Here is a 56,115-nt window from a genome sequence, read left to right as displayed (position 1 = left end):
GCTGCGCCGTCGACGCGCAGCCGCTCGGCGTACCCGTGCTCATGCCCGGCTGGGAGCGGGATCACCGCGAGGGAACCTGGGTGCAGGTCGAGGGCGTCTTCGTCGCGAACCCGGATGTGGCGAGCGACCAACCCGTCGTCCTGCGCCCGTTCAGCGTGACGCCGATCGATGAACCGGAAGATCCGTATGTCTACTGAGCGCCGGGCGGACCGGCGCATGCGGATATCGAGGATCACCGTCTTCGCGATCCTCGGCCTGCTCGCCGCCGGTCTCGCCGGAGCGAATCTGGTGCAGCCTCCGCGCCTCAAAGCACTCGATGCGAACACGGCGCTGCTCGTCTCCCGAACGGACCAGCGCGTGCAACTGCATCTGAGCCAGCCGATCGACGCCGTCGCCCCAGATGCGGTCTCCGTCACCCCGGCGACCCCTGTCGACGTCACCTCGGATGGCAGTTCGCTCACGATCCGATTTCTCGAGATGCTCGACACGGGAACGGAGTACCGCATCGAAGCCCGGGTACGGGGCGCGGCGACCGGCAGCGACGGCGTGATCACGGCACCGGTGCGCACCCCTGATCCTGCGACGTACACGGTGAACCGATCGGATGCAGGCGATCGGCTGCTCGAGCACCGCCTGCAGAACCCGGGCGCGACGCGCGCCGTCCTCACCGCGCCGCGGATACAGGAGTATGCACACACCGCAGCAGGTCTCGCCGTGGTCTCCCGCGACGAGACCGGGCGGGCCGCTCTCTCGATCCATTCGGAGACCGGCGGTGGTGCCGAGACGGGGAGCTTCACGGACCCCGATCCGTTCCGCATCATGTCTGCGGGGCACCTCGGTCAGCTCCGCAGCGAATCGAACAGCGGAGTGATCGGAGTCGTCGCCTCGGGCGTCGGCGACGACAGCACCGAATACGACCGCACCCTGCTCGTGATCGACCCGGCCACCGTCATCGTCTCGACCGTGACCGACGTCGATGGAGCAGCGATACCCGTCCGCGACTGGCGGTTCATCCCCGGCACGACGTCGCTCGTGTTCCAGAGCCCGGATGGACGACTGTTCGGCTGGGAAGCGGTACCCGAACCCCGCGTCTTCGATCTCGGGCTCGCGGCAGATCTGCTCGACTTCATCCCCGGCACCACGACGCTCGCCGTCGCACGCGACTCCGGCGCGGCACTCGTCGACCTCTCGGGAGCGGTGACGGGCACGCTCGATGCGCCCCTCTCGCCCACCCCTATCGAGCCCCCGGAGGCATCCGAGGGCTCGGACCCCTCCGCTGTGCTCGCCGTCAGCTCCGACTCGACGCTCGCTCGACTCGCCCCGTCGGGGGCCGAGACTCACGCGACCTCGGAGAATGTCGACCACCGCTCGGCGGGCTCTCCGCTCGGCGACGGCTCGCTCGCCGTCGGCGGCAGCGTGGAGGTGCAGGAGGACGGGAAGGCGCGCACGATCTTCACCCCCGCTGCCCAGTCGACCCGGATCGGGCGCGTATGCCTCTCCCCCAACGCAGAGTTCGCGGCGATCGAGACGGTCTCGGCGGGCGGCACCTCGGACGGTACGCCAGTGGCGCTCGGCTTCACCCACACGACCACGAACTACGTGCGCATCGACTCCGGCGAAACGGTGCGCTCCGCGATCGGCGGCCTCAGCGATTGGTGCGATTGAACCGCGGAGGCGTCGCCGCCCAGGCAGTCAGCCCTGGCGCACCTCGTAGCGCGGATTGAGGGTGTTGATGACGTACACGCGGCCGCGTCGGCGTACGACCTGAGCTCCGGGTTGCCGCTGCAATGACTTGAGTGAAGCTCGAACCTTCATCGGATGCTCCTCGAATGTTAATGATAAGAATTATCACTATAGTTGATCGTGGGCGCTCGGCGCCGTCACGAGAGGAACCCATGGAGACCATCGAAATCACGGCCGTCGTCGGCGCGTGCGCACCGGAGCGCCGCGCCTTCGCGCAACGACGCGCGACGCAGATCGGCGCACCCCTGCTCACCGCGGCGCGGCTCTCCGCGAGCGCGGATCCCGCGCTCGAGGCCGTCACCGTCGCACCTTGGTTCGGGTCGTCGGGAGCCGTGGTGATCGAACTGCCGGCCGACGTGCGCGCGACCGACGTGATGCGCGCGTTCTCCGAGGACTCCGAACGAATCCGTCTGACGCATCTCATCTGCGTCGTCGACGCAGCCCACCTCCTCACCGACGTGATGCGCGACGACTACCTGCCGCAACGGGGCGACGCGCTCTTCGTCGCGCGGGCGGAACTGCTCATCACTCAGATGGAGCACGCGTCGCAGATCGTGCTCGTGAACTGGGAGTCGCAGGCGACAGCGCAGCTGGCCGCCCTCATGGCACTCGTCCACCACCTCGCCCCCCGGGCTCGCCTGCGACTGCAGCAAGACGGTTCCGACCCGATCGCCCCGCCCACCGCGCTCTCACGATCGCAAGATCGGGCCGGCTGGATCGCGGTGCTGAACGATGAACTCGACCCGTACATGACGGACGCGCGGGTCACGGCATTCCGATACACGCACGAACGGCCGCTGCACGCCGGCCGCCTGCAGGCGCTGCTCGACCATCGCATCGAGCCCGGCGAATTCGGCTTCGTCGTGCGCTCTGCCGGATTCTGCCGCCTGGCCAGTCGACCCCGAACCATCGCGAGCTGGGACCACGTCGGCCGAGTGATCTCGTTCGAACCGATCGGAGCCGGCGGGATCAGTCCTGCCGCCGAACTCCTCGCGATCGGCCAAGACCTGGCGTTCATCGGACTCGACCTCGACATCGCTGGGATCACCGCGGCGCTCGACGCGGTCGCCCTGACGGATGTCGAATTCTCGGCGGGGCCGGAAGCCTGGCTTCGACTTCCGGACCCCTTTCCCGAGTGGGCCACCGCGGAGGAGTCACCGGGGTAGCGTCAGGGTTCCGACCGCGGTCGTCGCAGAATGATGAAGGCCGCAGCGGCTACGGCGATCACGGCGAATCCGCCGACTCCGACTCCGATCCAGAGTCCGCTCACCGGGCTGCGGGTCTCGTCTGACCGGGACTCCTCGGCGGCATCCCCGGCGCCCGCTCCATCGGGGCCGGGCTCGACACCGGGGCTCGCGGCAACGGCTCCGCCGCAGAGCGGGGTCACCGATCCCGCCCCCTCAGCGACACCGCCCCCGGGCGCATACGTGAACGAGGAGTTCTCGGCGATCGGGTGGCCGTCGGACGACACCACCCGCCACTGCACCTCGTACTCGCCCGGGGCGCCGAGCTCGACCGGCGCCGATACGACGGGACCGGCGAGCGTGGGGCAACCGGTCTCGTAATAGCGCCCATCCGGGCCGATGACCCGCACCAGGTTGCTGTTCTCGAGTCCGAGCGGCGCATTGTTGAACTGCAGCGCGATCTCCTCGAGCGCATCGACCGATGCCCCGTCGACCGGGTCGGCGCTCACCAGCTGATCATGCGCGTTCGCCGCAGTCGAGACCAGCGGGAGGGCGGCGAGCGCCAGCAGGGCGCCCGCCGTTCCTGCCAGAGCCTTGCGCGTGAGGGTCACGCCGATGCCTTCCGCGTCCGTGAGAGCGCGACCGCCCCGAGCAGCACGCCACCGGCGGCGATCACGAGCGCAGCGATGCTCAGTCCGAGGGTGACCCCGCCCGCGTCAGCTGAGACTTCCGGGGCTTCCGCGGCGGCACCGGCGGCAGCGTCCTGGTCGCCCGAGCCGGCATGATGATCGTCGGCCGGAGGCGCATCGTTGACCCGGAGCACGGGCGCTGGGTCGAGGGTATCGTCTTCCTCGATCTGCTCCGGAGTCGCGGCCCATTCAACCACTGTGCCATCGCTGTACGTCTGGGTGACGGGGATCGCGATGCTCCCCGTGTCGGCGACGGGGCCGACCGAGAGCGTGAACATCTGCACCTGCCCGGGCGCGATCCCTGCGCCTTCCGCCGTGTACACGACCTCGGTCGGCGCCTCGCTCACCTCGTTTCCGAGCACATCGACGGGCTCTGGCAGCGTCTCTTCCGTGACCTCGGCCGCCCATCCTGCGACGGGCTGATACGAGACGTGCGTGAACGGCGTGTCTTTCGGCAGGTGGAATTCGAGCTTCGTGGTGCTCGCCGTATCCGATTCGGTCGGAGCCCGGAAGGTGAGGTACGACCATCCTCCCGCTTCGACCTGATCGGGGGTGACCGTGACGTGGGCGGAGGCCGCGAGGGGCGCCGCGATCGCGAGAAGCGCTCCTGCGCCAATGCCGACGGCCGCGCGCGTGAATTTCTGGGTACGGGTGTGCTGCATGAGATGATCTCCGTTTGACTGCGTGCGGGCGTGACGACGTCGCGCCCGCGATGAAGGTGGGTGGGGTCAGGCCGCGCGCGGCGGACCCCTCCGTCGCATCTCAGTCAGGCTGGTCAGGCGCGGGGCGATGAAGCGCCACGCCGCCAGCACGGGCCGAGGATCGCCCTCGGGTCTGGGGGACCAGTCGAACAGCGCGGCGACGCGCTGCAGCCTCGCAAGGCCGAGAATCGCGACGAGCGCGCGTTCGCCGACGCCGATCGCCAGCACGGTCAGCACTGCGGCGCACGCGTGGGCGATCCACATCGCGTGGCCTCCGTGCTCGAGGTGCACTGCGGCTTCCGCACCGCCGAACGGCAGGACCTGGGCAGACTGGACGAGCTCGTGCTGATGCCCACCGGCTCCGAGTGCGAAGGATCCACCGCCGAGCCCGAGGCTCAGCAGACCGTGGAAGGCGAACTGGCTCGCTCCGACTGCGAGCGCGAGCCGCGTCCACGAGAGCCTGCGGCCGGCGAGCGCGATGCAGACGGGCGCCGAGAAGACCAGGGCGAGCAGCAACCCGAGCACCGGAACGGAGCCGCCATCAGCCACCGCGTGCGAGAAGACCGCGATGAACGACGCAATCGCCGCGACGACGAGCCCCCGGCTCGTCCGTTCGGCTCGCGATGACGTCACACTCTGATCCTACCTCGGCGTCACCGCAGCGGAGGAACGAGGCGGGCGCGGGGTATCACGGACGCCCGGCCCGCCACTCCACTGCCGACCGCCGCTCCTGAGCCGCCTTCGCGATGTGATCCGCACGCAGCCGCGCATGCTCCGGGTTCTTGCGCAACAGGAGATATCCGATCCCCACGACGATGAACCACACCGGCGTGGCGATGAGCCCGATCAGCGTCTCGGGATCCTGCGTGAACGCCCACAGCAGGAAGACGAAGAACGCCATCACCACGTACGGCATCGATCGGCCGAGGGGCATCCTGAACGCGCTCGCCGCGTGCTCGTGCGGACGACGACGGCGATAGACCAGATAACTGATGAGGATCATCGTCCACACGAACATGAAGCAGAGCGACGAAATGGTCGTGACCACTGAGAACCCGGCCGATTTGTCGAGCCCGGTGAGCAGCAGCACCAACGAGCTCAGCAGCAGCACGCCGGTCAAGAACAGCGCGTTGCGCGGCACCTTCGCGCGCGTCAGCTTGGCGAACACCCGCGGCGCATCGCCGCTCGTCGCAAGGGTGTACACCATGCGCGAGGTCGAGTAGATGCCCGAGTTCGCCGACGAGGCCGCCGACGTGAGCACGATGAGGTTCACGAGATGCGCCGCCGCACCGATGCCTGCCAGCGAGAAGAGCATGACGAAGGGTGATTCGTCTTTGCTGAACGCGACCCAGGGCACGACCGAGATGAGCACGACGAGCGATCCGACGTAGAAGAGCAGGATGCGGATCGGAATCGCCTTGACCGCCTTGGGCAGGTTCTGCTCCGGATTGCGCGTCTCGGCCGCGGCGGTGCCGACGAGCTCGACGCCGACGAAAGCGAAGACCGCGATCTGGAACCCCATGATGAACCCCATGAACCCGCCGCCGAAGAAGCCGCCGCCGATGGTGAAGAGGTTCATGAGCGACGCGGTCCCCTCGATCGTCTCGCCCGTGTGGGTGTCCGTGTACTGGTTCGTGAAGCCCGTCGCGATGAGCACGATGCCGGCGATGATGAGCGCGACGATCGCCACGATCTTGACCATCGCGAACCAGAACTCCGTCTCGCCGAATCCGCGCACCGACGGCAGATTGAGGAGCATCAGCAGCACGATGACGGCGACCGCCGGAATCCAGGTCGGCAATACGGGCAACCAGTACTTCACGTAGACGGAGGCGATGACGATGACATCGGCGACACCCGTCACGACCCAGCAGAACCAATACGTCCAGCCGAGGAAGAAGGCCGCTGCCGGCCCGAGGATGTCTCCGGCGAAATCGGCGAAGTTGCGGTAGTCGGTGCGGCTCAGGAGGAGCTCGCCCATCGCCCGCATCACGAAGTACAGCATGAAGCCGATGATCATGTATACGAGCACGACGGACGGACCGGCCACCGAGATCGTCTTCCCGGACCCCATGAAGAGCCCGGTGCCGATCGCTCCGCCGATGGCGATGAGCTGAATGTGCCGGTTGCTGAGGGCCCGCTCGAGCCCGTGTTCGCGAGGGAGCTGCGCCCCAGATTTCAACATGTCCCGCTGCATTCCTCTCCTGCGCCGCCTCGATGCGGCATCGGGCTCAGAGCCCCCGATCCACCGTATCGCGTCTTCCGCGCAGGAGCGCACCGCACCCGCTGGGCGGGATGCGGCGGGCGCGTGCACCCGGTGCTACCCGGCGCAGGCGATGCAGTCGTCGACCCGAGCGCGCTCCGAGGATCGGGGCGGACGAGCCACGCGTGCTGCGTCGAGCATCGAACTCGACACCCCAGTGCATGATGCGAACGTATCGGTGGAGCCGCGGGGAATTGAACCCCGGTCCACTTCGACGATTCCGTGCCTTCTACGAGCGTAGTTCGTGAAAACGTTCTACTCGGCCCCGCACTTTGCCACGAACACCTAGTGCGACAGGCCCAGCCTCAGAAAAAGTCCCGATACGCCCTGAGACTCGACGTACCAGCAAGCTTCCTAGATGACGCCAGAAAAACGGGGCGGAAGCTCACCCGATCTGACGGACTCGGTCTCGTGCTTAGGCAGCGAGAGCGAAGTCGGTGCGCTTAACGTTGGCACCTATGGTTTGCGAAGGGCGTTTACGAGATAACTCCGCGTCCTCGGCCCGCTTCTCACAGTCTCAAAATCGACGTGTCGAAACCGATCGGCCCCGTAGGTGCACCGGAATACCGGTGCGGTCGGGACGTTCGCATCATGCACTGTGGACTTGTCAGTTCCGGCGCGAAGGCCGGTTCTACCGGTGGATCACCGGAACGTCCAGTCTACCAGCTCGGGCGACGCGGGGCGAGTCTCTCCCCCTTCACTCATTCCGCTCGCAGCGCACGCGGGTCGACACCGAGGCTCCACCCGGCGACGTCGGCCACGAAGTGCCGGAACGCGGGATGCTCGAAGGGTGACGCGTTGTTCGCATAGACGCCGATCGCGTCGACCGCCATGTAGATGCGGGTGCTCGCCCCGACCGGGTCGGTCGTCTGGAATGCACCGGACGCGACTCCCGCCTCGATCAGCGCGACCATCCGCGCCCGGTCGAGGGATTCCTGCTCGTCGATGGCGACGGCGAGGTTCGGAACCGCCCGCGCGAGGTGCCTCGCATTGAGCCAGAGACGGCACAGCTCGACGGCCTCCGGGCTCTCGGCTCGCCGAACGAACCCTGACATCTGCGCCAGCGGCGCATCTTCCTCGCCGAACAGCCAATCGCGCTCGGCCGTCACCGCGAGCACGAACGCTTCGATGACGAGGACCTCGACGGCGGAGAAGTAGTGGCTGATCAAGCCGGGACGAACCCCGAGCGGCTCGGCTACCGCGCGGAGTGTCACGCGCTCGAGTCCGTCGCGGCGGGCGATGGCGGCGGCCTCCGCGAGAATCTCGGCCCGACGCACCTCGGCCGACTTGCGCACCCGCGACGGGGAAGCATCGCCTCCCACGCGCGTCACTCGCCCATGCGGTTGCGCTGGCGCATGGCGCGTTCGGCTTCGCGCTTGTCCTGCTGCTCGCGCAGCGTCTGCCGCTTGTCGTACTCGCGCTTACCGCGAGCGAGCGCGACCTCGACCTTCGCGCGGCCGTCCAGGAAGTACATCTTCAGGGGGACGATCGTCATGCCGCCCTCTCGCGTCTTCTGCCACAGCTTGTCGATCTCCTGCCGATGCAGCAGCAGCTTCCGCTTGCGGCGCGGCGCGTGATTCGTCCACGAACCGTTCAGATACTCGGGAATGTACGCGGCATCGAGCCACGCCTCACCGTTCTCGATGAAGACGTATCCGTCGACGAGCGAGGCGCGCCCCATGCGGAGGGACTTCACCTCACTGCCGGTGAGCACCATTCCAGCCTCGTAGGTGTCGAGGATCTGGTATTCGTGCCGAGCCTTCTTGTTCGAGGCGATCAGCTTCTCGCCGGTCTCCTTGGGCATGGCGCATCCTCTCTCTCGCGCGGCCGGACCTCCCAGCATAGCGCGATGCGCACCGGCAGTACGCAGGCGATCCGCGTTCTGCGAGGCCGCACGCGGGCGCGGCAGGGTGCGGAACGCGGATCGCTGCGCCGATCTCCGGCTTGCCTACACCCGCAAGTAGCGGGTGATCGCAATCTTCGCGGCGATGGCAGAGAGCACCACGCCGACGAGTATGAGTATCGGCGGCACCACGAGAGATTGCTCGACCGTGATGTAGCTCGTGAACGGCACCTCGGTCGCCAGGAATCCTTGGACGAAGAACTTCACGATCGCGACGGATGCGGCGCTCGCGAGCACCGCGCCGATGAGTGCGGCGATGATGCCCTCCAATATGAAGGGCGTTTGTATGAACCGGTTCGAGGCGCCGACGAGGCGCATGATGCCGATCTCCCGGCGGCGCGAATACGCCGACAGCCGGATCGTGGTCGAGATGAGGAGCATCGCGGCGATGAGCATGAGACCGGCGATGGCGATGGCGGTGTAGCTCGCGACGCCGAGGAACAGGAAGATGCGATCCAGCAGACTGCGCTGATCCGAGACGCTCTGCACGCCGGGGATGCCGGCGAAGGTCTCCTGGATGATGTCCGAGCGCGACGGATCCTTCAGTTTGATCCAGAACGTCTGGTTCAGCTGCTCCGGTCTCGTGATCTCGACGATCGGGTTGCCCTCGAACTGCTTCGTGAACTCCTCGTACGCCTGATCGTGATCGACGAAGAACGAATCGTCGATATAGGGAGCGAGCGTGTCGGAATCGAGCGCGGCCTGCACGGCGGCGATCTCCTCCTCCCCGGCATCCGTCCCCGAGCACGTCGCACTCTGGTCGTAGTCGGTGCACAGGTAGACCGCGACCTGAGCGCGGTCGAACCAGAACGTCTTCATCTGCTGGATCTGCAGCTGCATCAGAATCGCTGCACCCACGAACGTGAGTGATACGAAGGTGACGAGCACTACCGAGATCACCACGGAGAGGTTGCGACGGAAGCCGCTCCAGACCTCTCCCAGTACCAGTCCCACCCTCATCGCACGGGCCCCACATCTGTCTGGTCGTCGTCTGGTCGTTTCAACCCGAGGCGTTCGGCGAGGCTCCCGGTCTCCGCCATCTGCACGGGGTCGAGGGGCTGGGCCGGCTCGAGGAAGCTCGGGATGGCGCGACCGTGCGGGCCGTCCGCGTGCACCGTCTCATCGATGTCGTCGTCATCCGCGTCATCGTCGCCGAACGGGTGGGGCTCCTCGAATACCGAGGCCTCCTTCGGGCGCTCCGCGGGCGGAGCGACGGGATCGTGCCGCTCCTCGACCTCCGGATCGGGGGCTGCCGCCGCGACGACCTCTGCGGCGGCGTCGACGAGTGCTGGATCGCGTTCCGCGCTGCCCTGCACCGCCGCCGACCGCGCGGCCTCGTCGAGCATTTTGGGCGCGAGTGCTGCACGCACCACGGCCTCGGAGGTGCGCAGCACCTGCACGCTCGCGTCTGAAAGATCTGCGATGGGGATGGAAGCGGTCTCGCCGTAACCGCCGCCCACTTCGTCGCGCACGACGACGCCCTGCGAGAGCTCGACGACGCGCTGCTGCATGATGTCGACGAAGGTCGCTTCGTGCGTCGCCATGACGACCGTGGTGCCAGCGGCGTTGATCGCGCGCAGGAGCTGCATGATCCCGAGGCTGGTCGCGGGGTCGAGGTTGCCCGTCGGCTCGTCCGCCATGAGGATCGCCGGCTTGTTCACGATGGCGCGGGCGATGGCGACGCGTTGCTGCTCGCCGCCGGAGAGCTCGTGCGGGAACCGCTTCGCCTTATTGGCGAGACCGACCATCTCGAGCGTGTCGGGTACCGCCTCCTGAATGAAGCCGCGCGACTTGCCGATGACCTGCAGCGTGAAGGCGACGTTGTCGTAGACGGTCTTGTTCGTGAGCAGACGGAAGTCTTGGAAGACGGTGCCGAGATTGCGGCGGAAGTACGGGACTTTGCGCGAGGAGATCTTGCTGAGGTCCTGCCCCAGCACGTGGATCTTCCCGGCACTCGGCTGATCCTCGCGCAGGATCAACCGCAAGCAGCTGGATTTCCCAGAACCGGAGGCGCCGACGATGAAGACGAACTCGCCGCGGTCGACCCTGAGGTCGATACCGTCGAGCGCGGGTTTCGCGGTGCCCCGGTATTTCTTGGTGACGTTCTCGAAGAGGATCATGACGAGACGACTGTACGCCCTGACGCCCGGGGCGATGCTGAGGCGCGCTGGTGCGGCCTCGCTTCGGGTGAACTCCCAGTCGCGGTCTCAGTCGTTCTTGGAGAGCGAGCGCCACCGGATTCCCGCAGCGATGAAACCGTCGAGATCGCCGTTGAAGACGGCCTCCGGCTGCGAGGCCTCGTGCCCCGTGCGCAGATCTTTGACGAGCTGCTGCCCGTACAGGAAGTAGGAGCGGATCTGGTCGCCCCAGCTCGCCGTGATGCTGCCCGCGAGTTCTTTCTTCTTCGCGGCCTCCTGCTCACGCTGCAGCAGGAGCAGTCGCGTCTGGAGCACGCGCATGGCGGCGGCGCGGTTCTGGATCTGTGACTTCTCGTTCTGCATCGAGACGACGATGCCGGAGGGGATGTGCGTGATGCGCACGGCGGAGTCCGTGGTGTTGACCGACTGGCCGCCCGGGCCCGAGGATCGGTAGACGTCGACGCGGATGTCGCTCTCGGGCACCTCGACCTCCGTCGCCTCCTCGAGCAGCGGAATGACCTCGACGCCCGCGAAGCTCGTCTGGCGCTTGTCGGCCGAGCCGAACGGGCTGATGCGGGCGAGGCGATGGGTGCCGGCCTCGACCGAGATCGTGCCGAAGGCGTACGGCGCGTCGATCTCGAAGGTCGCGGATTTGATGCCGGCACCCTCCGCGTACGAGGTGTCGAGCACCTTCGTCGGGTAGTCGTGCTGCTCGGCCCAGCGCAGGTACATGCGCAGCAGCATCTCGGCGAAATCAGTGGCGTCGTCGCCGCCGGCGCCGGAGCGGATCGTGACGACTGCGGCGCGCTCGTCGTATTCGCCCGAGAGCATCGTCTGCACCTCGAGATCCTGGATGACCTTCTCGAGCGCGACGAGCTCCGCCGCGGCCTCCGCCGCCGAATCAGCATCGTCGGCCTCCTCGGCGAGTTCGATGAGCACCTCGAGGTCGTCGAGGCGCTGCTCGACGCTCCGCACGCGCTTCACCCGCGCCTGGCGATGGGAGAGGCCGCTCGTCACCTTCTGAGCGGCTGCGGGATCGTCCCAGAGGTCTGGGGCCGCGGCCTGCTCCTCGAGCTCAGCGATCTCCCGATCGAGCTTGGGCAGATCCAGCACCGCAGCGATGTCTGCGTACGTCGAGCGGAGTGCGCGGATGCGGGCGGAGAAGTCGAGATCGAGCATGGTGCTCAAGCTTACTCGCCGGATCGCCGACGCCGGTGGTCGCAGTTCTGCGCGGCTGAGGATCCGGGGGCCGGTATTCGGGCTCGAGTCAGATCACAGCCTCCGTGAACGGCCGCGCCGCCGCCCCGCCCGCCCCGCTGCGCCACGCGCGCGAGAGACGATCCACCGCCTCATCGAGCGTCGCCTCCGGCGCCGAGAACGGCAGGCGCACGAACCGTTCGAACGTGCCCGGGCTCCCGAAACGCGGGCCTGGCGGCAGATGCAGATCGAGCTCGGCCGCGGCTCGACTCAACCGGGAGCTCGCGCGCTCACCAATGTCGACCCAGACGCAGACTCCGCCCACCGCCGGCGAGGGCGTCCACTCCGGAACGCGTTCCGCCAGCCGTTCGACGAGGAACCGATGGCGGGCTGTGAGCTGGTGAGACCGTTCGACGAGGATGTCGTCGTACTGCTCGAGCGCGTGGAGTGCGAGCACCTGCTCCCACGTTCCGGTGCCGAGGTCCCCGATGCGGCGCGCCGCTTCCAGGCGTCCGATCAGATCGGGAGCAGCCCGAATCCAGCCCACGCGCATGCCTCCCCAGACCGTCTTTCCGACCGACCCAACCGTGAGAATCGCATCGTGATGATGCTCCTGCTCGGCATGCGCCGCGAACGGGACGATGGGCACCGGCTCCCCCAGCGAGAGTTCAGCGGTGGTCTCGTCGGCGATGATGTACGCACCCTGACCGGCGAGCGCGGTGATCAAGCGCGACTTCAGCCCGACCGGCATGCGGAGACCGGTCGGGTTGTGGTGATCCGGAATGAGATAGGCGAGTTTCGGCGACGTGCGCTCTGCGATCTCCAGCATGCTCGACGCGTCGTACCCGCCGTGCGAGCCGATGCCGCCTCCACCGACCGGCAGCTCGGCGAGCAGCGCACCCGTCGCCGCGATCGCCTCTCTGGCGTGCGGATAGCTGGGCGATTCGACGAGGCTGCGATCCCCGCGTCGCAGCAGGGTGCGGGCGATCAGGAAGATGGCGTGCTGCGCGCCCAGTGTCACCATGATCTGCTCCGGCGTCGTGGGGAGGCCGCGCGCGGTGTACCGTTCCGCCAGCGAGGCGCGCAGCTCCGGGAGCCCGAGTGTGTCGTAGCCGATGAGCCGAAATGCGGCAGCGTGCTCCGTCGCGGCGCGCGCATTGAGTTCCGCGAGCCCACTCCACGGCTCGGGGCACGCGCTCGACAGGTCGATTCCGCCGATCGTGCCAGCCCAGAGTCCCTCCCGCGTCGTTCCGCTACCGCGCACGACGGTGCCGGAGCCGCGCCGCGAGCGCACGACCGCGGTCTCGCGCAAGCGCTGGTACGCCGCGGCCACCGTGGTGCGGCTCACCCCGAGCGACTCCGCGAGCGGGCGTTCGGCCGGCAGCGTGGTGCCCGGCACGATGCGGCCGTCGCGCACGAGCAGCGTCACGCTGTCGGCCAGTTCGAGGTAGCCGTGCCCCGCCCCGCGCCAGCGTCCGAGCAACTCGGTCAGTCGGCGCGCGCTGAGGCGCTGCCCGGTCCACATCTCGTTCATGAGGCCACGCTATGCGAATTGGCCTCTTGCTGGCAATGCCAATATGAGGTGGACTGCTCGCATGCTCCGACGATTCGCGCGCCTCATCCCCGGCCTCCTGCTCTACGGCGTCGCCGACGCATTCATGATCCGCGCAGCACTCGGCGTCGACCCGTGGACGGTCTTCGCGCAGGGGCTCTCGATGCAGACCGGTCTCGGAATCGGCATTCTCACCAACATCATCGGGCTGCTCGTGCTGCTGCTCTGGTGGCCGCTGCGCCAGAAGCCCGGCGTCGGCACGCTGCTCAACATCATGCTCGTCGGGCCCGGCATCGAGCTCGGCCTGTGGCTGCTCCCGACACCCGGATCATTCTGGCTGCGCGTCGCCTACTTCTCCATCGGACTGCTCCTGCTCGCCGTCGCGAGCGGCATCTACATCGGCGCGAACCTCGGGCCGGGCCCGCGAGACGGCCTCATGACGGGCATCCACCTGCGCTTCGGCACGCCGATCTGGATCGGCCGCACCGCCGTCGAAGTGACCGTTCTGCTCATCGGCTGGTCGCTCGGCGGAAACGTCGGCGTCGGAACCATCGTCTTCGCCGCGCTGATCGGCCCGCTCTGCTCGATCACGCTCCCCCTCTTCGGCGGCCGCGCGATCCGGCGTCGCGACACGAGCCCCCGCACGACGAAGCCCGCCGCGTGGACCGAGGAGGAATCCCTCTCGGCCTGACACGACGGGCTCCGCCCGCACCGGAGTCAGTCGTCGACCGACACCTTGTTGAAGCCGGTGACGGGCTGGCTCTCGTCGAACGATGCCACCTTCTTCTGGAATCCGCGCGTGATGACGAGCAAGTAGACGAAACCGAGGCCCGTCCAGATCAGGCCGCCGAGCAGCGCGTGCCCGTCGAGGTTCACCCACAGGAGGCCGGTGAGCAACGTACCGATCACCGGCATCACGATGTAATTGAAGATGTCCTTCGGGGTGCGGCGACGCCCCTTGCGAATCGCGAACCAGGCGATCACCGACAGGTTGACGAAGGTGAAGGCGATCAGCGCGCCGTAGTTGATGTACGCGGCGATCATCTCGAGCGTGAAAGCGACCGCGAGCAGGGAGATGGCACCGGTGAGCACGATGTTGAAGGTCGGCGTGTGCGTGCGCGGGTTCACGTATCCGAAGAACTTCTGCGGCAGCACGTTGTTGCGGCCCATCACGAGCAGCATGCGCGACACCGATGCGTGCGACGCGAGACCCGATGCGAGCGTCGCTGCGAACCCGGCCGCGGTGAGCACCGCGGAGAGCACCGTGCCGCCGACGAGGTCGCCGATGATCGGGAGCGTGCTGTCCTCCACGTACTGCATGTCGCCGCCCGGGGCGAACTCGTTCCAGTCCGGGAAGCGCTGCTGGGTGAAGTACCCGGCGATGAGGAAGATCGCGCCGCCGATGACCACGGTGAGCAGAATCGCCTTCGGCATGATCTTCGGCGTCTTCGCCTCCTCCGCGTACATCGTGACGGCGTCGAAGCCGATGAAGGAGAAGCAGACGATGGTCGCTCCGGCGAGCACCGCTCCGAACTCGACGCCGTTGTGGAAGAAGGGCTTCACGGTCACGACGCCGTTCTCGCCGGCGCCGCCGGCGAGCTGCACGATCACCATGAAGACGAAGATGGCCATCACGACGATCGAGAAGATGAGCAGCAGCATGTTGACGTTCGACGTGCCGCGCATCGTGAGGTAGATGACCGTCGTGACGAACAGCACGTAGACGATGACCCAGACGGCGCCAGGGATGCTCGGGAAGAAGGCCTCGAGATAGCTGCGCACGATGAGGCAGTTCACCATCGGCAGCAGCATGTAGTCGATCAGCGCCGTCCAGCCGACCAGGAAGCCGACGTTCGGGTGCATCGACTCCCGCGCATACGTGTAGGCGGACCCGGCGCTGGGGATCGCTCCCGCCATCTTCCCGTAGCTGACCGCGGTGAAGATCATGACGATGAGAGCCACGGTGTACGCGAGGGGCACGACGTTGTTCGTGTCGCGCGCCACGAGACCGAACGTGTCGAATACCACCGTCGGGGTCATATAGCCGAGGCCGAGGCCGACGATCGCCCAGAGCCCGAGGCTCCGCTTGAGGCGAGCACCGTTCGACGAGGCCGGTGCAGACAAAGCGGTCATGTTCTCTCCTTCAAGAACGCAGCTGCGTCGCACGACCAGAATCCGCTCGGCAGCCCTATTGCGGCGACGAGGAATTCGCCAAGCACACATCCTGCACCCGCGCGGTGCTGTCGCGCAAGCCGGACGTGCGAATTGCACGCCCGGCCCGACGGCTACACCCGAGCGAGTCGCTTCCGCTTGGAGATGTTCACCATCTGGACGACGATTACGAGCAGCAGCGCCGACACGAACACGATCGACGCCAGCACGTTCGCCTGGGCGGGCACCCCCTTGAGCGCCGACACGTAGATGAACTTCGGGAACGTCGTCGCCGTGCCCGAATTGAAGTTCGTGATGATGAAGTCGTCGAAGGAGAGCGCGAAGCTCAGCAGCGCGGCGCCGATGATGCCGGGCGCCAGCATCGGCAGTGTCACGCGCCAGAACACCTGCCCGGGCGACGCGTAGAGATCGCGCCCGGCCTCCTCGATCGCCGGGTCGAGGCTCGCCACTCTGGCCTTCACCGCGACGACGACGTACGAGATGCAGAACATCGTGTGAGCCAGGATGATCGTGCCGACGCCCTTCTCCACTCCGGCGAGGAGGAACTGCGCTGCGAGCCCGGCCCCCAGCACCACCTCGGGCGTCGCCATCGGGGTGAAGAGCAGCAGACTCACCGTCGATCGTGCCCGGAAGCGGTAGCGCACGAGCGCGATGGCGATCATCGTTCCCAGTGTTGTGGCCGCGACGGTGGCGACGACTCCGATGAGAATGCTGTTCCCGAAGGCGGTGCACACCTGCGGCGCACCGCACGGGTTCTCCCAGTTGCGGAGCGTGAAGCCGCGCCAGAGGATGTTGTTGCGGCCGGAGTCGTTGAAGGAGAACACGATGACGTGCAGGATCGGGAGCAGGAGGTAGATGAGGACGATCGCGCTCATGACGGGCACGAACGCCCTCCCCAGACTGAAGTGCTTCACAGCAGATCCTCCGCCCCGCTCTTGCGCACGTACGTGGCGACGAACACCAGGATGATCACCATCAGGATGATCGAGAGCGCTGCCGCCATCGGATAGTTCTGCGTTTGCAGGAAGTTCGACTCGATGACGTTGCCGATCATGGTCGTGGAGGTGCCGCCCAAGAACTCGCGCGATGCGTTGACGTAGTCGCCCGACATCGGGATGAAGCTGAGCAGCGTCCCCGAGACGATCCCCGGCATGGAGAGCGGGAGCGTGACCCGGCGGAACGTGGTGAGAGGCGACGCGTAGAGGTCGGACCCGGCTTCGAGCAGCCGGAGATCGAGCGCTTGGAGCGAGGCGTACATCGGCAGCACCATGAACGGGATGAAGTTGTACACGAGCCCGAAGATGACGGAGAAATGGGTTCCCACCAGCTCGCTCGGCAGGATCGCCTTCCACGCGAGCGTGCGAAGCAGGAAGCTGATGAAGAACGGCGCGACGACGAGGATCAGCAGGATCCCCTGGAGCATCGGCCGCGAGCGCACCTTCACGCCGATCAGGTACGCGAGCGGATAGCTGATCAGGAGGCCGATGATCGTCGCAGAGATCGCGTAGACGAACGATCGCGCGAGGTGCGGCCCGTACTCCTGCAGCGCGGTCCAATAATTCGAGAACTGGGCGGCAGCGACGTACTGCCCGATCCCGCCGGTGTCGGCGGGAGCTTGGAGCGACGTCAGCGCGAGCTGGAAGAACGGGGCCACGAAGAAGAGCAGCATGTAGGCGACGCCCGGTGCGAGCAGCATCAGCGCGACCCAGCCGCGCTTCCGGGGGGCCTGATCGGCCTGCTTCGCGCTCGTCGAGAATGCGGTGAGAGCCACGATCGGTCCCCTACTCTGCGAGAGCGGCTCGGGACGCGATGGCTCGCGTCGACAGGCCCGCATCGACGATGCCAGCGTCGAGCGGATCATCCAGCAGTCCGAACGTGTGCTCGACGCGCCAGCTCAGCCAGACCTCGTCGCCCAGCGCCGCGGTCGGGCCGGCCTGCAGATTCTGAGCGAAGACCTGCACGTCGCCGGCTCCTGGCACCGCTACGGTGTACTGGGTGCTCACGCCGATGAACGACACATCGGTGACCCTCCCGGGGCCGACTGCGTTGGTCAGCGCGTCGGGTTCGGGCTCCGCATGCGCAAGCGTCAGCTTCTCCGGCCGCACGCCGATCGTGATCCGACCGCTGTCGCGCTCGCTCCGGGCACGGGGCACCGAGAGCCTCATGCCGCGGAACTCGGCGTGGAGCACCTGGTCCGTCGCTCCTGCGACCTCTACCGGGAAGAGATTCGACTGACCGAGGAAGTTCGCGACGAAGACGGTCCGCGGCAACTCGTACAGCTCTTCCGGCGCCCCCATCTGCTCGATCCTTCCCTGGTGCATCACCGCGACAGTATCGGCCATCGTCATGGCCTCCTCCTGATCGTGGGTGACATGCAAGAACGTCAGCCCGACCTCCTGCTGAATCTGCTTGAGCTCCTGCTGCATCTGACGCCGAAGTTTCAAGTCCAGCGCGCCGAGCGGCTCATCGAGCAGGAGGAGCGCCGGCCGGTTCACCACCGCTCGCGCCAGCGCGACGCGCTGCTGCTGCCCGCCCGAAAGCTGGGCGGGCTTCCGATCCGCGACGTGGTCGAGTTCGACCAGGCGCAGCGCTTCGTGCGCCTTGGCGGCGGGGTCGGAGATGCGACGTCGGCGCAAGCCGAACGCGACGTTCTCGAGCACCGACATGTGCGGGAAGAGGGCGTAGGACTGGAACACCGTGTTCACCGGTCGCCGGTGAGGGGTCAGAGCGGTCACGTCCTGTCCGCCGATGAGGATGCGCCCGGCCGTGGCCTCCTCGAGACCCGCGACGAGGCGCAGCGTCGTCGTCTTGCCGCAACCCGACGGACCGAGCAGTGCGAAGAAGGAGCCCGCCGGAATCGTCAGATCGAGATGTTCGATCGCGGTGAATCCCGGAAAGCGCTTCTGAATGCCGACGAGTTGGAGATCCGCCCCCGACTCAGCGAATTTCCTGTGGTCCCCCACGCTCACAGCCCCAGCACGTTCTGGAACTGGGTGGAGTACTGCTTGTCCTCCTCGGCGGTGAGCGTGCGGAACGGGCGAAGGTGCTCCCAGTCCTGCTCCGTCGGGAAGATGAGGGGATTGTCGGCGTTCTCAGGATTCACCTGCTGCATGGCTTCCTGCGTCCCCTTCACGGGCGGCACGAAGGTCACGTAGTCGGCGACCTGCGCCATGACTTCAGGGTCGTAGTAGTAGTCGATCATCTCCTCGACACGCGCCTTCGCCTCTGGCGTCGTGCCGTTGGGAACTGTGAAGGAGTCCGACGCGATCATGCCGCCCGACTCGGGGATCTCGAGCGTCCACTGGTTGTCGTTCTCGGCGTTCAACATGATGACGTCGCCCGACCACGCCATCGCGGCCCAGGCGTCGCCAGTGATCAGATCCTGCGTGTAACTGTTGCCCTTCACGTTGCCGATCTGCCCGCTCTGCAGCGCATCGTCGAGCCACGCCATCGCGGCGTCGAACTCGGTGTCGCCCCAGTCGCCAGCAGGATCGTGCCCCAGACCGGCGAGGATCATGCCGACGGTGTCGCGCATCTCGCTCAGCACGACGACCTTCCCCTTCAGGTCGGGAGCGAGGAAATCGTCGAGCGTCTTGATGCCCTTCGGCACGGCCTCCGTATTCCACACCCAGCCCGATGCTGGGAGCTGCCACGGAACCGAGAACTTGCGCCCGGGATCGACGTCGAGCGCATCCCACTGCGCATCGACGAGGTTCGCCGTGACGTTCGGGAGGTTCTCGTAATCGAATTCCTGCACCTGATTCGCCGTGATGAGACGCCCGTTCATCCAGTCGGTCATCGTGATCGTGTCGTAGCCGGTGTAGTCGCCGAGCTGCAGCTGATCCTTGATCTTGCCGTAGAACGTATTGTTGTCGTCGATGTCCTCGACGTACTGGACGTCGTAGCCGGCCTGTTCGACGAAGGCGTCGAGCGTCGGATACGAGCCGGTCGCGTCGTCGAAATCGAGGTAGTACGTCCAGTTCCCCCAGATCACACCGTCACCACCACCACCACCGCCGCCGCCCGAGCACGCGCTCAAGCCGAGTGCCCCGAGGCCCGCCGCTCCCACCGCGACGCCCCGGAGGAGCTGACGGCGGTCGAGCTGCTTTCCTCTGATCATCCCGACGATGCTGCGGACGATCGGATCTTCTGGTTGACGAAAGACCATGAGATATCTCCTTTGATTCTCATAACGACGGCACGCCACCAATCGGGCGACAGTGCCAGGGGTGCCTCGAATATGTCATAGACCCGAGTTCCCTGCCAAGGAACCGCTCCGAGTGATTCGCATTCGTCATCGAACGGTTACCGTCGCGCGACCTGGCATCGGACGCCCGCATCCACCGGGCGACCGGAGGAGCGACCTGCCGCCGCTGCACTCATGCGAGAACGTGGAAATACGCTGAATCACGATCGGTCTTCTTCGGATTCCTTTGCGTTTTTATGGTTTGACTGCAAGAATCAGAAGCGTGAGCAGCAAACGCAATGCGCCAGCGCTCGATTCCACGTCGAAAGCGATCATCGAGCAACTCCAGCGCGATGGCCGCCGATCGTACGCCGAGATCGGGAAGGCGGTCGGCCTCAGCGAGGCCGCCGTGCGCCAGCGCGTGCAGAAGCTCACGGATGCCGGGGTCATGCAGATCGTTGCCGTGACCGACCCGATGCGCTTGGGCTTCACTCGCCAGGCCATGCTCGGCATCCGCGTTTCCGGCGACACCAGGGTCGTCGCCGATCGCCTCGCTGAAATGTCGGAGATCAGTTACGTCGTGCTCAGCGCGGGCTCCTACGACATCCTCGCCGAGGTCGTCTGCGAGGACGACGATGGGTTGATCGAATTGCTCAACGAACAGATCCGAAAGATCGAAGGCGTTGCATCGACCGAATCCTTCGTCTACCTCCAACTCACCAAACAGAAATACGACTGGGGAACACGATAACCATGTCTTACGATCCCACTGCAGCGGTGGACACTGCCGCGCTCCAGGCCTCGGCCAAGAAGCACATGTGGCCGCACTTCACCAACCGCAAGGTGCTCAATGACGGCATCCCCGTCATCACGCGCGCCGAGGGCCACCACATCTACGACTCCGCCGGCAAGCAGTACATCGACGGCCTCGCAGGGCTCTTCGTGGTCAATGCCGGCCACGGTCGCGAGCGCATCGTGCAGGCTGCGGCCAAGCAGATGCAGCAGCTCGACTTCATGCCGATCTGGTCGTACGGCCACCCGGCAGCGATCGAGCTCTCCGAGCGTCTCTCGAGCTACGCGCCCGGCGACATGAACAAGGTCTTCTTCACCACCGGTGGTGGCGAAGCTGTGGAGTCGGCGTTCAAGCTGGCGAAGCACTTCTGGAAGATCAAGGGCCAGCCGATGAAGCACAAGGTCATCTCGCGCTCGGTCGCCTACCACGGCACCCCGCAGGGCGCGCTGGCCATCACCGGCATCCCCGACATGAAGAAGTTCTACGAGCCGCTCACCCCCGGTGGTCACCGCGTGCCCAACACGAACTTCTACCGCGCCGACGAGATGGGCGCCCCCTCCGACGACCTCGAGGCCTTCGGCCAGTGGGCGGCGAACCGCATCGAAGAGGCGATCCTGTTCGAGGGCCCCGACACCGTCGCGGCCGTCTTCCTCGAGCCGGTGCAGAACTCGGGCGGCTGCTTCCCCCCGCCCCCCGGATACTTCAAGCGCGTGCGCGAGATCTGCGATCAGTACGACGTGCTGCTCGTCTCGGACGAGGTCATCTGCGCCTACGGCCGCATCGGTGAGTTCTTCGCCTCGACCGCTCTCGGGTACGAGCCCGACATCATCACCTCGGCGAAGGCGCTCACCTCGGGCTACGTCCCGCTCGGCGCGATGATCGTCTCCGACAAGGTGTCGGAGCCGTTCAACTCGACCGACAACACCTTCTACCACGGCTTCACGTTCGCCGGTCACCCGGCCGCAGCGGCTGCCGCGCTCGAGAACCTCGACATCTTCGAGGAAGAGGACCTCAACGGGCGCGTTCGCGAGAACAGCCCGCTGTTCCGCGCCGAGCTCGAGAAGCTGCTCGACATCGACATCGTCGGCGACGTGCGCGGTGAGGGCTACTTCTTCGGCATCGAGCTGGTGAAGGACAAGGCGACCAAGGAGACGTTCACCGAGGAGGAGTCGGATCGACTGCTTCGCGATTACCTCTCCCCCGCACTGTGGGAGGCCGGCCTCTACTGCCGCGCCGACGATCGTGGAGACCCCGTCATCCAGCTCGCTCCGCCGCTGACCATCGGTCCGTCGGAGTTCGCGGAGATCGGCGGCATCCTCCGCAGCGTCCTCAAAGACGCGTCTTCGAAGATCTAAGTCGCGTTCCCGGATACGGGTGTGGCCCTCTCGCGCAAGCGAGGGGGCCACACCCGTATCCGGGGCCTCCCGCACCGCTCCGGCCCTCTGCCTGCTCACTCGCCGATCGCGAGGGTTTCTGCCGAACTCGAGCATTGCGCGTTGTCCACAAGCACTGGGAGACGGCGCTCCTTCGGGTGTGTATGCGCCCGCTGTGAGCGATCAATCGGCCCGGCCCGTCGGCGCAGGCGTTCGCGTCGCTCCACATCGAGCACCCGACTCCGAGGGTGTGTGCCGAACGCGAGCGATTCTCCGGGCAATCTTCGCTCACCTTCCGCCCTCACCCTCGAGGTCGGCGAGATCGAAGCGACCGGGTTAGGCTTCACGCTATGAGCAGCTTCGATCCGCACCAGCCCGCGCAGCCGGACCAGTCCGCGCAGCCAGACCAGTCCGCGCAGCCGGACCAGTCCGCGCAGCCGCACCAGCAATACGCGCAGCCGCAGTACGCCCAACCACAACAGCCGCAGGCGCCGCAACCGCCGCAGCCCCGACAGCAATACGCGCAGCCGCAGCAACCCCAATACGCGCAGTCGCCGCCGTACGCGGCGCCTCATCAGGCGCAGCGCGCGCCGGGCGGACTGAATGTGCCGGGCATCATCGCCCTGGCGGTCCTGCTTCTGACCTCGTTGATTCCGCTGTTCACGCCGGTGATCTACAGCACCGCGTCCAGTTCGGGCTCGTTCTCGGCGGTGTCGACAGTCATTTCGACCGTGCACGTGCTGCTGCTGCTCATCGCGGGGGCGCTCGCCCTCATGGGCCTGCTCGCGAAGCATCTCTCGCGCTGGCGCTGGGCGGCCATCGGCGCGGCAGTATCGGCGGCGCTCGGCCTCGTCTCGTTCGTGCTCTCGTGGTTCGGTGGTCTGCTGCTCAGCATTCCCGGCATGTACTGAGAACCGTTCCCCGATCTGAGACGCCCGGCCGGGCCTTCACTGAAACGCAGAAGCGCCCGCCACCGTGAGGTGACGGGCGCTTCGCAGATGGTGCTTCCGGCGATCGCCGGAGGACCTGCAGATTAGCGGCGCAGACCGATGCGCTCGATGAGCGAACGGTAACGCGCGATGTCGACGTTCTGGAGGTACCCCAGAAGACGACGGCGCTGGCCGACGAGCAGCAGGAGGCCACGACGCGAGTGGTGGTCGTGCTTGTGCTCCTTGAGGTGCTCGGTCAGATCCTTGATACGACGGCTGAGCATCGCGACCTGAACCTCAGGGGAACCGGTATCGCCAGGCTTTGTCGCGTATTCTTCGATGATCGCCTTCTTGACATCTGCTTCAAGTGCCATAGGGATCCCCTTCCTCTTGCTGCGCGGCGCCTTCAGCGGGATGCTGGGGCTCTCTTTATCCGCGGCCGTTCGAACGGCAACCTGTACAGCTTAGCACCGATCCGACACCCACGCCCGTTCGCCGGGATCGGCGCACGCGCAGCACCCGCGCACGCGCACCGCGAGCGCTCCGCCCCGGCGTCTCGGCGCCTGCGTCACCGGAACGAAACACACACGGCACGCGACCGAAATCGCAGCGAGACGGTCGCGAAACAGCCGCGGCGCACACTGGTTCCACTGTGGCGGCCACGGCCCGCTCGAGAGAAAGGCACCAGCATGGAACTCACTCCTTCTGACGTGTGGACGCTTACGAGCGCAGCCCTCGTTCTGATCATGACACCGGGGCTCGCCCTGTTCTACGGCGGTCTCGTTCGCGTGCGATCGGTCGTCAACATGATGCTCTTCAGCGTCAGCGCGATGGGCGTCGTCGGGGTCCTGTGGATCCTCTTCGGCTACAGCATGAACTACTTCGCGGAGGGAGAGAGCGGATTCGCCGGGAGCCCCTTCAAAGATTTCGGCTTGATCAACACCGACCCGGCGAGCTTCATCGGCGTCGGCTTCGGCGCAGTGTTCGCGATGATCACGACCGCGCTGATCTCGGGTGCGATCGCCGACCGCGTCGGGCTCGGTTCGTGGGTGCTCTTCTCCGGCGTGTGGGCGACGTTCGTGTACTTCCCGGTCGCAGCCTGGGTGTGGGGCGGCGGCTGGATCCAGAATCTCGGCAGTGCGCTGGGCCTGCCAGACGTCATCGATCTCGCCGGTGGCACCGTGATCCACATCAATGCAGGGGCTGCGGCGCTGGCATTGGCGCTCGTCGCGGGCAAGCGCATCGGCTTCGGGAAGGGTTCGCATCAGCCCCACAGCATCCCGCTCGTCACCATCGGCGCAGCACTGCTCTGGTTCGGCTGGATCGGCTTCAACGGCGGTCTCGCGACGGAGACCGGTGAGGCCGGCCTGATCCTGGTCAACACGCTCGCGGCTCCTGCCGCAGGTATCGTCGGTTGGATCCTCGTCGATGTGATGCGCGGCAAGAAGCCCGGCGTGATCGGCGCGGCATCGGGTGCGGTCGGCGGTCTCGTCGCGATCACTCCGGCAGCCGCAAGCCTCTCTCCGGTGTGGGCGCTGCTGCTCGGCGTGATCGCGGGAATGGCGTGCGCTCTCGCCATCGAGTGGAAGTACCGGCTCGGATACGACGATTCGCTCGACGTCGTTGGGCTGCACCTCGTCGCGGGCGTGATCGGCTCGCTCTACCTGGGGTTCTTCGCCTTCTCCGACGGCCTCTTCACCGGAGGCGACGCCGGACTGCTGCTCGTGCAGTCGATCTCGGTGGTCTCGGTGATGGTGTACTCCTTCGTCGTCTCCCTGGTCATCGCACTCGGCGTGAAGCTCGTCACCGGGCTCCGCGTTCCGCCGCAGGTCGAGGAGGCCGGCATCGACTTCGCCGCGCACGGCGAAGAGGCGTACGCGTACGCCTCCCCCGAGGTGGTCTCGGCGCCGACGCGCTGATTCCCTCTCCCCAGAACGCGGGGCCCGGTCGATGACGCTCGGGCCCCGTTCTGCTGTCCGGATCCGGCCCCCATTGCCCGGCCGGCGCTCCCCGCTGCTGCACCGGCCTCGACTAGGCTCGGGAGCATGATCGACTCCCCCGCAGCTGCACCGACCGCCCACGACCCGAAGGGTCTCGCCGCGATCGCTGCGAGGATCGCCGAACGAGCTGCCGCGCGCATCCTCGAGCTTCGCGCCCAGGGCGTCGACGTGGCTGCGAGCAAGTCGAGCGCTACCGATGTGGTGACCGCCGCTGATCAGGAGTCGGAGCGGCTCATCGTCGCGGCGATCCAAGACGTACGGCCCGATGACGGCATCCTCGGCGAGGAGGGAACCGGCATTGCCGGCACGAGCGGCATCACCTGGGTCATCGATCCGATCGACGGCACGGTCAACTACCTGTACGACCTCCCGGCCTACTCGGTGAGCATCGCCGCCACCGTCGCCGATGAGACCGCATACGGAGACGGCCGCCGCGCCATTGCGGGCGCCGTGTGCAACCCGCGAACGGACGAACTCTTCGTCGCCTGGGAGGGGGGCGGAGCGACTCGCAACGGCGAGCCCATCCGCATCACGGGCCAGGACGACCTCTCACTATCGCTCGTCGCCACCGGTTTCGGTTACACCGCGGAGCGCCGCACCGAGCAGGCGGAGATGGTGGCGCGAGTGATCCCCCGAGCCCGCGACATCCGGCGCTGCGGATCGGCAGCCTACGATCTCTGCATGCTCGCCGCCGGTCGGCTCGACGCCTACTACGAGCAGGGGCTGCAGCCCTGGGATTATGCGGCCGGAGTCTTGATCGCGAGCGAGGCCGGTGCGACGCTGATCGGCCGCGACGCCGCGACGCCGCCGGGAGAATCGTTCATGGTCGTCGGGGCGGCCGGCCTCGTCGAGGAGCTCCGCTCGCTCGCGCTCGGCGAATAGCACCGGTCGGCGGCGGCTCGCGCGCCGACCCGGCGCGCCGCCGGCGGCCGAGTCACTCCGAGTCGGTTCGGTCGGCTTTCCACGCGGATGCGCAATCGGTGAGCTGATGGGCGAGCGACTGCAGTCGTGCCGGATCGGCCTCCCCCGACCGACCGTACGCGACGCCCAGCAGAAATGTCGAGAGCGGTGCCGCTGGCCGGGCGACGTCATGGGCGACGTCGCGGGCGACGTCGAGCACGGTTCCGATGCGCACGGTCTCGGGATCGACATCGAGCTCGGCTGCGGCGGCGGCGAGCCAGGCGTCCAGGGCCTCCGGCGGGAGATGGTTCGACTGCGGCATGGTTCCTCCATGGGTGTTGGATGCTGATCCGGTGGGTGCGGCCGAGCTGGCTTCAGCGAGCGACCCTGGCGACGACCGCACCCGTGCGAGGTCTGCGGGTGTGTCGATGTCGGCGACGGTCGAGGCGTCTGCGTCCAGCCAGCGGATTTCGAGCGCGGCCGTGACGCGTCGGAGCGGCTCGTCGGCGACGGCACCGTCGAGCGCCGCGATGGCGCGAGTCAGCGCCGCTACGCGATAGCGGCCCGCGAGCCACTGCGCACGGCCGTCGGGATCTCGCAGCAGTGTCGCGTCTGCACCGCCCGCGGGCGCGTGGTCGCGCAACCGTGCGACCACGAGGTCCGGTCGCACGAGATCGCAGGCGAGCAGCAGCACCTCGTCGACCGAGCGGTCGATCGCCGCGAGGCCGGCGGCGAGCGCGGCGAGCGGCCCGGAGTACGGGGGATGCTCGCGCACTGCGACGCAACCGCGCGGCGTCGCGTCAGTCGCGCCGACCACGACGGGGCGCATCACTCCGATACCCCGCACGGCGGCGACGACCCGATCGATCAGGCTCACTCCCCCGAGTTCGATCGTCGCTTTGTCGACTCCGCCGAGCCGGGATCCACGACCTCCGGCAAAGATGATCGCGCCGAGGCCGCCTGAGGCGTTCACCATGCGACGATCACCGTCTCCACCGTCTCCCCCGCGCTCACGTCGCCACGACCGGGCTCGACGATCGCGTAGCCATCGGCCGCCCCGTGCCCGCCGACGGCGTGCGAGTATCCGCGCGCATCGACGGCGGGCGAGCAGCGGAGCCCGTGCGGCGTGCTGCGGATGCGGACGGGGAGCACCTGCGTCCGTTCCGCGCTGCCCCGCCACCCGTGGTCGGCGACGGCAGGAACGCTCGGACGGTGCAGGCGTCCGGCGCCCTGCATGCGGAGGAGCGCCGGACGCACGAAGAGCTCGTAGCTGACGGCGGCGCTGACGGGGTTGCCGGGAAGCGCGAAGATCATCGCCCCGCCTCGGAGGCGCCCGAAGCACTGCGGTTGCCCGGGCTTCACGGCGACCCGCACGGCACGCACGTCGGGTTCGATCGCGAGCGCGATCCTCACGATGTCGTGCAGCCCCGGGCCGACGCCTCCCGTGGTGATCACCGCGTCGACTTCTCCCGCGAGTTCGGCGAGTCTCGCGGCGAACCCCTCGGCATCGTCGTCGCACACGGAGACCGACACCGGCTCGATTCCCTCCTCCGCGAGGAGCCCGGCGATGAGCACGGAGTTCGACTCGGGGATCTGACCGCGCTCGAGCGGCCCGCTTCCGGTGTGCAGCTCGGCTCCGGTCGCGATCACCGCGACGCGCGGTCGGCGTCGCACGCTCACCTCTGAGACCCCCGCGGCGGCGAGCGCCGCGATTCGGCGCGCGCCGAGCCGTTCGCCGGAGTGCGCGAGGAGACTTCCGACCGCTGCGTCCTCGCCGCGGCGGCGCACGTGGGCTCCCGGCACGACCTCCCGCCGCACCAGCACACGGTGTTCGGCCCACGCAGCTCCGACGACGTCGGCAGCCGTCTGCTCGACGGGAATCACAGCATCGGCCGAGCTCGGCACGGGCGCACCCGTCATGATGCGCACCGCGGTGCCGCGCTCCAGTCGCGGGTCGACGCCGTCGCCGGCCGCGACTTCTCCGATGATGCGCAGCTCCACGGCCGAGCCGGGCGCAGCCCCAGCCGTGTCAGCCGCTCGCACCGCGTAACCGTCCATCGCCGAGTTGTGCCAGAGCGGAAGGGCGACGGCGGCGGCCACGTCGTCGGCGAGGTACAGGCCCGTCGCCTTCCGGAGCGGCACGGCCATGACGGGAAGCTCCGACGCGGCGCCGAGCACGGCGCGTCGGTGCTCGTCCACCGGGACCGGTGTGCTCGCAGGCGCTGCGACGGTGCTCCGGCTTGCCGCACCCATGCCACCACGCTCCCGAATTCGGTGTGCGCCGGTACGGCGCCTTGCTCCCGATCACCTTCGATGATATCCAAGAGGTGTGTCACGTATCGCAGCGCGTCGAAGAGTGACCCGCCTCACCGTGGGCGGATCCCGAGTCCGACGAGCCGATTTCCTCGCAGTCGAAGAACCGCTCGAGATCCGCGTCGGCGGAACGCCGCTCGCGGTGACCATGCGCACCCCTGGACACGATGTCGAGCTGGCCGCTGGGTTCCTCGTCTCCGAGGGTGTGATCCACCAGCAGCACGACTTCTCCGCGGCGATTCACTGCGCGAGTGACGGAGAGCCGAACACGTACAACGTGCTCGACGTCGCCCTCGGGCCGGGAGTCGCACCGCCGGATCCGAGTCTCCAGCGGAATTTCACCACGACCAGTTCGTGCGGTCTGTGCGGCAAGGCGACGATCGACGCCGTGCACACGCGCTCCCGCTTCGACGTCGCAGAGGATCCGCTCCGCATCGACGCCGCCATGATCATCACGTTCCCCGATCAGCTGCGCGCCCAGCAGGCCGTCTTCGAGCGAACGGGCGGCCTCCACGCCGCCGCCCTCTTCGACGGGCGGACGGGCGAGATGCTCGTGCTGCGCGAAGACGTCGGTCGCCACAACGCGGTCGACAAGGTCATCGGCTGGGCCCTCCTGCAGGGGCTGCTGCCCCTGCGATCCGTGGTGCTGATGGTCTCGGCTCGCGCGAGCTTCGAGCTCACGCAGAAGGCTCTCATGGCGGGGGTTCCCATGCTGACCGCCGTCTCGGCCCCCTCGTCGCTCGCGGTCGAGCTCGCCGAGTCGTCGGGAATCACCCTCGTCGGCTTTCTGCGCGGGGAATCGATGGTCGTCTACAACCGCGACGACCGCATCACCGACGTCGCGCAAGAATCACCAGATCCAGCCGGCAGTGCCGTCGGCCCCCTCGAGAAAGCAGTGCATCCATGAGCCCCAAGGCCCCCCGCGACGACTTCTCCGACGCCGACATCGAAGTCACCGAGCCGAAGGACTATGCCGCGGGGCTCGGCGGCGTCTTCCACTCGATGGAGCCGGCGGTCAAAACACTGGGCCTCGCGAAAACCGCGAAGCTCATGACGAAGATCAACCACAAAGACGGCTTCGACTGCATGAGCTGCGCCTGGCCCGACCCCGAGCACCGCAAGATCGCGGAGTTCTGCGAGAACGGCGGCAAGGCGGTGACCTGGGAGGCGACGCCCGTGACCGTCCCCCGCTCGTTCTGGAAGGAGCACTCGCTCACGTCGCTCGAGGACAAGACCGAGTACTGGCTGGGCATGCAGGGGCGGATCACCGAGCCGGTCTACAAGCCGGCGGGCTCCGATCATTACGAGCCGGTCAGCTGGGACCGGGCCTTCGACATCGCCGCGGGGCACCTGAACGCGCTGGATCACGCGGATGAGGCGTCGTTCTACACGAGCGGCCGCGCGTCGAACGAGGCGGCGTTCATCTACCAGCTGTTCGCTCGCGTCCTCGGCACGAACAACCTGCCCGACTGCTCCAACATGTGCCACGAGTCGACGGGCACCGCGATGACGTACACGGTCGGCATCGGCAAGTCCACGATCGCCTACAACGACTTCCTCGAATCCGACCTGATCATCATCATGGGTCAGAACCCGGGCACGAATCATCCCCGCATGCTCACCGCTCTCGAGGAGGCGAAGGAGAACGGTGCGAGCGTCGTCGCGGTGAACCCGCTGCCCGAGGCCGGCCTGCTCGGGTACAAGGACCCGCAGAAGGTGCGGGGCTACGTCGGAAAACCGCTGCAGATCGCCGACCAGTTCCTCAAGATCCGCTCCGGCGGCGACGCCGCACTGCTGCAGGCCGTGTCCAAGCGCGTCATGGAGGCCGAGCGACGCGCCCCCGGCACCGTGCTCGACCACGAGTTCATCTCCGAGTACTGCGACGGCTTCGAGGAGTTCGCGGAGCACATCGTGCACGTGGACGACGCGGCGGTGGAGCGCGCGACCGGGCTCTCCTCGGCGGAGATCGACGAATTCGCCGAGCGGTACGTGCGCGCCGGTCGCGTGATCATCTGCTGGGCGATGGGCATCACGCAGCACCGTCGGAGCGTCGACACCATCAAGGAGATCATCAATCTGCTGCTGCTCCGCGGCAACATCGGCAGGCCGGGAGCCGGCGCGTCTCCCATCCGCGGCCACTCGAACGTGCAGGGCGACCGCACGATGGGCGTCTGGGAGCAGATGCCCGATTCCTTCCTCGATGCGCTCGGCGCTGAGTTCTCCTTCGAGCCTCCGCGCGCGCACGGGGTGGACGCCGTGCAGGGGATCCGAGCGCTCGACGAGGGCAAGATCAAAGTGTGGTTCGGACTCGGCGGCAATCTGCTCGGCGCGATCTCCGACACGAATCTCGCAGAATCGGCGATGCGTCGCACGCGGCTCAGCGTGCAGCTCTCGACCAAGCTCAACCGCTCGCATGTGATCACCGGCGAAGAGGCGCTGATTCTGCCGGTCCTCGGGCGCACCGAGGTCGACGTGCAGCTCAGCGGGCCCCAATACGTCACCGTCGAGGACACGGTGTGCGCGGTGCACGCCTCGCACGGGCAGGTGCCGCCGATCTCCGAGCAGGTGCGCTCGGAGATCGCGATCGTCGCCGGGATCGCGCACGCGACGCTGGGCACTCGTCACGGGATCGACTGGCTCGCCATGATCGACGATTACGACGTGATTCGCGATCACATCTCCCGCGTCGTCCCCGGGTGCGCGGATTACAATGCGAAGACGCGACGGAAGGACGGCTTCCTGCTGCCGAACGGACCCCGCGACGAGCGCCGGTTCGATACCGCAACCGGCAAGGCGCGCATCACGGTGAACGAGCTCGAGCACGTGGAGTGCCCGCCCGGACGCCTGATCCTGCAGACCATTCGTTCGCACGACCAGTTCAACACGACGATCTACAGCCTGAACGACCGCTACCGCGGCATCAAGAAGGGGCGCTCGGTCATCTTCGTGCACCCCGATGATCTCGCTGAGCTCGGGTTGGCCGACGGGCAGACCGTCGACATCTTCAGTGAGTGGAAGGATCAGCCGGACCGCGTGCTCCGCGGGTTCCGCACGGTCGCGTTCCCCACGGCACGCGGGTGCGCGGCAGCGTACTTCCCGGAGGCCAATGTGCTCGTGCCGCTCGACAGCACCGCACTCGAGAGCAACACACCGGTGTCGAAGGCGGTCGTCGTCCGGCTCGAACCCTCGAACACCCCGGTGGGCGTCGGGCGCCCGGTCACCGTGTGACACGCGGCCAGCGCCCGCTTCCGCCTCGTGAGACGGGAGCGGGCGCTGGCCCGGCCGGGTCAGGCTGCGGCGCGCGGTGCACCGATTCCCGGGTCGATCTGCGTGGGCCCCGCCTGCGACGGGCGCGGGTCGAAGTCGAAGATCTCGGTCGGCAGGTACACGGTGGAGCAGGAGTTCGGAATGTCGACGACTCCTGAGAGGCGCCCCTCGATCGGAGCGGCTCCGAGCAGCAGATAGGCCTGCTCCGGGCTGTAGCCGAACTTCGTGAGGTAGTCGATGGCGTGCAGACAGGCTCGTTGGTACGAAAGGTGCGAGTCGAGATAGCGCTGCTCGCCGTCGAGGGTCACCGACGTGCCAGAGAACGCCAGCCAGTGGCTGTACTGCGGTTCGACGTTGCCCGGCATGAAGATCGCGTTCTCGTGCACGCCGTAGGTCTCCATGCCGCCCTTGATGAGATCGACGCGCAGATCGATGAACCCGCCCATCTCGATCGCACCGCAGAAGGTGATCTCCCCGTCGCCCTGCGAGAAGTGCAGGTCGCCGACCGACAGGTTGGCGCCGTCGACGAACACGGGGTAGAACACGCGAGAGCCCTTGGTGAAGTTCTTGATGTCCTGGTTGCCCCCGTTCTCGCGCGGCGGCGCGGTTCTCGCCGCTTCGCCTGCGACGCGCGTCCAGTCCTCACTCCCCAAGCCGCCCAGCACCGCGTGATCGGCCTCCGGCGGAAGCGCGAGCGGCGGAACGCGATCCGGGTCGGTGGCGATGAGCGCCGCCTCGCGGGCGTTCCATTTCGAGAGCAGCCCGGCCGATGGCGCCGTGCCCATCAGCCCGGGATGAATGATGCCGGTGAACGAGACGCCCGGGATGTGCCGGGATGTGGCCGTCTGCCCCGAGAAATCCCACACCGCCTTGTACGCATCCGGGAACTGATCCGTCAGAAAACTGCCGCCGTTGCGCTTCGCGAAAATGCCGGTGTACCCCCATCCCTGGCCGGCGAGCGGCCCCGAATCCTCTTGCGGGATCGGGCCGACGTCGAGGATGTCGACGATGAGCAGGTCGCCCGGCTGAGCCCCTTCGACGCGGAACGGCCCGCTCAGGGTGTGGACGGTCAGGAGCGGTGCATCGAGGATGTCTTGCGCGGAGTCATCGTTGACGATCGCGCCGTCGAACCACTCCCGGCAGTCGACGCGGAACGCATCTCCGGGCTTCACGGTGGCGACCGGAGGGATCTCAGGGTGCCAGCGGTTGTGGCCGACCTTTTCCTGCTCGGTGAACTTCTTCGACGAATCCAGTTGGAATACATGTTCGGGCATCAGCTCGTCCTCTTTTCCTGTAGCGGGTGGTACGGATCTCTCAGCTATGGCTTCGGAAGTTTCGCGTGGAGCGGGTTTCGGGTGACCGGCTGCCGCGACGCAGCGCCGCGAGCGGGGAGACGATCCACCGTCTGCGGATCGTGCGCGCTGCGAGAGCTTCGTTCGAGCAGGCCGTAGGCGCTGCTGCCCGCAGCCGAAAGGTGCGGTGCGGTGATCGCTCGAGCGGCGGTCGCACCGCACTTCGTGCACGCCGTCTGCCGAGGCACCTCGCTCATCGAGTACATCGCGTCGAAGGCGCACCCCTCGGCGCAGCGAAAGCTATAGTTCGGCATCGGTTCGACCTCCGGTCATGGTGCCGGCCGCGACACGGCCGGATCTCTGCTGGCGGGGGCGACCGAGCACCCACGCCGCGGCGAAGCACGCTGCGAACACCGCGGCCGCTACGAGCGCCGGCGCTGCGCCCGTGACGTAGGTTCCGGTCAGGAGCATGAGTGCGGGCACGGCGCCCGTGCCGATGCCGAGCAGCAGGGTGAACCACCCCGTGACGCGCGTCAGCCGATCGCGTCCGCGGGCGAGCACGAGGAAGAAGAGCAGCCAGAGCACCGCCCAGGACCACCAGATCACGCCGAAGACGGGGTCGGCCAGGTGCGTGAACTGCACGATGCCGTAGACGACGGCGCAGGCCGCGACGAAGATGGAGAACCAGCCGAGCCCCTCTCCGCTCGCGCCGGTCAACGTGTTCCACGCGACGTAGAGGTAGGTGAACCCGAAGAGATACAGGCCCGATGCACCGAGAATCACCGATGCGTCACCATCGGCCTGCGCGATGATGATCGTCGGGAACACCACCTGCATGCCCCCGACGAACAGGTTCATGGCCGCCGCCGCACGTGCGGGAACGACGTCGAGCAGCATCAGACCGTTGATGAACAGCACGGCTCCGACGTAGAGCAATCCGACACTGCTCATTGCGTTCTCCTCTCGCTGCACTGCGTGAAGAGCGACCGGGAACGTACCTCGGTCAGGCTCGGCGGCTGCGCACGAATGTGGACGACCGCTCTGCTCCAGAAGCTAGTGCGAGTTCCAAAACAAGTCAACAGCGCACGGAGTCCACCGGCGCCGGAAGCCGCGGTCGCCGACGGCACATGCGGAGGTCGAGGCTGACCCTTCCCGCACCTGCGGAGATAGACTCTCTGCCATGACGCATTTCAGGATCAGCGAAGCGGCGGTGCTGCTGGGTGTCAGCGACGACACGGTCCGCAGGTGGAGCGCGGAGGGCCTCCTCGAAGCCGGCGTCGATGCAGCGGGCCGACGGACCGTCAGCGGCGCCTCGCTCGCCCGACGCGCCCTCGATCTCGCGCCGGGCTCCGCCGCACCGGGCACGACCCGGCAGAGCGCACGCAATCGCTTCACCGGAATCGTCACCGGCGTGCAGCGGGAGGGTCTGGTGGCGCAAGTCGAGTTGCAGTGCGGTCCGAATCGCGTCGTGTCGCTCATGACCGCCGAGGCGCTCGACGATCTCGACATCGAGGTGGGGTCGAGAGCGACCGCCATCGTCAAAGCCACGACCGTCATGATCGAAACCGAGCGCTGCTAACGCAGCGCCCCTGATTCGAGGAATCTCCGTGCCCCGCCGCATCTCCCCCACGCGCCAGCAGGCGCGCGCCAGAACGACCGCAGCCGTCGCCGTCTGCACCGTGATCCTCGCCCTCGCCGGCTGCGGCGCGCCCGGCGCGCCCGGGAATGCACCGGCAGCTGATGCCGACGACCCTGGGCTCTCCGGCCGGCTCACCGTCGCCGCAGCGGCTTCGCTGCAAGATGTCGTCACCGAGGCCGCAGAAGCCTTCACCGCCGACCATCCGGATGTCGCCTTCGACGCGCTGACCTTCGACGGTTCCTCGGTGCTCGCCACGCAGATCATCGGCGGCGCCCCCGTCGACGTCTTCGCATCTGCCGACGAGCGCACCATGTCGAGCGTCGGCGATGCCGGGTTGCTCGCCGCCGAGCCCGTGCGGTTCGCGACCAGTGTTCTCGAGATCGCGGTGGCTCCGGGAAACCCCCTCGCGATCGATTCACTCGAAGACCTCGCCCGGCGCGGAGCCGACGAGCGAAGGCCGACGGTCGTGGTGTGCGCCGCTGAGGTTCCCTGCGGCGCTGCCGCTCAGCAGTTGCTCGAGCGCGACGGAGTATCGCTGCAGCCCGCGAGCGAGGAGCAGAACGTCACGGCGGTCATGACCAAAGTGGCTTCCGGGGAGGCCGACGCCGGATTGGTCTATCGCTCCGATGTGCTGCGCTCAGCGGGCGGGGTCGAGGGCGTCGAGATCCCGGGTGCGGGCGACGCCGCTGGGAGCTATCTCATCGCCCCGATCGCCGGGTCGCGTTCCGAGGCGGCCGCGCGTGCGTTCGCCGACTCCCTCCTCGCAGCCGGCGTCCAGTCCCGGCTGGCCGAACTCGGTTTCGGCACGGTGGACTCCCCGTGAACGGCGGATCGCGCACGCGACACGCGCCCGCCCGCGCATCGCAGCGACGCCGCCGGGAGGTTCCCGGAGTGGTGATCGCCCCCGCGCTCCTCGGCGGCGCGCTCCTCGTGCTGCCGCTCGTGGCACTGCTCGTCCGCATGAACTGGTCGGCTCTCCCCGCGACGCTCGCCGATCCGGCGACCGGCAGTGCACTGGCGCTCTCACTCATCACCGCGGCCTCCGCCACGCTCTGCTGCATCGCGCTCGGCGTGCCACTCGCCGTGGTCCTCTCCCGAGCGAGCGGCTGGTGGTCCGTCGCCCTGCGCGGCATCGTCACGCTCCCGCTCGTACTGCCGCCGCTCGTGGGCGGTCTGGCACTCCTCTCACTGCTCGGCCGCGGCGGAGCGCTCGGCGATGTGCTCGCGGAGGCGGGAATCCGCATCCCGTTCACCACAGGCGCCGTCGTCATCGCGCAGACGTTCGTGTCGCTCCCGTTCCTCGTCATCTCCGTTGAGGGGGCGCTGCGCGCGCTCACCCCGGCATTCGGCGACGCCGCGGCCACACTCGGCGCCACGCCCGCGACAGCGCTCTTCCGCGTCACACTGCCCATCATCCGCCCCGGCCTGACCGCCGGGATCATTCTCTGCTTCACCCGTGCGCTCGGGGAGTTCGGCGCTACAGCTCTCTTCGCCGGGAACGCCGGCGGTACGACTCGGACGGTGCCCCTCGCGATCTACACGGCGTTCAACGGTGCCGGCGTCACGCAGGACACGGCGCTGACGCTGTCGCTGATCCTCATCGCGATCGCGCTCGTCTCACTCGCGCTCGTGCAGGGGCGAACGGCCGCACGCGCGATGTAGGGCTCCCCGGCGGGGGCCGGGGAGCAGCTGCTAGGGTGGCGCGCAGGAGGTGCCGCGATGCTGAAGCTGAGGCCCGTTTCGCGGGTCACCGGGCGCGCGCAGCGATTGCCCTCCGTCGGTCTCCCCGACGCTCGGGGGCGCGCGCTCCGCGACCTGCGCATCTCGATCACGGATCGCTGCAATTTCCGCTGCGTGTACTGCATGCCGAAGGAGCTCTTCGGCAGCGACCACCAATTCATGGAGCGCGACGAACTGCTGAGTTTCGATGAGATCGTGCGCGTCGCAGGCAGCGCCGTCGACCTCGGCGTCGACAAGCTGCGCCTCACCGGCGGCGAGCCGCTGCTGCGGCGGGGCATCGAGGAGCTCATCTCCAGACTCGCAGCACTGCGCACCCCAGACGGACGAAAACCGGATCTGGCGCTCACGACGAACGGCTCCGCGCTGCGCGTCAAAGCCGCCGCCCTGCGCGAGGCCGGACTCGACCGGGTGACGGTCTCAGTCGACTCGCTCGATGAGACGCGATTCCAAGCGATCAACGACGTGCGGTTCCCGCTCGCCAGAGTCTTCGACGGCATCGCTGCGGCCAACGCGGCCGGGCTCGGCCCCGTGAAGGTGAACGCCGTCGTCAAGCGCGGCGTGAACGACGACGAGATCGTTCCGCTCGCGGAGCATTTCCGGGCGGAGGGCCAGATCCTGCGCTTCATCGAGTACATGGACGTCGGCGCGAGCAACGGCTGGGTGCTCGACGACGTCGTGCCGTCGGCGGAGATCATCGAGCGCATCGATGCGGTGCACCCCCTCGTACCGGTCGCGGAGACCCGAGCGGGCGAGACCGCCAAGCGCTGGCGATACCTCGACGGGTCAGGCGAGATCGGGGTCATCTCGAGTGTCACGGGCGCCTTCTGCGGAACCTGCACCCGTGCGCGCGTGTCGGCCGACGGCAAGCTCTACACCTGCCTGTTCGCGTCGCGCGGCTTCGATCTGCGCGAGTTGCTGCGCTCAGGGGCCGACGACGACCAGCTGCGAGGGGCCCTCGCAGACGTGTGGTCGGTGCGAGACGATCGATACTCGGAGCAGCGCGCGCAGCTGGGCGATGCGGCTGCGGATCGCGAGCGGATCGAGATGTCGTATATCGGAGGGTGATCGAGCTAGAGCCCGACCCACTCGCTGATCCCGTCGGCGAAGTGCTGGCGCTTCCAGATCGGCACCTCGTGCTTGATGCGCTCGACGAGTCGCTCGATGGCCGCGAAGGCTTCGGCCCGGTGCGGCGCAGAGGCCGCGGCGACGAGCGCGGCGTCACCGATGCTCAGTTCACCGACGCGGTGCACGGCGGCCAGTCGCAGCCCCGAGCGCTCCTGCTCCGACGCGACGCACGCGGCGATGAAGCGCTCGGCCTCCGGGTGCGCCCGATAGTCGAGCGCCGCCACATCTCGGCCCCCATCGTGATCGCGCACGATCCCGTGGAAGGTCACCAGCGCGCCGCACGTCGGATCGTCGACCGCGGCGACCACCTGCTCGGCGTCGATCGACGTGTCGGTGATACGGGCGAATATCTCAGTCATGCGTCCTCCTCGGCCCGCGCGTCGGATCCACGCGCGCGTGCTTCCCCTCTGACGATCAGATCGGGTGCGGCGCTCGCGAGTCGCGAGATCCCGCCGCGCACGAAGCGAACCTCGTCGATCCCCTGCGACACGAGCGCTGCTGTCGCGCGAACGGAACGGGGATCGCGCTCGCAGTACACCCAGATCGGCCCATCGGCACCGTTCTCGAGCATGCCCTCCAGGCTCTGGATATCACCGGTCTCGATATCGTCCACCGAGAGCCGAACCGCGCCGCGCACGCGACGTTCAGCGAACTCCTCGGCGGACCGCACATCGAGCACGCGCGACGGCTCACCCGTGCGCAGCGTCTCCGCGAAGGCTTCGGCACTGACCCCCCGTGACTCCGGCAGCGTCGATGACGGAGTCGTTCCGCAGAACATCTCGTAGTCCACCAGACCGGTGATCGGCCCCGCGAGCGGATCCCGGTTCACCGCGATCTCACGCGTACGGGCCGCGAGTGCGTCGTAGAGCAGCACCCGCCCGATCAGCGGCTCCCCGATGCCCGCGATGAGCTTCAGCGCCTCGGTCGCCATGAGCGTGCCGATGGTGCCGCAGAGACCCGGAAGCACTCCCCCGACCGCGCAGTTCAGCACGCTCTCCGGCGTCGGCGGGGCGGGGAACAGATCGCGGTACCCGGGACCGAAGCGGTGCCAAGCGACGCCCACCTGACCGGAGAACTGCAGAATCGCTCCCCACACGAGCGGAGTTCCGGTGAGCTCCGCCGCGTCGTTCGTGAGATAGCGGGTGGGAAAGTTGTCGCTGCCGTCGAGCACGAGATCGTACGCCTCGAACAGGTCGAGCGCGTTCGTCGCGCTCAGCCGCACACGATGGCGATCCACCGTGATACTCGGATCCAGGGCGAGCACGGTCTCCGCGAGCGCATCGACCTTCGCGCGCCCGATGTCGGAGGTTCGATGCGTGGTCTGCCGGTGGAGGTTCGACATCTCGACGACGTCGTCATCGAGCAGCCCGATGCGGCCCACGCCGGCTCCGGCGAGAAACGGGACGCTCGCGCACCCCAAGCCGCCCGCGCCGATGACGAGCACCTTCGCATTCGCGAGTCGCCGCTGCGCTTCGTCGCCGAACCCCGGCAGCACGATCTGCCGCTGCGCGCGAATCGCGGCTTCTGCGGGGAGCGCCTCGACCGGAGCCACGAGCGGCGGGCGGCGGCCGGCGCCGCGTTCCGGTTCCGGTCGCGTCGCACGAGAATCACCGACCCCAGACATGGCACTCATTCTACGAGCCATGCACGCCGGCGCACGCACGAGGGTTCGCTAGCATGGCGGTATGCCTCGCATCACTCTGAGATACTTCGCAGCCGCGGCGGAAGCCACGGGCCGCGAGGAAGAGCTGTGGGAGACGACGGGTGATGCGACGCTCGCCGCGCTTCGCACCGAGTTGGTCGAGCGCTACGGCGACGACATGCAACGGGTGATCCGCTCGGGTTCCTTCCTCGTGGACGGCACGGTGCGATGCGATGACGGGAAGATCGTCGGCGACGTCGTCGACGTGCTCCCCGCCTTCGCGGGAGGGTGACGATGCGCAGCCACGCCGAGCACGCAGCGGTCGTCGCCGAGCTCGTGCTTCCGCTGCTCGAAGATCTGGCGCTGCGCGCGCCCGAGCTGATTCCCATCGACGACCGTGCGCTCTCGGGCCGAGTGGCCGCCCACGACATCGCCGCCGCTCTCGCGCTGCCGCCATTCGACAACTCGCAGATGGACGGCTATGCGGTGCGCACCGCAGACTTCACCGGTGCTCCGCCGTTCGCGCTGACCGTCGGCCCCACAGCCGCGGCGGGCGACCCGCCGTTCATGTGCCCGCCGGGCGTCGCCTGTCCCGTCATGACGGGTGCCGCTGTTCCGTTCGGAGCCGACGCCGTGATCCCGATCGAGCAGGCGGATCCGCCGCGATTCGGGCGGTTGCACCGCCCGACCGGCACGCCACTGCCTCTCGCATCGCCCGAGGAGACCGTCGCCTTCGCCGAGGCTCCGTCCGCCGGTGCGTTCGTGCGGGCGCAGGGATCCGATCACCGGCCCGGCGCACCACTGCTGCGCGCCGGGACCCGGCTGCGCCCGACATCGATCGGTCTCCTCGCGAGCGCAGGCATCTCGACGGTCCCAGTGCGTCTGCGCCCGCGCGTCCTGCTGCTCTCGACGGGCGACGAGGTCACCGCCCCGGGTGAGCCGCTCGGGCCCGGGCGCATCTACGACGCGAACGCGCCGATGCTGGCGGCTGCCCTGCGCGAGGCGGGAGCCGACGTCACCACGCGACGGGTCGCCGATCGCCCCGAGGCGCTTCGCGCATGCATCGAAGCCGCGGGGACCCACGATCTGCTGGTCACCTCTGGCGGCATCAGCGCGGGGGCCTTCGAGGTGGTGCGGGATGCCTTCGGCGGCGATTCCGATGCTGCGCACTCGACGGGCGATATCAGCTTCACCGGGATCGCGATGCAGCCAGGAGGTCCGCAAGGCGCCGGTTCCATCGTCGTCGACGGGCGGCGACTCGTCACCCTCTGCTTCCCCGGAAACCCTGTGAGCTCCGCCATCTCCGCAGAGCTCTTCCTCCTGCCGCTGCTTCGCGCGTACGCCGGAGCGCCGGCGCACGGCGAGCGCTCGACGGCCGTGCTCGCACACGACGCGGATTCGCCCGAGCACAAGCATCAAGTGCGTCGCGGTCGCTTCCTCGACGATGGCACGGTAGCCCTGACGCCGCCGAGCTCGCACCTGCTTGCGGACCTCGCCCGCGCCGAACTGCTCGCCCACATCCCCATCGGAGTCGCCCATCTCGCGGCCGGCTCCCCGATCGAGATACAGAGGTTCGATGTCTGAGAACGGTCCCCGACCGACCGCTGCAGATGCAGGAGAGCTCACTCACCTGCGCCCGGACGGCAGCGCGCACATGGTCGACGTCAGCGATAAGGCCGTGACGAAGCGCACAGCGACCGCGGAGGCGTACCTCGAGACGCGCGCCGATGTGGTGGAGCGTCTCGCGACGGGTGACCTGCCGAAGGGAGAGGCACTCGGTACGGCGCGCATCGCCGGCATCATGGCGGCCAAGCGCACCCCCGATCTCATCCCGCTCTGCCACCCGCTGCCGCTCTCGAAGGTCGCGATCGACTTCGAGTGCGAGTCCGATCGGGTCCGCATCACCGCCGCTGTGACGACGCGCGGTGTGACGGGCGTCGAGATGGAGGCGCTGACCGCGGTGAGCGTCGCCGCCCTGACCCTCTACGACATGATCAAGGCGGTCGACCACCACGCGGTCATCACGAGCACCCGTGTGCTGGCCAAAGCTGGCGGCAAGAGCGGCGACTGGGAGATCTCGTGAGCGAAGCTCCGCGTGCGGCGCGCGTGATCGTCGCGTCGACGAGTGCGGCCGCCGGGAAAGCGTCGGACACCACCGGTCCCCTCATCGCCGAATGGCTGCGCGAACACGGCTTCACCACCGGTGACCCCTCCGTCGTCGCCGACGGTGACGACGTGGCGCGCGCCGTGCGATCCGCGTTGGCCGAAGCGCCAGCGGTGATCGTGACGACCGGCGGCACCGGGGTGTCCCCCAGCGATCGCACCCCGGAGGCCGTCGAGCCGTTGCTCGAGGTGCAGGTGCCCGGGCTCATCGAGGAGCTGCGGAGACGAGGAGTCGCGACGCTCCCCGCCGCGGTGCTCACCCGGGGTGTGGCAGGGTTCGCCGGATCCTCGTTCATCATCACACTCCCCGGCTCGGCCGGCGGCGTGCGCGACGGTCTCGCCGTGCTCGAGACGACCCTCGAGCACTTGCTCGCGCAGCGCTCCGGCGGAACGCGATCCCACGACGGGCACGCGCCGCGACGCTGACCGCCGCATTCCGCGCCCGAGCGAGGACTAGGCGCCGAGCGCCGCCTCGATCGGCCCGCGCGCGAAGAACAGCACGAAGCCGGCCCCGACGACCCACAGCAGCCAGTGCACCTGCTTCGCGCGCCCGGAGAAGGCGTGCACCAGCACCCAGGCCACGAAGCCGGCGCCGATGCCGTTCGCGATCGAGTAGGTCATCGGCATGACCGCGACCGTCAGGAATACCGGGAGCAGCACGCGGAAGTCGGTGAGGTCGATGTGCTTGATCTGCGCCATCATCAGCGCGCCCACGATCACCAGCGCTGCTGCGGCCACCTCGGTCGGCACGATCTGCGTGAGCGGGGTGAAGAACATCGCGAGCAGGAACATGAGGCCCGTGACGATGTTCGCGAACCCGGTGCGCGCCCCTTCGCCGATGCCGGCCCCCGACTCGATGAAGACCGTGTTCGACGATGACGACGTCAAACCGCCCGCGATGGCGCCGACGCCCTCGACGACGAGCGCCGACTTCAGACGCGGGAAGTTACCCTGTGCATCGGCGAGTCCCGCCTCGCGCGACAGGCCCGTCATCGTGCCCATGGCATCGAAGAAGTTCGTGAAGAGCAGCGTGAAGACGAGCATCACGATGGTGACGACACCGACGCGCCCCAGATCGAAGCTGACCGCTCCGACGAGCCCGAGGTCCGGGATGCCGAACGGCGCTCCGTCGAGCGCCGGCACTGTGAGCCCCCAGCCGCCCGGGTTCTCCGTTGCGGCACCGAGATTCCAGATGGCTTCCACGACGACCGCGATGACCGTGCCGGAGACGAGACCGATCAGCAGGCCGCCCTTGACCTTCGCCGCGACCAGCACTCCGGTCAGGATCAGCGTGACCACGAAGATCAGCGTCGGGACGGTGACGACCGAGCCCCCGATGCCGAGCCCGACGGGCGGAGACGCGCTTCCCGTCGCCGTGACGAACCCGGAGTTGACGAAGCCGATGAAGGCGATGAACAGACCGATGCCGACCGTGATGGCGAGCTTCAGCTCGACCGGCACGGCATCGAAGATCATGCGGCGGAGGCCCGTCGCGGCAAGCAGAACGATGAGCACGCCGTTGATGACGACGAGCGCCATCGCCTCCGGCCAGGTGACCTGGCCGACGACGGAGAAGGCGAGGAACGCGTTGATGCCCAACCCCGCTGCGAAGCCGAACGGAAGCCGCGAGACGATGCCGAACAGGATCGTCATGACCCCGGCCGTCAGAGCGGTGACGGCACTGACCGCCGGGAACGAGAGCGTGTTCCCCTCGACGTCAACGCCGCTCGTCAGGATGATCGGGTTCAAGATGACGATGTAGGCCATCGTCACGAAGGTGACGAGCCCGCCGCGTATCTCGGTTCCGAAGGATGAGCCGCGCTCGGTGATCTTGAAATAGCGGTCGACACCTCCCCACGCACCGGTGGGTTTCCGCTCGTCCGTCACCTGCTGCGCCTCCGTCACGGGCAGCTCCTCTCCGTCACACTGGGTGTTCGCTGAACACGGAAACGCTACCACCGCATGCGCGCCAGGTCGTCCCGGAACGACAACGACCGAGGATCGCTCACGAAAACGAGCGATCCTCGGTCGAAGGATCGGCGTGCTGTCAGCTGCTCAGTTCTTCAGCTTTTCAGCTGCTCAGCCGACGGTGCGTCGAACGATCAGCTCACACCGAGCAGATCGATCACGAAGATCAGGGTCTTGCCCGACAGGGGATGCCCGCCCGACGTGCCGTACGCCTGAGCGGCGGGAACGATGAGCTTGCGACGCCCGCCCACTTTCATGCCCGGGATCCCGACCTGCCATCCCTGGATGAGCGCGCGCAGCGGGAAGCTGATCGATTCACCTCGGCCCCACGACGAATCGAATTCCTCACCCGAGTCGTACTCGACTCCGAGGTAGTGCACGTCGACGGTCGAGCTCGCGAAGGCCTCCTCGCCGGTGCCCTCCACGATGTCGACGATCTGCAGTTCAGTCGGCGCCGGCCCCTCGGGGAACTCGATCTCGGGCTTCGTCTGCGGTGTTTCAGTCATGCCCTCATTCTCGCGGATTCTCCGCCGTCGCCGCCTCCGAGTTCGCCCACAGGGGAACTGCGTGCGGTCGTCGAATATGGGCGACGCGAACAACGGGCCAGGCTTCCGGTAACCTTTCACTGTGAGATTCGCACACTTGATCCCTGCTCCGGCCGCTGCCCCAGAGCTGGTCGTCGTCGACGACAGCCGCTACCTCTCGCTGCGCGCAATCGGCCAGCCGTACCAGACGCTGCAGCAGCTGATCGTGGGCGGCGACGATGCCCTCGCCCGGGTGCAGAGCGCCGTCGCAGCGGCCGACGACGACGCCTGGGCGCGACTCGAGGGGGCCACGTACGCTCCGGCAGTCATCGGTGCTCCGATCGTTCTCGCGGTCGGCCTGAACTACGACGAGCACGCGAGCGAGCTCAGCCTCGACAACGACTCCGGCCCCGTGCTCTTCTCCCTCTTCCCGAACTCGCTCGGTGCGCACCTCGGTCAGGTGCCGCTGTCGAGCGACGTGAGCACCGAGGTCGATTACGAGGGCGAGCTCGGGGTGATCATCGGCAAGGCGGCGAAGAACGTCTCGCCGGAAGATGCCCTGGAGCACGTGTTCGGCTATACGGCGATCAACGACGTGACGGCGCGCGATATCCAGTTCCAGGAACCGCAGTGGTCGCGCTGCAAGTCATTCGACGGCTTCACACCGATCGGCCCCGTCGTCGTAACCGCGGACCAGATCCCCGACCCCCAGGCGCTGCATCTGACGACCGATGTCGATGGACTGCGCGTGCAGGACTCCACGACCGGCTTCATGATCCGCACCGTTGCGCAGCTCATCTCCTCGATCTCTCAGGAGTCGACGCTGCTGCCCGGCACCGTCATCTCGACCGGTTCCCCGGGTGGTGCCGGTCGCTCGCGCAAGCCGCCGCTCTACCTGCGACCCGGCACGGAAGTCACCGTGACGATCGAGGGCATCGGTTCGCTGACGTCGCACTGCGTCGAGGCGTAAGCGCTCGGTCGGCGCGCAGGCGTTCAGGGCTCTCTTCGGCGAGCACTGCGACGGACCGCCTGGGTGACACACGCAGAACGGCCGGGTGAATCCGAGGATCCCACCGGCCGTTCTGCGTCTCCCGTCTACTTCGCGGGCTTCTTCGACACCTGGGTGCCCTCGCCGTCCTCGATCTTCTCCGGTGCGGGGATCGCCGCATCGCTGATCACATCGATCACGTCGGTCTCGGGCGCGAGCCCCGCGAGCTTCGACGGCTGCAGAATCTCGTCGAGCTGCGCCTGATCGAGCAGACCGCGGGAAGTGACGAGCTCCGATACCTTCTCGTTCGTCGCGAGCGCCTCCTTCGCGAGCTTCGCGGCGGCAGCGTATCCGATGACCGGCGCAAGCGCGGTGATAACGGTCACCGAGCGCGACACCATGTCTTCGAGGCGCTCCTCGTTCGCCGTGATGCCGTCGACGCAATTGACGCGCAGCGTCTGACAGGCGCGCTCGAGCCACGTGATCGACTGGAAGAGAGAGTGCGCGATGACCGGCTCGAACGCGTTCAACTGCAGCTGCCCGGCCTCGACCGCCATCGAAACGGTGACGTCGGCGCCGGCGACGGAGTAGGCGACCTGCGTGACCGCTTCGGGGATCACCGGGTTCACCTTGCCCGGCATGATCGACGAACCGGCCTGGCGGGCGGGAAGGTTGATCTCACCGAACCCGGCCTGCGGACCGGAGGAGAGCAGTCGGAGATCGTTCGAGATCTTCGAGAGCTTCAGAGCGCTGCGCTTGAGTGCTCCGGAGAAGGTCACGAACACGCCCGTATCGCTCGTGGACTCCACGAGATCGCCCGCGGTCTCCAGCTCGAGCTCGGTGATGTCGCGGAGGTGCTTGATCACCGTCTCCTTGTACCCCTTCGGCGCGTTGATGCCCGTGCCGATGGCGGTCGCGCCCATGTTGACCTCGCGCAGCAGCGCCACGGCCTCGCGCAGCCGATCGATGTCCTCGCGCAGCGTCACGGCGAAGGCGTTGAACTCCTGGCCGAGCGTCATCGGCACCGCGTCCTGCAGCTGCGTGCGGCCGACCTTGATGATGTGCGAGAACTCACGGCCCTTCGCGGCGAACGACTCCGCGAGCAGGCCCAGCTCGTCGAGCAGGCTCCCGAGCGAGAACGCGAGCGCGATCTTGATCGCGGTCGGGTAGGTGTCGTTCGTCGACTGGCTGTGGTTCGTGTGGTCGTTCGGGTTGATGAATCCGTAGTCGCCCTTGGCGTGGCCCGCGAGCTCGAGCGCTCGGTTCGTGATCACCTCGTTGGCATTCATGTTCGTCGACGTACCTGCGCCGCCCTGGATCACGCCGACCACGAACTGATCGTGCAGCATGCCCGTCTTGATCTCTTCGCAGGCGCGATCGATGAGGGTGGCGCGCTGCTCGTCGAGCGCCCCGATCTCGAGGTTCGCGCGCGCCGCCGCCTGCTTGACGCACGCGAACGCGCGGATGAAATCGGGGTAGACCGATACCGGGCGGCGCGCGATCGGGAAGTTCTCGTGGGCTCGTGCCGTGTGCACCCCCCAGTAGGCAGACGCGGGAATCTCGACACTGCCGAGAGAGTCCGTTTCAGTGCGTGTCTGTGCTGACAAGAAGTCGCTCACCGGGAATCATGGCTCCATACTCGTGGAAAGGCGGGCCTGCCGCCAGGACGGTCTCAGCCTACCGCTCAAACGTGCACGGCGACGAAGGATCGCGTGTCCGCCGAACAATCATCGATGACCGCCCGCTCTGCTCTGCGCGACCGTGAACCGGTAGCGTGAGCGTATGCGAATCGTCGTGGCTCCGGATAAGTTCAAGGACGCTCTTGACGCCCGGAGCGTGGGCGATGCCCTGGCCGACGGCATCCGCTCCGTGGAAGCGGATGCCGACATCAGTGTGGTGCCCATGGCGGATGGCGGCGAGGGCACCCTCGACGCGGCCATCGCCGCAGGGTTCGCCGTGTCGCGGGTGACCGTGACCGGACCGCTCGGCGCTCCGGTCGACGCCGAGTTCGCCCAGCACGCCACGACGGCGGTCATCGAGCTCGCCCGGGCGTCGGGCCTGTCCCTCGTAGCGCCCGGCCATCGCGATGCGCTCGGAGCGTCGTCGCGCGGCACCGGCGAGCTGATCGCTGCGGCGCTCGCGCACGGTGCGACCTCGATCATTCTCGCAGTCGGCGGGAGCGCATCGAGCGACGGCGGAGCCGGCATGCTCGCGGCGCTCGGCGCACGGCTGCTCGACGCTCAGGGCGAGCCGCTGCCCGACGGCGGAGGCGCGCTGCGCAACCTCGAGCGCATCGAGCTCGACACCCTCGACCCGCGTCTCGCCGATACCCGGTTCGTCCTCGCGAGCGATGTCGATCATGTGCTCCTCGGACCCCAGGGTGCCGCGAGCGTCTTCGCGCCGCAGAAGGGAGCGAGCGTCGCGCATGTCGCACAGCTCGAGCTCGGTTTGACCCGTTTCGCCCGCATCCTCCGCGCCGAGCTCGAACGCCGCGCTCCCCGCGACCGGGTCAAGGACTTCGCGCAGCACGCCGGCGCAGGAGCGGCCGGGGGTGTCGGTTTCGCCGCCCTCGCCGTGCTCCGCGCATTGCAGCGGCCCGGGGTCGATGTGGTGTGCGAGCTCACGCGACTCCGCGCGCATCTCGCGGGAGCCGACCTCGTCATCACCGGAGAGGGCTCGTTGGACGCCCAGAGCCTCGGTGGCAAAACACCCGTCGGAGTGCTTCACGCCGCCGCATCGCTCGGCATCCCGACGGTCGCCGTCTGCGGGCAGTCGTCGCTCGAAGAGTCCGAGTGGCGCGCGGCCGGCTTCAGTGCGTGCTACGCCACGATCGATCGCGCGCCGGATCGCGCGACGAGCATCCGGAACGCAGGCGTGTATCTCACTGAGATCGGTGCTGAGGTCGCCGCAGCGGTTGCCGCGCGACGCGACTGATCAGACGCTCGGTCGCCGGCCCGAAGCCCGGCCGTTACCGTCTGCGTCGTCCTCCGGCGAGTTCCGCCCGCGCGGCGTCGGTCCGTCTCCGCCGTCGGAGTCCTCGGTCAGATCGTTGATCGAGATCGCTCCCGTCGCCGACGTGCTCGACCCCTCCTGAGGCGCCGACTCCCCCGCCCCCATCACGGGCGTCGAGCTGCGTCGCAACACCGAGATCGGCGCGGTGAGGGTTTCGAGCTGCGCACCGGGATCGTCGTCGAGGCCCGGTCGACCGCGGTGCGTCTCCCGGAGCTGCAGCCCGTCGCGGTGGAAGCGCAAGCGGCGTTCGGAGAACAGCCAGGTGAGTCCGACCGCGAACGCGAGCAGGCCGGCTGCGGCGCTGATGAAGAGGGTCGACCGCGGTCCGAGCACGTCGGCAGCCGCTCCCACGAGCGGTGCACCGATCGGCGTGCCGCCCATCAGGATCGCCATGTACAGCGCGAGCACTCGCCCTCTCACCGCAGGTTCCGCGGTCGTCTGCACGAACCCGTTCGCGGTCGTGAGCATCGTCGAGATCGCGAACCCGAAGAAGACGAGGGTGACCGCGAAGCTCCAGAACGTCGGCATGACCGCAGCGATCAGGCTCATGACGCCGATGCCCCCGACGGAGACGATCACGATGCGCATGCGCGCCGATGGTCGGCGAGCCGAGAGCAGGGCCCCGGCCAACGACCCGATGGCGAGCACCGATGACAGCAGACCGTAGTCGCTCGCCCCACGGCCGAATTCGAGCGACATGGTCGACGAGATCACCGGGAAGTTCATGCTGAAGGCGCCGACGAGGAACACCATGACGAAGATGACCAGCAGGTCGTGTCTGCCGCGCACGTAGCGGAACCCCGCGGAGAGCTGTCTCCACTGCGACTCCCGCGCGGACTCCGGAGGCGCGCTTCGACGTGTGCGGATCATCAGCAGGGCTCCGAGCACCGCCACGAACGACACCGCGTTGATGATGAACACCCAGCCGGAGCCGATCACCGCGATGAGCACGCCCGCCACTGCCGGCCCGATGAGTCGCGCCGAGTTGAACGAGGCGGAGTTCAGAGCCACGGCGTTCGAGGTCTGTCCGAGGCCGACGAGATCGGAGACGAACGCCTGCCGTGCTGTCGTATCGAACGCGTTGACCACTCCGAGCGCCAGAGCGAAGCCATAGAGATGCCACAGTTCCGCCTGCCCGGTGATGAGCAGCACGCCGAGCCCCGCGGCGAGGAGCATGAGCAGTGACTGGGTGACGAGGAGCACCCGGCGCCGGTCGAAGCGATCCGCCACAGCGCCGCTGAACGGCACGAGCAGCAGCTGCGGACCGAATTGCAGCGCCATGGTCGTTCCCACCGCGGCGGCGTTCGTCTCGGTGAGCTCAGTGAGCACCACCCAGCTCTGCGTGGTCGCCTGCATCCACGCGCCGATGTTCGATACCAGCGCCCCGAAGAACCAGATGCGGTAGTCACGAACGGAGAGCGAGCGGAACATATTGGACACGGTTGGGGCGACCTCCTTGGCTACCCTCTTACCCTACGCCCCGCCACGAACACCCGCGCCCCGGGCGAAGTATCGTCGGCCGCAGCGTCAGAGTGAAAAACTGTCCCTTTGCAACTAATCCACCCAGTTATCGAGCGGGAAGACGAACTCGCCCAGGAGGACAATCGCATCGTGCGTCCAACTTCACCCGGTCATGTGCTCCCGAATGAACCCGGCGATGGATTCGGGGTAATCGACCGAAAGGTAGAGATGTGCGTACTCGAACCCAGACTCCAGCCGTATCACCAGGAGGTGTCCCGGCTTCTGGAAGTTCCAAAAGTTCATCGAGCCGTTGCTGCGAAAGGTGCCGCAGATCTTGTAGCCCAGGTCGGTGCCCAGAACTCTGATCCCGCGCTTCACAGCGGTTTTTGACACTACTTGCGCTTCTGCTAGTGCGCTAGCGGGCAAGACGACCCGCCGTCGAAAGCACCACAATGCGTCGAAACCTCTGGGCTGCACAACCAGCTGACCGTCGTTGAAAAATACTGTATTGCGGTGAGTCACAGTTACGCCAATCACCTAATTCTCGTAGGCCCCCATTCGCACCGTATCCGTTTCTGCACTCAGTACGCAAATAAAAGACCGATCACAGCTGCCGTCTTGACCACCTGCTCTGCCGGCGTCATTCCCAGGCTTGTTCATTCCCTCGACGTGGCTCCATTCCCTCGACGTGGCATCATTCCAGGTGCAGGTGATGTGCCGCCGCGGGGCTCCGCGCCCTGATGCTGGCGAGTACGAGGTGTCCGAGCCAATGGGACGCGTGCTGACGCCCCGGACGCCTCCCAGCGGCGCTCAGCTAGAACTTGCCGCCCATGTCGAGGAGACGGCGGATGCGCTCCGGGATCGGCGGATGGGTCGCGAAGAGTCGCTGCACCACTCCCGGCTTCAGCGGATCCGCGATCCAGAGGTGCGCCATGCTCGACTGCTGCCGCTGCAGCGGCTGTCCGTGGGTGGAGAGCTTGTGCAGCGCACTCGCCAGCGCCTCCGGATGACGCGTGGTGAGCGCGCCCGTGGCGTCGGCGAGGTACTCCCGCTGGCGGGACACCGCGAGCTGCACGACACTCGCGACGAGGGGAGCGATGAGCATTGCGACGAGCCCGAACACGAGAACGATCGGGTTTCCGTTGTTGTTGCTCCTCCCGAAGAAGGCCATGCGCACGAGCACATCCGCGATCATCCCGACCGCGACGACGAGACCGTACACGATCATGGAGACGCGGATGTCGTAGTTGCGCACGTGGCCGAGCTCGTGCGCCATGACCCCTTCGAGCTCGGGATCGGTCATGAGGTCGAGCAGCCCGGTCGTGGCCGCGACCATGGCGTGCTCGGGATCGCGGCCCGTCGCGAAGGCGTTCGGCGCTGGATCGTCGATGATGTACACCTCTGGCATCGGCGTACCCGTCGTGATGGCGAGGTTCTCGACGATGCGGTACAACCGCGGATGGTCGGCCTGAGTGATGCGGCGCGCGCCACTCATCGAGATCGCCTGGCGCCCGGCCATGAAGTACTGGATCACCGCATAGATCGCCGCCACCGCGACCACCGTGATGACGATGCCGGGAGAGCGGTAGATGTAAGCGGCCAGGTAGCCGAGGCCTCCGACGATGCCGAGAAACAGCAGGATGATGAAGAAGCTGTTGACCTTGTTGCGGCGAATTGCCCGGTACACGGCCCTCCCCGGTTAGAACTGGATGCGCGGCGGCTCCGAGATCGACGCGATGTCCTCGACCTCGAAGAAGACGCGCTCGGTGAAGCCCATGGGGCGAGCGAAGAGGGTGTTCGGGAACACCTGGATCTTCGTGTTGTACTCGCGCACTCCCCCGTTGTAGAACCGGCGCGACGCCTGAATCTTGTTCTCGGTGTCGACCAGCTCGCTCTGCAACTGCAAGAAGTTCTGACTCGCCTGCAGCTGCGGGTAAGCCTCCGCCACAGCGAAGATGCTCTTCAACGCCTGCTGCATGTGGTTCTCAGCCGCAGACGCCTCGGCCGGCCCCTCGGCGGAGATCGTTTCAGCGCGCGCCCGCGTCACGTCTTCGAAGACGCTCTTCTCATGCGCCGCGTACCCCTTCACGGTATCGACGATCGTGGGAATCAGGTCGGCCCGCCGCTTGAGCTGGACGGTGATGTCGCTCCACGCCTCATCGACGCGCACGCGCAGCGTGACGAGCGAGTTGTACGTCACCCACACGTAGCCGATCAGCAGGACGAGCACTCCGACCACGACGAGCGTGGCAATCAATCCACCAGACATGCTCTGCATCCTAGCGTCGGAGACACGGAATCAGCTGGGATCGCGCGGTTTGTCGGCCGAAGCCGGGAGGGCGGCGGCGGCGTCGAACCGCGCCGCCCGAGCGGCTGCGTCTCTGCGCGCAGCACGCGCTCGCTCCCGGCGCAACCGAGCAGCTCGCAACCGCGTGAGTACCGCCAGCACGATCACGACGAGGATCGTCATCACGAGCACGAATTTGGCGAAGACCACGGCACCACTGTAACCGCTCCGAGTTCGCCGGCATCAGGTCGAGCCGGGTCTCCGCGCGTTACGCTGAGCCCATGCCCTTCGCCGACCGACAACGCTCACAACTCAACTGGGTGGTTCGGAAGGTGCTGAGCTACTTCGCGGCGCCCCGACTCAACATGCGCGAGGACTACGAGAAGGTGCGCCGCCGGCAGCGCCAGCTCGCCGTGCTGCCCCACCCGAGCTATCGCGCGCTCGATGTGGAGATCATGTCGGCCGACGGCGACCACCCGATCCCGGTCCGCGTGTTCCACCCGCGAGAGCGCCAGCGCGATGAGGTCCTGCTCTTCTTCCACGGAGGCGGCTGGGTGACCGGGGATATCGAGAGCTACACGCCGGCGTGCGCGACCATGGCGGATCTCACCGGGTGCGTCGTCGCATCGGTCGACTACCGGCTCGCCCCCGAGCACCCGTTCCCGGCCGGCCTAGAAGACTGCCTGCGCGTCGCCGAGCTCTTCCTCGCCGATCCGACGCGCGCCGGAGCCGAACCCGACGACGAGGTGATTCTGATCGGAGACTCGGCCGGGGGCAATCTGACCGCCGCCGTCTCGCTCGCGCTGCGCGAGCGAGGAGAGCCGGGGGCCAGACGGCAGATCATGCTCTACCCCGTCACCCACTGGGATCACGATCCGAGCACCTCGCCATTCGCGTCCGTGCGCAACCACGGCGACGACTACCGCCTCACCAACACGGAGGTGCAGGACTACTTCGACCTGTACGTCCCGGATCGAGCCGAACGCGCGCAGCCGCTCGTCGCTCCGCTCATGGCGGAGGATCTGTCGGGGCAGCCGGACACGTTGATCATCACCGCGGAGCTCGACCTGCTGTGCGACGAGGGCGAGGCCTACGGCAGCGCGCTCGAAGCGGCGGGCAACGTCGTGCGCGTGCACCGCGTGAACGGCGCGCTCCACGGTTTCATCGCGCTCCCCCGGTTCTCGCGGTCGCTGCGCGAGGCGTACGAGCACATCAATGCGTTCCTCGACGGACGCGAGGAGCATGCGGCGAGCGCGACGGCGGCGGAGACGACGTGACGCCGGCGTCGTGGGTGCGACTCGACAACGCCTCGAACATCTTCCTCGCTGCGAGAAGCGACGCGGATCCCAAAGTGTTCCGCATCAGCGCCGAGGTCGACCACGCCGTGGAGCCGCGCCTGCTGCAGCAGGCGCTCGAAGCGACGTACGAGCGGTACCGCCTCTATCATGCAGTGCTGCGGGGCGGCATGTTCTGGTACTACCTGCAGACGAGCGACCTGCGTCCCACCGTCTCCCCCGAGCACCTTCCGACGTGCGCCCCGATCTATCGGGAGGATCGCAGAAACCTGCTCTTCCGCGTCGCGTATCGGCGGCAACGGATCATCCTCGAGATCTTCCACGCGCTCTCCGACGGCACGGGCGCGCTCTGGTTCCTCACTGACCTCGTCACGGCATACCTCCGAGCGCAGGGTGCCGGTGCCGCCGGAGCGGGCGGCGGCGATACGGCGCTGCCGGCCGATCCTGCATCGCAACCGGTCGAAGACGAACCGCACCCCGCACACGAACTGATCGCCGACAGCTTCTCCCACTACTTCCACCGCACCCGGGAACCCTTCGCCCCGGCCGACGCTGAATCGGAAGCACCCCGCACCGCACCGCTGCGCACTGCTGCGACGGCTGCGCTGCGGATCCCTCGGTGGCTCCGAGCGCCCCGCACCCGGGTCCACCGGATTCGCGGCACCCGCACCCCGGACAACCGCACGCGCGTCGTCGAACTCACCATGCCGGCCCCGGCCGTTCTCGCGCTCGCACGCGCGCAGCAGACCTCGCTGACCATCTACCTGACGGCGCTCTTCTTCCGAGCGCTGCGCGAATCGATCGGGCCGCTCGGGCATGCCAACACGCTCGCGGCGTCCATCCCCATCAACCTCAGACAGTTCTTCCCATCAACCTCGGCGCGCAACTTCTTCGCCACGGTGCGCGTGGAGCACGCGTTCGACGCCGACGGCACCGGCGACGACCTCGGATCGATCTGCCGCGAGCTCGAAGCCCAGTTCAAGCCGAAGGCGACACCGCAGGCGCTCGAGCGGAAGCTCCGGCGACTGATCCGCTTCGAACGCACACCGCTCCTGCGCATCCTGCCCAGAGTGCTGAAGGACGCGATCCTCCGCCTGATCAACTGGGGCAACAACCGCGGGCTCAGCGTCGCAGTGTCCAACCTCGGTCGCGTCGTACTCCCAGAGCCGGCGGGGTCGCGGGTGGGCCGCATGCTGTTCCACGTCTCCGCGGTGCGACCGCAGTTCTGCGCGATGTCGCACGCAGGTCTCCTGACGATCAGCTTCACCTCCCCCTTCGTCGAAACCGATCACGTGCGCGCATTCGTGCGAATGCTCACCGACAGCGGCGTCGACGTCTCAGTGGCAGCGGCCCGCGTGACGGAGGACGAACTCGCACCTCAGGAGCCCGGCGCATGAGGCGCTGCGAGGAGTGCGCTGTCACCATCGAGGGCACCTGGGCCACGTGCCCGCTCTGTCAGACCGCGCTCATCGGCGACGCCTCCCCAGATCCGCTGCCCAGCGTTCCCCTCACCTTCTCGAAGCGGCGCATCCTGAAGGCGCTCTTCTTCGCGTCGCTCGCGGTGATCCTAGTCTCATTCGTCGTGCAGCTCTTCTTCGCCCGCGACCTCGACGGCATCGGCGTCTGGCGATCCATCTGGCTCGGCGTCACCGCCATGTGGCTCGTCGTGCTCATGGCGGTGCGCAAACGCCGCAACGTGGCGAAAGGCACCGTCTACCTGGTGGCGCTCATCGGACTCGTCTGCGTCTACTGGGACTACCTCGGGGGCTGGCAGCGCTGGTCGCTCACCTACGCCGTTCCGATCGTCTGCGCGTCGGCCATCATCGCCCTGCTGATCACGGTGCAGCTCCTCCGCATCGACGTCGCCGAGCACCTCGTCTACAGCGGACTCACCGTGCTCCTCGGTCTCGCGCCGTTCGTCTTCCTGGTCTTCCGCTGGGTGAACAACCCATGGGCGTCGTGGAGCTGCATCGTCGTCAGCCTCGTCGCGCTGGGCGACGTGCAGATTCTGCGCGGACGCGAAATGCGCCTCGAACTAGCGAAGCGCTTTCACCTGTAGGTGGGCGGCCGGTGCCGCAAGGGAACGCTCGCGACTCTGGCGCGGTGTCATCCGTCGTGGGTAGAGTGCTGGCAATATCCCCGTCGAAAGGAACTGCGCGATGACTGATTACGCGAACGCTTGGGATTTGCTCGCCGACGCAATCGGTGCAGCGAAGAACGAGTCATCAGGGACCATTGCAGACGTCGCACATCTCACGATCGACCAGAGAATTGAGGTCGCGAAGGTCGCCGCGCTGCTCTCGATCTCGCAAGAATTGAGCGGCCTCCGTCAGGGTGAGGGCGCGGGGCCGGAGAAGATCGAGGCCCATCTGAGCCGGATCGCGATGCACCTGAACGGGGAGACGCCGCCCGTGGAGTTCCGAAGTTTCGATCTCTAACCCGAGGTCCCATGATGTGATGGTCCCCCCACAGGGATTCGAAACCGGTGCACCACCTAGGGGACGTGGCCCTTTGCCGGCAGATCATTGTTTTTCCGTGGTTTTTGAATGCGCCACGATCACCCAAACCGCCTTTGGTTTTTGCAAGTTGTTGCGGGAAAGTTGCGGACTGCTCGGTACTCCGGCCCCATCGGCACGTTTCAAAACTCGCTCGGACGTGACTGCTTACCCGAAATACGGGTAACGGGGATCACTCACTACGCAACTGGCGAAAACTCGAGCCGATGCCCGCTTACCCCGATTCGGGGTAAGCAACATTTTGCCGGAGTTTTACCCATACATCACTGGCATTCGAGGGTTACCGCGTCCCGCGTTCCGTGACACCAGCGACAAACGACCGCGTTTCAAACGCGAGATGGGGGTGCGTTTCACCTTGGACCTCATCGCGATGTCATCACAATGAGCGCCCAGGTGTTTTCGCCAGCCCGCCACACTTCAGGCGGTTCGCCGGCCGATTGCCACCAGGGGCATGACCCTGGCTTACACCCCTCCGCCAAGGGGGGGCGAATCACACCACCCTTCACCAAGGGTGTGGTTGATCGCCACCCCCTTGGGAAGACGCTCGCGGCATTCACTTTCATTTAGGATTAAGGGCTGATTGCACGGAGCAATCGCATGAAAGATTGAGCCAGCCAGAATTATGAGTATCACCACACCAGCGTCCGACAGTGGCGAGACGGTCAGCGTGGCCGAAGCAAACGAGCAGTTCGCTCAGGACCTCGCGGAGCAGGCCGTCCAACAAGGCATCAAGAATCCAGAAGAATTTGCATCCTTGTCAGAGGACGAGGCCGCACATGCGAAAGAGGCAGAGAGCCGGACTCGCGAGATCATTGGTGAACTCTTGAACGAATAGTTTTGAGACTCGCGACGGCGGGTGTCATTCGTTCTGTGTCGAAGACATGGAAGATGGCTTCCGTGTTAGTGCGCGTCGAAGGCTTGCTTAATCACCAGAATTTGTCTGAACGCCGCGATGCGACCGCTCTTGAGGCGGGCTTCACACAGCCTGCGAAATGTCGCCCGGCACCCAGCTCGACGTTGCACGGCAATCGTTGCCGTGACCGCGCCGACGCCCGGCACGTCTCTGGTTTCAACGATGAACTCCATGAGCGCGAGGGTCTGCTGCACGGATAGGTGACAGGTTCTAGTCACGCAGCCAGTGCGGCTGGCGTGTTCATGAT

The 56,115-nt window shown here is 67.3% G+C and carries 59 protein-coding genes and 1 other RNA gene (1 of these 60 only partly in view); 26 read left to right on the top strand and 34 right to left on the bottom strand.

The window, feature by feature from the left end; all coding sequences use genetic code 11:
• Nucleotides 1-197, top strand: the 3' portion of a protein-coding gene (locus ABFX18_RS04800) for a TIGR03943 family putative permease subunit (protein WP_346057588.1). It extends 613 nt beyond the left edge of the window; the window shows 197 of its 810 coding nt (coding positions 614-810); its start codon lies off the left edge, out of view; it ends in the stop codon at nt 195-197.
• Entirely contained in the window at nt 187-1,665 is a 1,479-nt protein-coding gene (locus ABFX18_RS04795) for a hypothetical protein (RefSeq protein ID WP_346057587.1), read from the top strand. The genes ABFX18_RS04800 and ABFX18_RS04795 overlap by 11 nt, the downstream gene beginning before the upstream one ends.
• Nucleotides 1,666-1,692: 27 nt before the next feature.
• Here the strand turns inward: ABFX18_RS04795 and ykgO are convergent, their stop codons facing one another.
• Nucleotides 1,693-1,815 carry a type B 50S ribosomal protein L36 gene (gene ykgO / locus ABFX18_RS04790; protein ID WP_346057586.1) on the bottom strand — a complete coding sequence of 41 codons (123 nt, stop codon included), beginning with the start codon at nt 1,813-1,815 and terminating at the stop codon, nt 1,693-1,695.
• An 80-nt stretch (nt 1,816-1,895) separates the two neighbouring features.
• Between ykgO and ABFX18_RS04785 the strand changes: the two genes are divergently transcribed.
• Complete coding sequence (locus ABFX18_RS04785; RefSeq protein WP_346057585.1) at nt 1,896-2,909, top strand: GTP-binding protein; 1,014 nt, start codon at nt 1,896-1,898, stop codon at nt 2,907-2,909.
• A gap of 2 nt (nt 2,910-2,911) precedes the next feature.
• On the opposite strand, the gene ABFX18_RS04780 is transcribed toward ABFX18_RS04785, so the two are convergent.
• From ABFX18_RS04780 to yczR, 11 genes are all read right to left on the bottom strand, one after another.
• Entirely contained in the window at nt 2,912-3,538 is a 627-nt protein-coding gene (locus ABFX18_RS04780) for a copper resistance CopC family protein (RefSeq protein WP_346057584.1), read from the bottom strand.
• On the bottom strand, nt 3,535-4,278 hold the full coding sequence (locus tag ABFX18_RS04775) for a YcnI family copper-binding membrane protein (RefSeq protein WP_346057583.1): 744 nt from the start codon (nt 4,276-4,278) through the stop codon (nt 3,535-3,537). Before ABFX18_RS04775 ends, ABFX18_RS04780 begins: the two co-directional genes overlap by 4 nt.
• Before the next feature lie 66 nt (nt 4,279-4,344).
• Nucleotides 4,345-4,950: a hypothetical protein gene (locus ABFX18_RS04770; protein WP_346057582.1), complete on the bottom strand. Its 606-nt coding sequence runs from the start codon at nt 4,948-4,950 to the stop codon at nt 4,345-4,347.
• A gap of 55 nt (nt 4,951-5,005) precedes the next feature.
• Entirely contained in the window at nt 5,006-6,502 is a 1,497-nt protein-coding gene (locus ABFX18_RS04765; protein ID WP_346057581.1) for an amino acid permease, read from the bottom strand.
• 254 nt (nt 6,503-6,756) lie between these two features.
• Nucleotides 6,757-7,129, bottom strand: a transfer-messenger RNA (tmRNA) gene (gene ssrA, locus ABFX18_RS04760).
• Nucleotides 7,130-7,281: 152 nt separating this feature from the next.
• Complete coding sequence (locus tag ABFX18_RS04755) at nt 7,282-7,911, bottom strand: TetR family transcriptional regulator (protein ID WP_336661457.1); 630 nt, start codon at nt 7,909-7,911, stop codon at nt 7,282-7,284.
• Complete coding sequence (gene smpB / locus ABFX18_RS04750) at nt 7,908-8,384, bottom strand: SsrA-binding protein SmpB (RefSeq protein WP_090147763.1); 477 nt, start codon at nt 8,382-8,384, stop codon at nt 7,908-7,910. The genes ABFX18_RS04755 and smpB overlap by 4 nt, the downstream gene beginning before the upstream one ends.
• Before the next feature lie 144 nt (nt 8,385-8,528).
• Complete coding sequence (gene ftsX / locus ABFX18_RS04745) at nt 8,529-9,443, bottom strand: permease-like cell division protein FtsX (RefSeq protein ID WP_090147760.1); 915 nt, start codon at nt 9,441-9,443, stop codon at nt 8,529-8,531.
• Nucleotides 9,440-10,603 carry a cell division ATP-binding protein FtsE gene (ftsE, locus tag ABFX18_RS04740; protein WP_346057580.1) on the bottom strand — a complete coding sequence of 388 codons (1,164 nt, stop codon included), beginning with the start codon at nt 10,601-10,603 and terminating at the stop codon, nt 9,440-9,442. The genes ftsX and ftsE overlap by 4 nt, the downstream gene beginning before the upstream one ends.
• An 87-nt stretch (nt 10,604-10,690) precedes the next feature.
• A complete protein-coding gene (gene prfB, locus ABFX18_RS04735) occupies nt 10,691-11,800 on the bottom strand; it encodes a peptide chain release factor 2 (RefSeq protein ID WP_090147755.1) in 1,110 nt (369 codons plus the stop codon).
• A gap of 88 nt (nt 11,801-11,888) precedes the next feature.
• The gene (gene yczR, locus ABFX18_RS04730; protein WP_346057579.1) at nt 11,889-13,352 is read right to left on the bottom strand and encodes a MocR-like transcription factor YczR; all 1,464 of its coding nucleotides are present in this window, start codon (nt 13,350-13,352) and stop codon (nt 11,889-11,891) included.
• A 61-nt stretch (nt 13,353-13,413) separates the two neighbouring features.
• Here yczR and yczE point away from each other — a divergent pair, with 61 nt between their 5' ends.
• Nucleotides 13,414-14,061, top strand: coding sequence for a membrane protein YczE (yczE, locus tag ABFX18_RS04725; RefSeq protein WP_346057578.1), 648 nt, complete (start codon nt 13,414-13,416; stop codon nt 14,059-14,061).
• 26 nt (nt 14,062-14,087) lie between these two features.
• On the opposite strand, the gene ABFX18_RS04720 is transcribed toward yczE, so the two are convergent.
• The 5 genes from ABFX18_RS04720 to ABFX18_RS04700 form a co-directional block, all read right to left on the bottom strand.
• The gene (locus tag ABFX18_RS04720) at nt 14,088-15,503 is read right to left on the bottom strand and encodes an APC family permease (protein ID WP_346057577.1); all 1,416 of its coding nucleotides are present in this window, start codon (nt 15,501-15,503) and stop codon (nt 14,088-14,090) included.
• A 152-nt stretch (nt 15,504-15,655) separates the two neighbouring features.
• Nucleotides 15,656-16,456 carry an ABC transporter permease gene (locus ABFX18_RS04715; RefSeq protein ID WP_346057576.1) on the bottom strand — a complete coding sequence of 267 codons (801 nt, stop codon included), beginning with the start codon at nt 16,454-16,456 and terminating at the stop codon, nt 15,656-15,658.
• Nucleotides 16,453-17,313, bottom strand: coding sequence for an ABC transporter permease (locus tag ABFX18_RS04710; RefSeq protein ID WP_346057575.1), 861 nt, complete (start codon nt 17,311-17,313; stop codon nt 16,453-16,455). The genes ABFX18_RS04715 and ABFX18_RS04710 overlap by 4 nt, the downstream gene beginning before the upstream one ends.
• 10 nt (nt 17,314-17,323) lie before the next feature.
• Nucleotides 17,324-18,511: an ABC transporter ATP-binding protein gene (locus tag ABFX18_RS04705; protein WP_346057574.1), complete on the bottom strand. Its 1,188-nt coding sequence runs from the start codon at nt 18,509-18,511 to the stop codon at nt 17,324-17,326.
• The gene (locus ABFX18_RS04700) at nt 18,508-19,710 is read right to left on the bottom strand and encodes an ABC transporter substrate-binding protein (protein ID WP_346057573.1); all 1,203 of its coding nucleotides are present in this window, start codon (nt 19,708-19,710) and stop codon (nt 18,508-18,510) included. The genes ABFX18_RS04705 and ABFX18_RS04700 overlap by 4 nt, the downstream gene beginning before the upstream one ends.
• A 301-nt stretch (nt 19,711-20,011) precedes the next feature.
• Between ABFX18_RS04700 and ABFX18_RS04695 the strand changes: the two genes are divergently transcribed.
• The 3 genes from ABFX18_RS04695 (at nt 20,012) to ABFX18_RS04685 (ending at nt 22,805) form a co-directional block, all read left to right on the top strand.
• Nucleotides 20,012-20,479, top strand: coding sequence for an AsnC family transcriptional regulator (locus ABFX18_RS04695; protein WP_090147736.1), 468 nt, complete (start codon nt 20,012-20,014; stop codon nt 20,477-20,479).
• 2 nt (nt 20,480-20,481) lie between these two features.
• The gene (locus tag ABFX18_RS04690; RefSeq protein WP_090147733.1) at nt 20,482-21,876 is read left to right on the top strand and encodes an aspartate aminotransferase family protein; all 1,395 of its coding nucleotides are present in this window, start codon (nt 20,482-20,484) and stop codon (nt 21,874-21,876) included.
• Between the two features lie 368 nt (nt 21,877-22,244).
• Nucleotides 22,245-22,805, top strand: a complete 561-nt coding sequence (locus ABFX18_RS04685) for a hypothetical protein (protein ID WP_346057572.1) — start codon at nt 22,245-22,247, stop codon at nt 22,803-22,805.
• A gap of 122 nt (nt 22,806-22,927) precedes the next feature.
• Here the strand turns inward: ABFX18_RS04685 and rpsO are convergent, their stop codons facing one another.
• Nucleotides 22,928-23,197 (bottom strand): 30S ribosomal protein S15, encoded by a 270-nt coding sequence (rpsO, locus tag ABFX18_RS04680; RefSeq protein ID WP_090147728.1) that lies wholly within the window; start codon nt 23,195-23,197, stop codon nt 22,928-22,930.
• Between the two features lie 315 nt (nt 23,198-23,512).
• On the opposite strand from rpsO, the gene ABFX18_RS04675 reads away from it, so the two are divergent.
• Both ABFX18_RS04675 and ABFX18_RS04670 read left to right on the top strand, forming a co-directional pair.
• A complete protein-coding gene (locus ABFX18_RS04675; protein WP_090147725.1) occupies nt 23,513-24,742 on the top strand; it encodes an ammonium transporter in 1,230 nt (409 codons plus the stop codon).
• A gap of 126 nt (nt 24,743-24,868) precedes the next feature.
• Nucleotides 24,869-25,705: an inositol monophosphatase family protein gene (locus ABFX18_RS04670; protein ID WP_346057571.1), complete on the top strand. Its 837-nt coding sequence runs from the start codon at nt 24,869-24,871 to the stop codon at nt 25,703-25,705.
• Nucleotides 25,706-25,757: 52 nt separating this feature from the next.
• On the opposite strand, the gene ABFX18_RS04665 is transcribed toward ABFX18_RS04670, so the two are convergent.
• A complete protein-coding gene (locus tag ABFX18_RS04665; protein ID WP_346057570.1) occupies nt 25,758-26,699 on the bottom strand; it encodes an NTP transferase domain-containing protein in 942 nt (313 codons plus the stop codon).
• Complete coding sequence (locus ABFX18_RS04660) at nt 26,693-27,976, bottom strand: molybdopterin molybdotransferase MoeA (RefSeq protein WP_346057569.1); 1,284 nt, start codon at nt 27,974-27,976, stop codon at nt 26,693-26,695. Before ABFX18_RS04660 ends, ABFX18_RS04665 begins: the two co-directional genes overlap by 7 nt.
• A 76-nt stretch (nt 27,977-28,052) precedes the next feature.
• Here ABFX18_RS04660 and fdhD point away from each other — a divergent pair, with 76 nt between their 5' ends.
• Both fdhD and ABFX18_RS04650 read left to right on the top strand, forming a co-directional pair.
• The gene (gene fdhD, locus ABFX18_RS04655; protein ID WP_346057568.1) at nt 28,053-28,943 is read left to right on the top strand and encodes a formate dehydrogenase accessory sulfurtransferase FdhD; all 891 of its coding nucleotides are present in this window, start codon (nt 28,053-28,055) and stop codon (nt 28,941-28,943) included.
• Nucleotides 28,940-31,264 (top strand): FdhF/YdeP family oxidoreductase, encoded by a 2,325-nt coding sequence (locus ABFX18_RS04650; RefSeq protein WP_090147710.1) that lies wholly within the window; start codon nt 28,940-28,942, stop codon nt 31,262-31,264. Before fdhD ends, ABFX18_RS04650 begins: the two co-directional genes overlap by 4 nt.
• A 59-nt stretch (nt 31,265-31,323) precedes the next feature.
• On the opposite strand, the gene fmdA is transcribed toward ABFX18_RS04650, so the two are convergent.
• The 3 genes from fmdA to ABFX18_RS04635 are packed head-to-tail and all read right to left on the bottom strand — an operon-like array spanning nt 31,324 to nt 33,546.
• Nucleotides 31,324-32,577 carry a formamidase gene (fmdA, locus tag ABFX18_RS04645; RefSeq protein ID WP_090147707.1) on the bottom strand — a complete coding sequence of 418 codons (1,254 nt, stop codon included), beginning with the start codon at nt 32,575-32,577 and terminating at the stop codon, nt 31,324-31,326.
• A 44-nt stretch (nt 32,578-32,621) separates the two neighbouring features.
• On the bottom strand, nt 32,622-32,909 hold the full coding sequence (locus ABFX18_RS04640) for an FmdB family zinc ribbon protein (protein WP_346057567.1): 288 nt from the start codon (nt 32,907-32,909) through the stop codon (nt 32,622-32,624).
• Nucleotides 32,896-33,546 carry an AmiS/UreI family transporter gene (locus ABFX18_RS04635; protein ID WP_090147701.1) on the bottom strand — a complete coding sequence of 217 codons (651 nt, stop codon included), beginning with the start codon at nt 33,544-33,546 and terminating at the stop codon, nt 32,896-32,898. The genes ABFX18_RS04640 and ABFX18_RS04635 overlap by 14 nt, the downstream gene beginning before the upstream one ends.
• A gap of 229 nt (nt 33,547-33,775) precedes the next feature.
• On the opposite strand from ABFX18_RS04635, the gene ABFX18_RS04630 reads away from it, so the two are divergent.
• From ABFX18_RS04630 to moaA, 4 genes are all read left to right on the top strand, one after another.
• A complete protein-coding gene (locus ABFX18_RS04630) occupies nt 33,776-34,174 on the top strand; it encodes a TOBE domain-containing protein (RefSeq protein WP_346057566.1) in 399 nt (132 codons plus the stop codon).
• A 28-nt stretch (nt 34,175-34,202) separates the two neighbouring features.
• Nucleotides 34,203-35,057, top strand: coding sequence for a molybdate ABC transporter substrate-binding protein (gene modA, locus ABFX18_RS04625; RefSeq protein WP_346057565.1), 855 nt, complete (start codon nt 34,203-34,205; stop codon nt 35,055-35,057).
• Nucleotides 35,058-35,125: 68 nt separating this feature from the next.
• Nucleotides 35,126-35,896 carry an ABC transporter permease gene (locus tag ABFX18_RS04620; protein WP_336661444.1) on the top strand — a complete coding sequence of 257 codons (771 nt, stop codon included), beginning with the start codon at nt 35,126-35,128 and terminating at the stop codon, nt 35,894-35,896.
• A gap of 57 nt (nt 35,897-35,953) precedes the next feature.
• Nucleotides 35,954-37,039, top strand: a complete 1,086-nt coding sequence (gene moaA / locus ABFX18_RS04615; RefSeq protein WP_346057564.1) for a GTP 3',8-cyclase MoaA — start codon at nt 35,954-35,956, stop codon at nt 37,037-37,039.
• 5 nt (nt 37,040-37,044) lie between these two features.
• Here moaA and ABFX18_RS04610 read toward each other — a convergent pair whose 3' ends face one another.
• A complete protein-coding gene (locus ABFX18_RS04610; protein ID WP_090147694.1) occupies nt 37,045-37,458 on the bottom strand; it encodes a molybdenum cofactor biosynthesis protein MoaE in 414 nt (137 codons plus the stop codon).
• Nucleotides 37,455-38,723, bottom strand: a complete 1,269-nt coding sequence (locus ABFX18_RS04605; protein ID WP_346057563.1) for a ThiF family adenylyltransferase — start codon at nt 38,721-38,723, stop codon at nt 37,455-37,457. The genes ABFX18_RS04610 and ABFX18_RS04605 overlap by 4 nt, the downstream gene beginning before the upstream one ends.
• Before the next feature lie 61 nt (nt 38,724-38,784).
• Here ABFX18_RS04605 and ABFX18_RS04600 point away from each other — a divergent pair, with 61 nt between their 5' ends.
• Genes ABFX18_RS04600 through ABFX18_RS04585 form a run of 4 tightly spaced genes read left to right on the top strand, consistent with a single transcriptional unit; the run spans nt 38,785 to nt 41,330 of the window.
• Complete coding sequence (locus ABFX18_RS04600) at nt 38,785-39,033, top strand: MoaD/ThiS family protein (protein ID WP_090147690.1); 249 nt, start codon at nt 38,785-38,787, stop codon at nt 39,031-39,033.
• A gap of 2 nt (nt 39,034-39,035) precedes the next feature.
• Nucleotides 39,036-40,325 carry a molybdopterin molybdotransferase MoeA gene (locus ABFX18_RS04595; protein ID WP_346057562.1) on the top strand — a complete coding sequence of 430 codons (1,290 nt, stop codon included), beginning with the start codon at nt 39,036-39,038 and terminating at the stop codon, nt 40,323-40,325.
• Nucleotides 40,318-40,824, top strand: coding sequence for a cyclic pyranopterin monophosphate synthase MoaC (gene moaC / locus ABFX18_RS04590; protein WP_346057561.1), 507 nt, complete (start codon nt 40,318-40,320; stop codon nt 40,822-40,824). The genes ABFX18_RS04595 and moaC overlap by 8 nt, the downstream gene beginning before the upstream one ends.
• Nucleotides 40,821-41,330: a molybdopterin-binding protein gene (locus tag ABFX18_RS04585; RefSeq protein ID WP_346057560.1), complete on the top strand. Its 510-nt coding sequence runs from the start codon at nt 40,821-40,823 to the stop codon at nt 41,328-41,330. The genes moaC and ABFX18_RS04585 overlap by 4 nt, the downstream gene beginning before the upstream one ends.
• Before the next feature lie 27 nt (nt 41,331-41,357).
• On the opposite strand, the gene ABFX18_RS04580 is transcribed toward ABFX18_RS04585, so the two are convergent.
• Nucleotides 41,358-42,809: an NCS2 family permease gene (locus tag ABFX18_RS04580; protein ID WP_346057559.1), complete on the bottom strand. Its 1,452-nt coding sequence runs from the start codon at nt 42,807-42,809 to the stop codon at nt 41,358-41,360.
• Nucleotides 42,810-43,006: 197 nt separating this feature from the next.
• Entirely contained in the window at nt 43,007-43,378 is a 372-nt protein-coding gene (locus tag ABFX18_RS04575; protein WP_346057558.1) for an FKBP-type peptidyl-prolyl cis-trans isomerase, read from the bottom strand.
• A gap of 121 nt (nt 43,379-43,499) precedes the next feature.
• Here ABFX18_RS04575 and ABFX18_RS04570 point away from each other — a divergent pair, with 121 nt between their 5' ends.
• On the top strand, nt 43,500-44,366 hold the full coding sequence (locus tag ABFX18_RS04570) for a fumarylacetoacetate hydrolase family protein (protein ID WP_346057557.1): 867 nt from the start codon (nt 43,500-43,502) through the stop codon (nt 44,364-44,366).
• 125 nt (nt 44,367-44,491) lie between these two features.
• Here ABFX18_RS04570 and ABFX18_RS04565 read toward each other — a convergent pair whose 3' ends face one another.
• On the bottom strand, nt 44,492-46,003 hold the full coding sequence (locus ABFX18_RS04565) for an aspartate ammonia-lyase (protein ID WP_090147672.1): 1,512 nt from the start codon (nt 46,001-46,003) through the stop codon (nt 44,492-44,494).
• Between the two features lie 163 nt (nt 46,004-46,166).
• On the opposite strand from ABFX18_RS04565, the gene ABFX18_RS04560 reads away from it, so the two are divergent.
• On the top strand, nt 46,167-47,318 hold the full coding sequence (locus tag ABFX18_RS04560; protein ID WP_346057556.1) for a glycerate kinase: 1,152 nt from the start codon (nt 46,167-46,169) through the stop codon (nt 47,316-47,318).
• Here ABFX18_RS04560 and ABFX18_RS04555 read toward each other — a convergent pair whose 3' ends face one another.
• The 5 genes from ABFX18_RS04555 to ABFX18_RS04535 form a co-directional block, all read right to left on the bottom strand.
• Nucleotides 47,319-48,827: an MFS transporter gene (locus ABFX18_RS04555; RefSeq protein ID WP_346058005.1), complete on the bottom strand. Its 1,509-nt coding sequence runs from the start codon at nt 48,825-48,827 to the stop codon at nt 47,319-47,321.
• A gap of 192 nt (nt 48,828-49,019) precedes the next feature.
• Nucleotides 49,020-49,250: a hypothetical protein gene (locus ABFX18_RS04550; RefSeq protein WP_346057555.1), complete on the bottom strand. Its 231-nt coding sequence runs from the start codon at nt 49,248-49,250 to the stop codon at nt 49,020-49,022.
• Nucleotides 49,251-49,671: 421 nt separating this feature from the next.
• Nucleotides 49,672-50,544 carry a M48 family metallopeptidase gene (locus tag ABFX18_RS04545; protein WP_090147666.1) on the bottom strand — a complete coding sequence of 291 codons (873 nt, stop codon included), beginning with the start codon at nt 50,542-50,544 and terminating at the stop codon, nt 49,672-49,674.
• Between the two features lie 12 nt (nt 50,545-50,556).
• Nucleotides 50,557-51,126, bottom strand: coding sequence for a LemA family protein (locus tag ABFX18_RS04540; protein WP_336661438.1), 570 nt, complete (start codon nt 51,124-51,126; stop codon nt 50,557-50,559).
• 30 nt (nt 51,127-51,156) lie between these two features.
• On the bottom strand, nt 51,157-51,354 hold the full coding sequence (locus tag ABFX18_RS04535) for a hypothetical protein (RefSeq protein WP_346057554.1): 198 nt from the start codon (nt 51,352-51,354) through the stop codon (nt 51,157-51,159).
• A gap of 71 nt (nt 51,355-51,425) precedes the next feature.
• On the opposite strand from ABFX18_RS04535, the gene ABFX18_RS04530 reads away from it, so the two are divergent.
• The 5 genes from ABFX18_RS04530 to ABFX18_RS04510 all read left to right on the top strand — a co-directional run bounded on the left by ABFX18_RS04530 (nt 51,426) and on the right by ABFX18_RS04510 (nt 55,790).
• Entirely contained in the window at nt 51,426-52,421 is a 996-nt protein-coding gene (locus ABFX18_RS04530) for an alpha/beta hydrolase (protein ID WP_346057553.1), read from the top strand.
• A complete protein-coding gene (locus ABFX18_RS04525) occupies nt 52,418-53,836 on the top strand; it encodes an alcohol acetyltransferase (RefSeq protein ID WP_346057552.1) in 1,419 nt (472 codons plus the stop codon). The genes ABFX18_RS04530 and ABFX18_RS04525 overlap by 4 nt, the downstream gene beginning before the upstream one ends.
• Complete coding sequence (locus ABFX18_RS04520; RefSeq protein ID WP_346057551.1) at nt 53,833-54,498, top strand: DUF6320 domain-containing protein; 666 nt, start codon at nt 53,833-53,835, stop codon at nt 54,496-54,498. Before ABFX18_RS04525 ends, ABFX18_RS04520 begins: the two co-directional genes overlap by 4 nt.
• 100 nt (nt 54,499-54,598) lie before the next feature.
• Nucleotides 54,599-54,877, top strand: coding sequence for a hypothetical protein (locus ABFX18_RS04515; protein WP_346057550.1), 279 nt, complete (start codon nt 54,599-54,601; stop codon nt 54,875-54,877).
• Nucleotides 54,878-55,622: 745 nt separating this feature from the next.
• Complete coding sequence (locus tag ABFX18_RS04510; RefSeq protein WP_346057549.1) at nt 55,623-55,790, top strand: hypothetical protein; 168 nt, start codon at nt 55,623-55,625, stop codon at nt 55,788-55,790.
• Nucleotides 55,791-55,855: 65 nt separating this feature from the next.
• Here the strand turns inward: ABFX18_RS04510 and ABFX18_RS04505 are convergent.
• A partial coding sequence (locus ABFX18_RS04505) for a hypothetical protein (RefSeq protein WP_346057548.1) occupies nt 55,856-56,115 on the bottom strand: 260 nt, incomplete at its 5' end.

The sequence above is a fragment of the Leucobacter alluvii genome (assembly GCF_039530485.1).
Classification (GTDB): Bacteria; Actinomycetota; Actinomycetes; order Actinomycetales; family Microbacteriaceae; genus Leucobacter; species Leucobacter alluvii.
The sequence above is the reverse complement of the archived record's forward strand: the minus strand, read 5'-3'. Positions and strand labels throughout refer to the sequence as shown.

Bases quoted from the DNA above. Each gene is read 5' to 3' on its own strand.
- ABFX18_RS04795 (WP_346057587.1), top strand. From the start codon at position 187: ATGTCTACTGAGCGCCGGGCGGACCGGCGCATGCGGATATCGAGGATC.
- ykgO (WP_346057586.1), bottom strand. From the start codon at position 1,815: ATGAAGGTTCGAGCTTCACTCAAGTCATTGCAGCGGCAACCCGGAGCT.
- ABFX18_RS04785 (WP_346057585.1), top strand. From the start codon at position 1,896: ATGGAGACCATCGAAATCACGGCCGTCGTCGGCGCGTGCGCACCGGAG.
- ABFX18_RS04775 (WP_346057583.1), bottom strand. From the start codon at position 4,278: ATGCAGCACACCCGTACCCAGAAATTCACGCGCGCGGCCGTCGGCATT.
- ABFX18_RS04765 (WP_346057581.1), bottom strand. From the start codon at position 6,502: ATGTTGAAATCTGGGGCGCAGCTCCCTCGCGAACACGGGCTCGAGCGG.
- smpB (WP_090147763.1), bottom strand. From the start codon at position 8,384: ATGCCCAAGGAGACCGGCGAGAAGCTGATCGCCTCGAACAAGAAGGCT.
- ftsX (WP_090147760.1), bottom strand. From the start codon at position 9,443: ATGAGGGTGGGACTGGTACTGGGAGAGGTCTGGAGCGGCTTCCGTCGC.
- ftsE (WP_346057580.1), bottom strand. From the start codon at position 10,603: ATGATCCTCTTCGAGAACGTCACCAAGAAATACCGGGGCACCGCGAAA.
- prfB (WP_090147755.1), bottom strand. From the start codon at position 11,800: ATGCTCGATCTCGACTTCTCCGCCCGCATCCGCGCACTCCGCTCGACG.
- yczR (WP_346057579.1), bottom strand. From the start codon at position 13,352: ATGAACGAGATGTGGACCGGGCAGCGCCTCAGCGCGCGCCGACTGACC.
- yczE (WP_346057578.1), top strand. From the start codon at position 13,414: ATGCTCCGACGATTCGCGCGCCTCATCCCCGGCCTCCTGCTCTACGGC.
- ABFX18_RS04720 (WP_346057577.1), bottom strand. From the start codon at position 15,503: ATGACCGCTTTGTCTGCACCGGCCTCGTCGAACGGTGCTCGCCTCAAG.
- ABFX18_RS04700 (WP_346057573.1), bottom strand. From the start codon at position 19,710: ATGGTCTTTCGTCAACCAGAAGATCCGATCGTCCGCAGCATCGTCGGG.
- ABFX18_RS04690 (WP_090147733.1), top strand. From the start codon at position 20,482: ATGTCTTACGATCCCACTGCAGCGGTGGACACTGCCGCGCTCCAGGCC.
- ABFX18_RS04685 (WP_346057572.1), top strand. From the start codon at position 22,245: ATGAGCAGCTTCGATCCGCACCAGCCCGCGCAGCCGGACCAGTCCGCG.
- rpsO (WP_090147728.1), bottom strand. From the start codon at position 23,197: ATGGCACTTGAAGCAGATGTCAAGAAGGCGATCATCGAAGAATACGCG.
- ABFX18_RS04675 (WP_090147725.1), top strand. From the start codon at position 23,513: ATGGAACTCACTCCTTCTGACGTGTGGACGCTTACGAGCGCAGCCCTC.
- ABFX18_RS04670 (WP_346057571.1), top strand. From the start codon at position 24,869: ATGATCGACTCCCCCGCAGCTGCACCGACCGCCCACGACCCGAAGGGT.
- ABFX18_RS04665 (WP_346057570.1), bottom strand. From the start codon at position 26,699: ATGGTGAACGCCTCAGGCGGCCTCGGCGCGATCATCTTTGCCGGAGGT.
- ABFX18_RS04660 (WP_346057569.1), bottom strand. From the start codon at position 27,976: ATGGGTGCGGCAAGCCGGAGCACCGTCGCAGCGCCTGCGAGCACACCG.
- ABFX18_RS04650 (WP_090147710.1), top strand. From the start codon at position 28,940: ATGAGCCCCAAGGCCCCCCGCGACGACTTCTCCGACGCCGACATCGAA.
- fmdA (WP_090147707.1), bottom strand. From the start codon at position 32,577: ATGCCCGAACATGTATTCCAACTGGATTCGTCGAAGAAGTTCACCGAG.
- ABFX18_RS04640 (WP_346057567.1), bottom strand. From the start codon at position 32,909: ATGCCGAACTATAGCTTTCGCTGCGCCGAGGGGTGCGCCTTCGACGCG.
- ABFX18_RS04635 (WP_090147701.1), bottom strand. From the start codon at position 33,546: ATGAGCAGTGTCGGATTGCTCTACGTCGGAGCCGTGCTGTTCATCAAC.
- ABFX18_RS04630 (WP_346057566.1), top strand. From the start codon at position 33,776: ATGACGCATTTCAGGATCAGCGAAGCGGCGGTGCTGCTGGGTGTCAGC.
- moaA (WP_346057564.1), top strand. From the start codon at position 35,954: ATGCTGAAGCTGAGGCCCGTTTCGCGGGTCACCGGGCGCGCGCAGCGA.
- ABFX18_RS04610 (WP_090147694.1), bottom strand. From the start codon at position 37,458: ATGACTGAGATATTCGCCCGTATCACCGACACGTCGATCGACGCCGAG.
- ABFX18_RS04605 (WP_346057563.1), bottom strand. From the start codon at position 38,723: ATGTCTGGGGTCGGTGATTCTCGTGCGACGCGACCGGAACCGGAACGC.
- ABFX18_RS04600 (WP_090147690.1), top strand. From the start codon at position 38,785: ATGCCTCGCATCACTCTGAGATACTTCGCAGCCGCGGCGGAAGCCACG.
- ABFX18_RS04595 (WP_346057562.1), top strand. From the start codon at position 39,036: ATGCGCAGCCACGCCGAGCACGCAGCGGTCGTCGCCGAGCTCGTGCTT.
- moaC (WP_346057561.1), top strand. From the start codon at position 40,318: ATGTCTGAGAACGGTCCCCGACCGACCGCTGCAGATGCAGGAGAGCTC.
- ABFX18_RS04575 (WP_346057558.1), bottom strand. From the start codon at position 43,378: ATGACTGAAACACCGCAGACGAAGCCCGAGATCGAGTTCCCCGAGGGG.
- ABFX18_RS04560 (WP_346057556.1), top strand. From the start codon at position 46,167: ATGCGAATCGTCGTGGCTCCGGATAAGTTCAAGGACGCTCTTGACGCC.
- ABFX18_RS04555 (WP_346058005.1), bottom strand. From the start codon at position 48,827: ATGTTCCGCTCGCTCTCCGTTCGTGACTACCGCATCTGGTTCTTCGGG.
- ABFX18_RS04540 (WP_336661438.1), bottom strand. From the start codon at position 51,126: ATGTCTGGTGGATTGATTGCCACGCTCGTCGTGGTCGGAGTGCTCGTC.
- ABFX18_RS04530 (WP_346057553.1), top strand. From the start codon at position 51,426: ATGCCCTTCGCCGACCGACAACGCTCACAACTCAACTGGGTGGTTCGG.
- ABFX18_RS04520 (WP_346057551.1), top strand. From the start codon at position 53,833: ATGAGGCGCTGCGAGGAGTGCGCTGTCACCATCGAGGGCACCTGGGCC.
- ABFX18_RS04515 (WP_346057550.1), top strand. From the start codon at position 54,599: ATGACTGATTACGCGAACGCTTGGGATTTGCTCGCCGACGCAATCGGT.